Source organism: Streptomyces sp. SD31 (assembly GCF_052068475.1).
Lineage (GTDB): Bacteria > Actinomycetota > Actinomycetes > Streptomycetales > Streptomycetaceae > Streptomyces.
In genome coordinates, this window is sequence record NZ_JBQHCX010000014.1 from 1 (window position 1) to 54,639 (window position 54,639).

Genomic DNA, 54,639 nt, shown 5'->3' on the forward strand with positions numbered 1-54,639 from the left:
CGGTTGCCCGCCTGACATGTGCGGGACCACTGGTGACAAGAATCGCTGGAAAGTGACACCTATCGCGTGAAGTCACAGAGTCCCCGTCACGTGGCGTGGCGCACTTTTGCAAGCGGGTGCTTGCAATAGTTAGCGAGAGTGGGGCAAGGTGGAGGCATGGCATCGCTCAACGTCGGCAATCTCGGTGAGTATCTGCGTGACCAGCGGCGCAACGCGCAGCTGTCACTGCGGCAACTCGCCGATGCCGCGGGGGTGTCCAATCCGTATCTGAGCCAGATCGAGCGCGGGCTGCGCAAGCCGAGCGCGGAGGTGTTGCAGCAGGTCGCCAAGGCGCTGCGGATCTCCGCCGAGACGCTGTACGTCCGGGCCGGAATCCTCGACGCCGAGCGGGACCGGGACGAGGTGGAGACGCGTGCCGTCATCCTCGCCGATCCCACGCTGAACGAGCGGCAGAAGCAGGTGCTGCTCCAGATCTACGAATCCTTCCGCAAGGAGAACGGGTTCGGGATATCCCCCGAGGCGGGTGAGGCTGCCGAGGTGGTCGAGGCCGCCTCGGCAGCAGACGCTGTCGAGGCGGTGCAAGCCGTCGATCCGGCCGAGGCCGCCTCGGGCGACGGCCACCCCGACGGCGCGACGGACGCTCAGGGCGACGACACCGCCGTAGGCCGCAAGCCCGCCGCGCGCCGTACCCGCACGACCCGTGCGAACGGCACGCCTCGTACGACCCGCAAGCCCCGCACCACCCGTACGTCCGACGGCAACGACGCCGACCCGGAGAACCCGAACGACCCCCAGCAGTCGGCCGGCTGACCACGCGCACCGGCAGGCCGACCGCGGGACCCAAAACCCTCACCTCGAAGCAACCCGGGAGGACCATCACCATGGCCATCACCGACGACCTGCGTAAGACCTTCAGCGACCCGACCCCCTTCTACTTCGCCGCCGGCACCGCGGACCTGGCTCTCCAGCAGGCCAAGAAGGTGCCCGGCCTGGTGGACCAGCTGCGCGCCGAGGCGCCGGCCCGGATCGAGGCCGTTCGCAACACCGACCCCAAGGCCGTCCAGGAGAAGGCCACCGCCCGCGCCAAGGAGGCCGGCGCCAAGGCCAAGGGGGCGCAGGAGACCCTCCAGGCCAAGGTCAACGAGTTCATCGGCAGCCTGGACGCCGACATCAAGAAGTTCGGCAGCAACCTGGACGCGGACTTCAAGAAGTTCGGCAGCAGCATCGACGCCGACCTGAAGAAGTTCGGCGAGAGCGCCCAGGACCTCGCGCTGCGCACCGTCGGCGTCGCCGCCGAGTACGCCGTCAAGGCCCGCGAGACCTACGAGAAGGTCGCCGAGCACGGCGAGCAGGCCGTGAAGACCTGGCGCGGCGAGGCCGCCGAGGAGATCGAGGAGCTCGCGGTCGCCGTCGAGCCGAACGCCGAGCCGGTCGAGGTCAAGGAGGACAAGGCCGAGGCCAAGCCCGCCGAGACCCAGTCCGCGGAGGCCGCGGCGGCGAAGAAGCCCGCCGCCAAGAAGACCACGACCCGCAAGACCACCGCCAAGAAGACGACTCCGCCCGCCAAGTAACACGGACGAGTGAAGAAGAGCGGTTGAGGACGGGCCGGGCACTTACCCAGTGCTCGGCCCGTTGTTCGGGTAGTGGGTCCGCGGTTGCGGGTACGGTGACCGCGTAGGTACGAGCCGAATCGGGTGGTGGACGTTGTGCTGATGCAGGGCTTCGCGGGGTTCATGTGGCTGCTGAGCATGGGCCTGATCCTTTTCAGCGGCTTCGCGCTGATCGACGCCGCCACGCGCCGCGAGGACGCTTACCGCGCGGCCGACAAGAAGACCAAGCCGTTCTGGCTGATCATCCTCGGGCTCGCCTTCATCGTGAACCTGATCTTCAACATCCTGTCGTTCCTGCCGATCATCGGCCTCATCGCGACGATCGTGTACATGGTCGACGTACGCCCCGCGATCAAGGGTCTTCCGGGCGGTGGCCGGAGCCGACGGGGTTCGAGCAGCGACGGCCCGTACGGCCCGTGGAACGGCGGCAGATAAGCACGCGGGCTTACGCCCCTGCCCTCAGCGGCGAGGGGCTGTCCCGCAACGGCGAGTCCCGCTCAAACCGCCCGGTACAGCAGCGCCAAGCCTCCCGGTCGAGCGGCGCCAAGCTCCCGGCCCAGCAGCGCTAAACCCCGCAGCCCCGCAGCCCAGCAGCACTCAAACCGCCCGATCCAGCAACAGCACCGCCACGTCGTCCGTCAGCTCCCCGCCATTGAGGTCCCGAACCTCATTGACCGAGGCCCGCAGCAGCGCCTCCCCGCGCAACCCCTCGTCGATCTGCCGGCGCACCATCTCCACCATGCCGTCCTGGCCGAGTCGTTCCCGGCCCTCACCGACACGGCCCTCGATCAAGCCGTCGGTGTACAGCATCAGGCTCCACTCCGCGCCCAGCTTGACCTCCATCCGCGGCCACCGAGCCCCGGGCAGCAGCCCGAGCGCCGGCCCGTTGTTGTCGTACGGCAACAACTGCGCGGGCCGCCCGGGCCGGGCCAGCAGCGGCGACGGATGCCCTGCCAGGCACAGCCCCGCCCGTCGGCCGTCCGGCGCGATGTCCACCGTGCACAGGGTCGCGAAGATCTCGTCGTCGGCCCGCTCGTGCTCGAGGACCTGCTGGAGCGTGCCCAGCAGAGCGTCCCCGCACAGTCCCGCCAGCGTCAGCGCCCGCCAGGCGATCCGCAGCTCCACACCGAGCGCGGCCTCGTCGGGCCCGTGCCCGCACACATCACCGATCATGGCGTGCACGGTGCCGTCGGCAGTGCGGACGACGTCGTAGAAGTCACCACCGAGCAGGGCACGCGAGCGCCCCGGCCGGTACCGCGCGGCGAACCGCAGCGAGGAGCCCTCCAGCAGCGGCGTAGGCAGCAGACCGCGCTCCAGGCGCCGGTTCTCCTGCGCCCGCATCCGGCCCTCGGCGAGGCGCCGCTCGGCCGTGTCGGAACGTTTCCGCTCAACGGCGTACCGGATCGCCCGGCTCAGCAGTCGTCCGTCCAGCTCGTCCCGGAAGAGGTAGTCCTGCGCGCCGACGCGCACGGCCTCAGCGCCGCGCTCGGCGTCACCGGAAGCGGTGAGCGCGAGCACGGCATGCCGGGGCGCGAGCTCCAGGACGTGCTTGAGCACGGCCAGCTCGTCGTCGTCGGCGAGGCGGCCGGGCGCCGAGAGCGCGAGGTCCAGCAGGATGCAGTGGACGTCGTCGGTCAGCAGCCGCTCGGCCTCGGTGAGGTTGCGGGCGGTGCGCACCCGGATGGGCTTGCCGGCCGAGTCGAGCAGCTCGGGCACGATCGCCGAGCCGCCGGGATCGTCCTCGATCAACAGCAGCGTCAGGTTGGTGTGGGTGGTGTTCTCGACCGTCTCTTCCTTACGCGGGGCCTCTTCCCGGGAGGTGCCGCCGCCTGTGGACGCGGCCTGCGCCTGACCACTCTCCACGGCCGGGATCGCTCTCTGCCGCGGTATGGGTACGGGCATCGTCTTGAGTTCCTTCCCTCCCCCCGAGGGCATGGTGGGAACGAGGGACCTCGATCCACCGACGGGGACCATAGCGGTAGTCGGCGGCGCAACGGAATGGTGTAAGCCACGCCGCCTGGGCGTCGGCCACCGTCATATGCCGCGTTCCCTACCGCAGTTGGACAGGCTGGATGGGAGCCAGGGATGACGAACGTCACGTCCCCCGGCGTTTGGGAGCGATGTGACGTGGGGTGGGTCACGTGGCGGGGCTCACGCCCCAGATGTCACGAGATGGCCCGAAGTCTCATGTGTCAAAGCAGCCCCGCGGGTCGGCGAATCCTCACGCATCGGGCCGAACCACCCCGAGAATCGGCATCGAGCCGGCCCCCGCAACGGTCACGGTCCGCCCCGGCCGCGGGGCGTGGATGATGGCGCCGTCGCCGATGTACATGGCCACATGGCTGGCGTCGGCGTTGTAGATGATGAGGTCACCGGGGCGCATGTCCTCGATGTCGATGCGCTCCAGCTGCTTCCACTGCTCCTGCGAGGTCCGCGGGATCCCCGTCCCGGCGCTGGCCCACGCCTGTGACGTAAGCCCGGAACAGTCGTACGTCTCCGGCCCCTCGGCGCCCCATTCGTACGGTTTGCCCAGTTGCTCCGTGGCGTACTCGACGGCCTTGCGTCCCTGTTCGGACGCCTCGCCCTTGATGTCCTCCAGGATGCCGGAGTCCAGCCAGGCGGTCTGCGCCTTGTAGGCGGCCTCCTTCTCCAACTCAGCGAGCCGCTCCTTCTCTTCGTCCTCCAGCCGGGATTCGAGCTGCTCGGCCGCCTTGATCTGCTTCTCGATCCTCTTCTGGGCGGCGGCCTTGGCCTTGCGCCCCGCCTCCAGCTTCTTCCACTGGGCGGAGGCGTCCTTGGCGTACAGCTCCAAGTCCTGCTGGATGCGGGTCATCTCCGCCAGCAGTCCCTTGGTGGCGCGCTGGCCCTGCAGCACCCGGCCCGTGCCGTCGAGGAATGCCTGCGGGTCGTCACTGAGCATCAGCTTCGCCTCGTCGGGCAGCCCACCGGACCGGTACTGCGCGGCAGCCGCGGCCCCGGCCCGCTTCTTCAACTCGGCCAGCCGTTCCTGACCTTCGACGATGCTCTTCGCCAGCGCGACGATCTCGGCGGACTGCTTCTCGGCCGCCTCCTCGGCGGCGTTGTACTCGTCGGTGGCGACGGCAGCGGCGTGGTAGAGCTTCTCGAGCCGCTTGCGGACGGCCTCAAGGTCGCTGTTCGACACGGCGCTCGGGGAGGAGGCGCTCGGTGACGGGGAGGGCGCCGCGAACGCCGTACCTGGCGCCGCCAGCACGGTGACCGCACAGACGACGGTCACAGCCGCAGTGATCAGGCCGCGCTTGCCCGAACCCATACCTGGTGCCCCCAAACTGATGCCCCGTCAGTAACTTACGAGCGTTCCGGGGGATCGTGCCATGTCGGCGCGCAAAGTGACAGAGGTCTGCTTCCCCCCGTTCCCTCCCCGTCATGACGATCTCCCCGCCTTTGTGGCGAACGACTCGCGGAGATCGTTCCCCCATTCCGCGCAGTCAGACGCGCGGAGCCAACGCCTCCCACCGCACGGTCACTTCGCCCTGCCGCCACCGCACCGGCCCGTCCGCCACCGGCCAGTCGACGGCGAGATCCCGCACGGCCCTCATCCACCGCTGACGTGCGCCGTACGACGCATAGGGCGCGGCAGCGGCCCAGGCGCGGTCGAAGTCACGCAAAAAGGCATGAACAGGCTCGCCGGGAACATTGCGGTGGATGAGCGCCTTCGGCAGACGCTCGGCAAGGTCCGAAGGCCGCTCCAGCGACCCCAGCCGGGTCGCGAAGGTCACCGTACGAGGCCCCTCCGGCCCGAGCGCGACCCACACATGCCGACGCCCGATCTCGTCACAGGTCCCCTCGACCAGCAGCCCCCCACGGCACCCGCTCCCTGGATCGGCCGGCGCGAGCCGAGCACACAGCCGCTCCCAGACCGCGGCGACCTCACCCTCCTCGTACTGCCGCAGCACATTCGCCGCCCGCACCAGCAGGGGCCGCTGCGCCACAGGAATCTCGAACCCCCCGTGCCGAAACACGAGCCCCTCCCGCTCATACGGCTTCGCGGCCGCGACCCGCGCCGGTTCGATCTCCACCCCCACCACCCGCGCACCGGGCGCGACGGCCCGCAGCCGACCGAGCAACTCCACCGCAGTCCAGGGAGCAGCGCCGTACCCGAGATCCACGGCAACCGGATCGACGGCACGACGCAACTCGGCCCCATACGTGCAGGCGATCCAGCGGTCCATACGGCGCAACCGATTGGGATTGGTGGTCCCACGCGTGACGGTGCCCACAGGTCGGGCGAACGCGCGGGATGTCATGCATACGAGAGTAAGGGCGTCAGGCGTGACGGCCCGCACCCGCGTACGGCGGGAAGGGGACGTGCCGGGGGGTGTCCGCCCGCAGAGTCGGGCGTCAAGACACGGCACCTCCCGCGCAACGCCCACCGCCCGACCGAGGACGGACACCCCCCGGCACGGCCCCGACCCACCCACCACCCGCAGGCGCTACGCAAACCCCCACCCCACCAGCACAGGCGCCGCAGGCACCCGACGCGCACCCCCACCGAACAGCAACAGGCCGCCGCAGGCACCCGACGCGCACCCCCACCGAACAGCAACAGGCCGCCGCAGGCACCCCCGCCCAACCGCCGGAGGCACAACGCATCCCACCCCCGAACAGTTGAGCGACCCCCGGTAATACCTCGGCAAAAACCGCCCCACCAGGAATGGCAACCCCTCCCTCCAGCGTTGCACCGCCGTGGAGGGCGCGAGCACCCTCCGTCCGGCATGCCCGCAGCAAGGAGGAACGCCACGTGAGCCAGTACATCAGCAGGCTCGGGCGTCGCTCCCAGCCCACCCCCCACCGGCTGCGCCTGCACCGCCGCCCCCGCCGCATCGCCATGCTCTCCGTGCACACCTCACCGCTCCACCAGCCCGGCACAGGCGACGCCGGCGGCATGAACGTCTACATCGTCGAGCTCGCGCAGCGCCTCGCCGCGATCAACATCGAGGTCGAGATCTTCACGCGCACGACCGCCACAGGCCTCCCACCCACCGTGGAACTGGCCCCCGGCGTCCTGGTCCGGCACGTCGACGCGGGCCCCTACGAGGGCCTCAACAAGGAGGACCTCCCCGCCCAGCTCTGCGCCTTCACCCACGGCGTGATGCAGGCCTGGGCCGGCCACCGCCCCGGCTACTACGACCTGGTCCACTCCCACTACTGGCTCTCCGGCCACGTCGGCTGGCTCGCCGCCCAGCGCTGGGGCGCCCCGCTGGTACACGCCATGCACACGATGGCCAAGGTCAAGAACGCCAACCTGGCCGACGGAGACACCCCCGAGCCCGCCGCCCGAGTCATCGGCGAGACCCAGATCGTCACGGCCGCAGACCGCCTCATCGCCAACACGGCCGAGGAGGCCGACGAACTCGTACGCCACTACGCAGCGGACCGCGCCAAGGTCGCCGTAGTACACCCCGGCGTGAACCTCGACCGCTTCTCGCCCGCCGACGGCCGAGCCGCCGCCCGAGCCCGCCTGGGCCTCCCCCAGGATGCCCTGATCCCCCTGTTCGCGGGCCGCATCCAGCCCCTGAAGGCGCCGGACATCCTCCTGCGCGCGGTGGCCGTCCTCCTGGACGAGCACCCCCATCTCCGCTCCCGCATCCTCGTCCCGATCGTCGGCGGCCCCAGCGGCAGCGGCATGGCCAAGCCCGAAGGCCTGCAGAAACTGGCCGCCCGCCTGGGCATCGCGGATGTCGTACGGTTCCGCCCGCCGGTCGGCCAGGAACAGCTCGCGGACTGGTTCCGCGCGGCGTCCGTGCTGGTCATGCCGTCGTACAGCGAATCCTTCGGCCTGGTGGCCATAGAGGCACAGGCGGCCGGCACCCCCGTCCTGGCGGCAGCGGTGGGCGGCCTGCCGGTGGCGGTCCGGGACGGCCGCACCGGCTTCCTGGTGCAGGGCCACAATCCGGCCGACTACGCGCGCGTGCTGCACGCTTTCGCCCAGGACCCGCACCTGTCCCCCCGGATGGGCGAGGCCGCGGCCCGGCACGCCCTGTCCTTCGGCTGGGACACCGCGGCGGCAGCCACGGCGGACGTCTATGTGGCCGCGACCCAGGCCTACAGGCGTCGCGTACGCTCCCACCATGGCTGACGCACAGAAGGCGGCGCAGATCGTCGAGGGAGCCCTGAAGGACGCCGAACTCGACTGGGAGAGTCCGGCCCCCGGCAACTACGTCGTCAAACTGCCCGGCACCCGCAAACTGTCGACGACGGTCTCCCTCCTCATCGGCCGCCACTCCCTCTCGCTGAACGCCTTCGTCATCCGCCACCCCGACGAGAACGAGCCCGGCGTCCACCGCTGGCTCCTGGAGCGCAACCTCAAGCTGTACGGCGTGAGTTACGCCATCGACCGGCTCGGCGACATCTACGTCACCGCCAAGCTCCCCCTCTCGGCCGTCACCCCCGACGAGATCGACCGCCTCCTCGGCCAGGTCCTGGAGGCGGCCGACGGCGCCTTCAACACCCTCCTGGAACTCGGATTCGCCTCCGCGATCCGCAAGGAGTACGAGTGGCGGGTGGCGCGCGGCGAGTCGACGCGCAACCTGGACGCGTTCGCTCATCTGACCCAGCGTCCGGCCGACTGAAACCAACGCCCGCGCGATCGGTACGACGCTCAGCGCGCGCTCGTGCGGTAGCGCCCCGGCGGCACCCCCACCAGCTTCCGGAAATGGCGGGAGAGATGGGCCTGGTCGTAGAAGCCGGTCGCGGTGGCCACGTCGGCCGGTGACCGACCCTCCAGGAGCAGCCGCCGGGCGCGGTCGACACGGCGGGACATCAGGTACTGGTGCGGGGCGATGCCGTACGCCGTGCTGAACGACCGTACGAGATGGGCGGGATGGGCGTGCAGAAGCCCGGTCGCCTCGTCGAGGGCGAGCCCCTGTACGACACGCTCGTCGAGAAGCTCGCGCAGCCGGCGGGCTAGGGCGGGGTCGCGCCGCGGGGCATCGTCCGTGACGGCTTCGGGCCGCAGATGGGCGCGCAACCGGTCGCCGATGAGGGTCAGCCTGCTGTCCGCCTCCAGTTCGTCGCCGGGGTGCGCGAGGGCGGTGTGCAACTGGCCCACCCGCAGCCGCAGTACGGGGTCGCGCAGGTCGGGGGAGTCCACGGCCCGGCCGATCAGGTCATCGTCGAGCCGACTGCTGTCCAGGTACAACACGCGCTTGCGGAAGCCGTGCGGGGTGGCGGGGGAGCCGTTGTGGGGGACGTGCGGCGGGAGGAGGGACACCGTGTCGTGCGGGGTGCCGTGCTCGTGCCGGTCGAGGTCGTAGCGTACGGCGCCGTCGTCGACGATCAGCAGCGTCCAGGCCTCGTGGACGTGCATCGGGTAGGCGTACTCGGTGAAGTGGGCGTGGAAGACCTCGGTGACGCCCGGGACGCGGGGGCGCCACGCGGTGACTTCCTGCGCGACTTCCTGCGCCACTGCCTGCCGGGCGGCCATGCAAAGAACGTACAAGACGAGGTTGTGGGGTGGTCGGCAGTCTCGTCGTATGAGCGAGACGAGCGACATGAGCGGTACGAGCGGTACGAGCGGTACGAGCACCGAGCCCATCCGATTCGACACGAAGATCGCCGTACTGCTGAGGGAGGACCTGGAGCCCTGGCAGCGGCTGAATGTGACCGCGTTCCTGGTCAGTGGGCTGGGGACGCAGGTTCCCGAGGTGATCGGGGAGCCGTACGAGGACGCGGACGGGGTGGGATACCTGCCGATGTTCCGGCAGCCTGTGATGGTTTTCGAGGGGACGAAGGAGGTCCTGACGGCGGCGCGTACGCGTGTGCTGTCGCGGGCGCTGCCGCGGGCGGTGTTCACCTCCGACCTGTTCGGTACGGGGAACGATCGGGACAACCGGGCGGCGGTGCGGGCGGTGGGGACGGGGGAGCTGGATCTGGTGGGGGTGGCTGTGTATGGGCCAAGGAACGCGGTGGACAAGGTGGTTAAGGGGGCGCGGATGCATCCGTGACGGGGGTCAGTGGCGGCGTTTCCTCGTCAGTTTCTGAGCTTCGTGGTTCTTGCCCTGGGCCTTGAGCGTCATGACGAGGTTGCTGATGATGGCCTGGTACGTGGGGTGGTCGGATCCCAGGGTTTCGCGGACGCGGAGTCTCGTGGACTTCAGGAGACGCTCCGCCTCGGGGTGCCGACCCAGGTGGTACAGAGCGTTGGCGAGCCAGTTGGCAGAGCTGAAGGTGTCGGGGTGGTCGTTGCCCAGTACTTTCCGGCGTTGTTCCAGGTTCTCCGTCAGAGCGCGGCAGGCGTCCTCGTACCGCCCGAGGTAGCCCAGGGCGAGGGCGATGCCTTGAGTGGTGCGCAGTGTGTCGGGGTGGTCGCTGCCCAGCACTCGCCGGCGTCGTTCCAGGACATCCGTCAATGCGGGGTGGGATTCGTCAGGTCGACCGAGTTCGTACAGGGTGCAGGCAAGATGGTGAAAGGAGTCGAGCGTGTCGGGGTGATCGTCGCCCAGTTTCGCCCTGCGCCTCGCCATGAGGTTCTCATGCATGGCGTGCGCTTCGGCGTGTCTGCCCATGTGACCCAGGGTGACGGCGAGGTCATGCGCTGAGCTGAGCGTCTCCGGATCGTCGTCACCCAGCACCTTGCGGCGCCGCTCCAGGACGTCTTCGACGAGGGGCAGAGCTTCCTCGTGGGCCCGCATACCGTCCAGACCCCATGTCACCATCTGAGCGGCGCGCAGCGTGTCCGGATGGTCCTCGCGCAGGGAAGCGGACCACGCCTCGTGAAGGGTGACAGCAAGGTCGCGGGAAGCCTGGGCCTGACCGCTTCGTACGAGATACACGGCTGCTCTCAGCAGCATCGGGCGCAGCTCCGCCCTGTCACTCATGAGGTGGAGCGTCGCCATCAGATGCGGCGTGAGCGACGTCCATGGCGGCCATGCCTCGGGCAGATCCGGATCACCCGGATCGATGGCGGTCAGCAGAGCGGCCACGTCGTCCTGCAGTGCACCCGTCGCCTCTCCACCCGCCCTGTCCCGCACCACCGCCTGAGTCAGCCGGTGCACCTGAAACGCGTCCGGCTCCACCACGGCCAGCCCGTACCGGGCCAGCGGATTGAGGGCGCTCTGCGGCCACAGGAAGTCGTCCGGGTCTCCACCAACCGTCGCCAGCTCCGCCCGCCCCGCCACCAGCCAAGCCGTCGGAATCCGCTCGGGCCCCAGAAAGGCCGCGAGCCGCAGCACCGCAGTCGCCTCCGGATGGTCGGCGTCGAGGCGGTCCGTCGCGATGGTGACCGTGGCCGCGAGCGAGGCGGGATAGTCGTACACCTCACCGCGATCGAGAAGCTTGGTGGTGTGCGTCTCCAGCACGCGCAGGTACTGCTCCGGCGGCATCCCCTCGCTCATCACGCCCGCCGCCTGCGCCAGCGCCAGCGGCAGGTCGCCGAGGGCGTCGGCCAGTGCGTCGGCGTGCTCGGGGTTCAGGGTGGGCAGCTGAGCGGTGAGGTAGTCCAGTGACTCGGCGCGGCTGAACACCCCCAGTTGGAGTCGCGGCACGACCTTGCGCCAGTCCGGATTGCGGGCCGTGATCAGCACATGCCCCTGCCCCTCCGGCAACCAGGCCCGCAGCTGCTGCGGATCCTCCGCGTTGTCCAGGACGATCAGCCACCGGTCGTGGGTGCGCAGGTACTCCATGGCGTATCGCGCGTTGACCTCGACCCCGGCGTCCGGCTTGGCCACGCCGACGCGGGCGGCGAGTTCGGCGTACCGCGCCGGGACCTGCTCGCCCTGCTCGGCGTCGACCCACCAGACGACGTCGTACTGGCCGGCGAAACGGTAGACGTACTCCAGCGCGACCTGGGTCTTGCCGATGCCGCCGGTTCCGTTGAGGGCCTGGACGGCGGCCTGGCGTTCGGCGAGGAGTTTGCGGCGTACCTCTTCGATGACGACGTCCCGGCCGGTGAAGTGCGGGTTGCGCCGCCGCTGCCGCACGTCCCACACGGCGGGGTCGGAGGTGCCGGACGGGAAACGGGGCTGGGGGCCGGCCGGAGCCTTGCGTCGCCGGGGTCTCGATTTCGCGGTGCGCGTGCCGGGGAAGTCGGGTTTTCCGGTGGGCAGGGCAGGTCCGCGTACCGCTTCCAGGAGCGCCGCGAGGGCGTCGGCCTCCTCCAGGTCGTGGAGGTCCTTGCGCAGCCGCGGGGTGAGGATGGCCGGCAGCCGGTCCTCCTCCAACGGCTCGACCACCACGGGGATGAGGCGATCACGCCGGGCGACGGGGGTGGTCCACTCCTCCTCCGTGTAGCGGCCCGGAGCGAAGTAGGCGGGTGAGAACAGGGCGACGACGGCGGAGCAGCGCGCCAGGGCATCGTTCATCTTCTTGACGAAGTCGTCGCCGGTACGCCAGTGCCAGAGGCCCAACTCGACCTCGTACCCGGCCTCTTGGAGATGCCATGCCACCCACTCCGCCCACTGGCCGTCGGGCCCGGCATGACTGACGAAGATCACCTCAGAACTGTCGGACATGCCCGTCTCCCACCCCAGCGGCCCCAACGGCCCCCGCACCGCACCCTCTTGTATACCCCGCACGCGCCGCGACGCAGGCGGCAGTAGGAGAAGAGCGGCGGCCGGAGAGGGGAACGGGGCGTCAGGCCGCGCCCATCTCCGCCTCCGCCTGGGTCCCGGCCGGGGGTTCGGCGACCGGGGCCACCTCCGTCCCCGGGTCGTCCGGCAGCCGCCGCATCAGCGCTCCGTACCCGAGCCCCGCCACCGTGCCGACGACCGCGCACAGCCCCCACAGCCACTCCGCGCCGAAGCGGTCGATGACGAAGCCGGACATCAGGGGGGCGACCAGGGCGGCCACGGACCACGACATGGTGTACATGCCCTGGTAGCGGCCGCGCCCGTGCACAGGGGAGAGGCGTACGACGAGGCTGGTCTGCGTCGGCGCGTTGACGATCTCGGCGAGGGTCCACACGCACACGGTGAGCGCGAAGACGCCGACCGACCCGGCGAAGGCGGTGAGTCCGAAGCCGTACCCGGCGAGGACGGACGAGATGACGAGCAGTCGCCCGGGATCGCGGTGTTCGATGAACCGGGTGACGGGGATCTGCAGCGCGACGATCAGGATGCCGTTGACGGCGACCACCAGACCGTAGTCCGCGGGCGTGAACCCGGCCTCGCCCATGGCGACGGGCAGTCCGACCGACCCCTGCTGGAAGATCACGGCGACCAGGAACGACAGCCCGACGAGGCTCATGAAGCGCCGGTCGCGCAGGACGGTGCCGAGCCCGACCTCGGCCTCGGCGGCCTTGGCCGTGGCGACCGGCTTGGACTCCGGCAGCTTGACGAACACGACGACCGCGCAGACGACCGTCATCCCCGCCTCGATCAGGAACCCGGAGAGGTAGCTGACCTCGGCGATGAAACCGGCGGCCATGGAGGAGACGGCGAAGCCGAGGTTGATGGCCCAGTAGTTGAGGGAGAAGGCGCGGACCCGGTCCTCGGGGCGCACGATGTCGGCCATCATCGCCTGCACGGCCGGGCGGGAGGCGTTGGAGGCCATACCGACGAGGAACGCGACGGCGGCGATCGCGACGGGGTGGTGCATGAACCCGAGCAGCGCGACGGAGAGGGCGGTGGAGGCCTGCGCGACGAGGAGCGTGGGCCGCCGCCCCAGCCGGTCGGTCATGACCCCGGCCCCGAGGGAGGAGATGACACCGCCGAGCCCGTGGAGTGAGGCGACGAGACCGGCGTAGGAGGCGGAGTAGCCGCGGTCGAGGGTCAGGTACAGGGCCATGAAGGTGGCGACGAAGGCACCGAGCCGGTTGACGAGTGTGCTGGTCCAGAGCCACCAGAACTCGCGGGGGAGCCCGGAGACGCTTTCCCGGGTGGCGCGTCTCAGGCTGGCGAGTGACATCGGGATCCCCCATGGATGCAAGCGGCACGGCTGTAAGTGGCTCAGACGGTGCTCACAACTTACGGAGATCCACTCCACGCCGACCACTCAATTAACAGATGCCGTCAACTGTCCGGCCTTCGGGCAGCCACGCGAGGGGACGAAGGCGTGGATTACGCTCTGAGGCATGGCCGACGCACCGTACAAGCTGATCCTCCTCCGCCACGGCGAGAGCGAATGGAACGCGAAGAACCTGTTCACCGGCTGGGTGGACGTCAACCTCAACGAGAAGGGCGAGAAGGAGGCAGTCCGCGGCGGCGAGCTCCTGAAGGACGCCGACCTCCTCCCCGACGTGGTCCACACGTCCCTCCAGAAGCGCGCCATCCGTACGGCGCAGCTGGCGCTGGAGTCGGCGGACCGCCACTGGATCCCCGTCCACCGCTCGTGGCGCCTGAACGAGCGCCACTACGGCGCCCTTCAGGGGAAGGACAAGGCCCAGACCCTCGCCGAGTTCGGCGAGGAGCAGTTCATGCTGTGGCGCCGCTCGTACGACACCCCGCCCCCGCCGCTCGAGGACGACTCGGAGTTCTCGCAGGCGTCGGACCCGCGCTACTCCTCCATCCCCCCGGAGCTGCGCCCCCGCACGGAGTGCCTGAAGGACGTCGTCGTCCGCATGCTCCCGTACTGGTACGACGGCATCGTCCCGGACCTCCTGGCCGGCCGCACGGTCCTCGTCGCCGCCCACGGCAACAGCCTCCGCGCCCTCGTCAAGCACCTCGACGGCATCTCCGACGCCGACATCGCGGGCCTGAACATCCCGACGGGCATCCCGCTCTACTACGAGCTCGACGCCGACTTCAACCCGGTGACGCCGGGCGGGAAGTACCTGGACCCCGAGGCTGCTGCGGCGGCCATTGAGGCGGTCAAGAACCAGGGCAAGAAGAAGTAAAGCGACGCTGGTAAGCCCCCGACCTGCGAGTTTCTCGCGGGGCGGGGGCTTTTTGGTGGGGCTGGGCCGTCTCTGGGCCGTCAGGTGCGACGGCGCCAGCGCCGGACGCGGATATCGAGGACGATCAGGAGCGCCACGGGGACGGCGATCTCTGCGGGAGCGTCGGCCCAGAGGGCGAGCGCACCACCGGCTGTGCCGATGAGCGCTATCGGCAGATCGCGTGGGTGGATGTCGACGGTCACGCCGACGCGTGGGACCATGGGGCGCTCCAGCTGTGCTCGGTTCACTTGGCAAGGTGATTTCTGGGACGTGGCAATGGAGACGAATGCCGCCCCTGGCCGGGCGGCATTCGCATGCCGCTGGAACTTTCCCATAGTCATCACGCGCCAGACAAACGTGCAGCTAAAAGCCGCCTTGCTCGCGTGGACGGATTGCCCACGATCGTGGACAGCTACGGAACTCCAACATTCCTTGGAGACTTTCCAGACTCTCCAATCTTTCCAGGAGTCGCCTCGTGCCGCTCCGTGTCGCCCTGTGCCGCACCATGCCGCTCCATGCTGCCTGGTGTCGCACCGTGCTGTCTGGTGCTGTCCTGTATCACCTCGTGTCGCCCTGCTCTCCGGGGTGTTGCTGTCGCACGTTAGTAAGGGACCCTTTTCCCTTGCGAGAGAAGCGATTTGCTTAGTCGCTTAGCTGTCCGACTTGGCTTTTCCGCTTAGCTCTCCGCTTAGCTCTCCGCTTAGCTCTCCGCTTTGGCTTTCCGGCTACGCTTTCCGGTTTACGCTTTGCGCTTTCCTTGTTTAGTCCCTGAGCGCATCGTTTCTTCGCAAGTGCTTGCAATTGCCTTCCGCGTACGCTCCTGGCTGGAAGGCATGACGTGCGCGTACACGCGGAGCGTCAGGCCTGGATCCGAGTGGCCGAGGTACTCGGCGAGGGCCTTGATGTTCTCTCCGGCGTCCAGGAGCAGCGAGGCGTAGAAGTGCCGGAGCGCATGCATGCCGTTCTCGCGGGACTCGGCGTACGACTCGCCCGGCTTCCGCTCGGGGATCACCCCGGCCGAGGCCAGCGCCCGCTTCCAGACCTCCTCGTTGAGAGACGTACGCCAGACATGGCCGCCGCGAGGTCCGGTGAAGATCAGTTGCTTGATCACCGGAGGCCCGGCGGCCACCTTCCACGGCAAGGTGATCTCGACCGGCGGGAACCGCTTCATGTGCTCCCGGAGCGCATCGGCGACCGGCCCGGGAAGCGGTACATCCCGCAGCTTGCCCCCTTGGGCGGGGCGAACACGGGCTTGCTGCGCCAAGACACCCGCTCACGCCCAGGCTGTTCCTGGGCGTGGTGATCACAGCGGTCCTTGCCGGCGGAGGGGGTTCGCAGCAGGCCATGCCACAGCAGTGGAGCCCGAGAACGAGGACTGCGCGGCCACGCGGACCGTCGAGAAGAAGGCAGAACACGAGGCAGACCGGTTCGGTCATGACGACCTGAGCAAGGCCGACGAATGGGTCTTGAGCATTCGGACGCACGCCTACGTCATCACACAGAACCCCAACTGCTTCTCTGCTCAAGAACGTGCGAAAACACAGGCCACGCTCGACAAGTTCAAGCACTACGAAGAGAGCTGACGCCAACACCGAGCCTGACAGCCAGGGGCCGCTTCCGGGCCGTGCCACTCCCGTGCCAGAACGGACGGGGACTCACGGGGAACCAGGGTGCACAGCAGTGAGTTCCACCGAACCCTGCCCAAGGTAGGGAACCCGCAGGTCACGCCTATGATCGCCCAACCTCGCTCCTAAAGCGGTGCGCGGCGACATCTAGGTAGCGATCCGCCGTATGCCGGCACGCCGGCCGCGCTGTCGCCATGGCCGTCCGCCCAGCCGACCAGGACGAGGAACTCCCACCACGCTTGTAGGCAATCGGACCGGACACACGCCGAGGGCCTGACCACCGTGGTCAGGCCCTCCGTGCGGTACAGCAGCGACCCGTCAGTGCTTGAGGGAGCCTTTGGACCGGTCTTTCGCGCCGCGCATCATGCCCCGTGCTTCGAGAGCGGCGCCTTTTGCTTCGAGGGTTCCTTTGTGCAGAGCGTGGGCCGCCTTCCGCACAGTCTTTCCGACCACCTGTTCGGCCTTCGCCTTGGCCCGTTCTCCGGCACTCATCTCAGTACCTCCGCGGAGTGTCACTGGCCGTGTGCCCTTGAAGCAGGCGGCAAAACTAGTCTGGGGGATGTGCCGATCGTGGACGGCCGAGTGCACCCCCGCTCGGGCCGTCTCTGGGCCGTGCGGGGGTGCTCAATGACGACCAACGCTGACAACCACCGACGGCTAAGTCGCAGGTCGCAGCGTTGACCGAATGCACGGCCGCAGGTCAGAGACCCGGCCCGTCACTTCTTCGGCTACTGGTCGATGCGGCGGCCCAGTCTCGACGCCGGCCAGGTGGGTGTCCTCTGTGATCATTCTCCTGACGCACAGATCTTCCGCTGGCAGCATGAGGGCCATGGCGGACTCCTTACTCGTGGCGGCCGTAAGCGTCCTAGGGACACTCGCAGGCGGCGGCTTGACCGCAGCAGTTACCTTCCGGTCGGAACGGCGTAAAGATGCAGCCCTCTCGGAGCAGCAACGGCTCCAGCTCCTGTCTGCTGAACAGCAGCAGGCGCGACTGCTACTAGCCGAAGAGCGTCGACAGGTACGAGAGCTCCAGATCGATCACCGTCGACAGGTGTACCAGCAGTTTCTGATCGACGCTCATGCCGTCAATCACGATGGCGACAGGCTTGGCGACATAATCATGATGTCTCTGTCCCGGCTGCCTCCCGCACTCCGAACGCTGCGCCGTTGGCAGGAGGACGGAGGTCGTAGTGAGCCAGGGGAGAAGACGCCCGTCGATTCGTGGTTCGAGGTCCACTCCGCTCTGCTTGACCGCATCGACACCTTTGTGGCGGCCGCACGCGGCGCTATGCATGATCTGCTCCGCGTGAGTGGATCGGAACGAGAGACCGGGGGAGGTCTGAGCTGACGTGCACTGATCCCGCACATCGGGCTCCGTTCCGAGTGAGTGTCTAACTGCGTGACAACGCGGACGGACAACGTGCCGCAGAGTTCAGCGCAGGGACCGCCGCTCGTCTACGTGGCGTGCCGGCACACCTAGGAACACGTCGGGCATCGCAGAGCCGTAGAGGATGTTGAACGTCTCCAGTCGATAGGACCAGGCCCCATCACAACGGCCGACGAACCGGTAGTTGATCTGCCATTGCAGCCATTGGTCACGAGCCAGACGAACGGCAGGCGGGCGCCGATTGCGTCGTGGCATGGCAAACATGCTCACCTCTGGTGGGTCCACGCGCAGCAGCCCATCGACCTCGCGGAGGATCGTCCCGGGTGCCGACAGATCCTGCACCTGTGTACGAGGCTCGAAGGAATCGGATTCCCGCATGGCGACCTCGTGGAGGCCAGCAGTCATGCCCGGAGGCAGCAAGAAGGCCGTTGGGGCGGCGTTTCTGCGAGCAGCTTCAGGGCCGCCGCGCGACTTCTTCGTCCACGACGTGCACACCCGCTGAACGACAACATCCATGGCCCCAATCATCGGGCGTGACGCCGCACTGCGGCCACAGAGTTACGTGTCGTGCCAGAACCCTGCCAGATACTGCGGGGAACCACGGGGAACAGCGGTCACCCACCCAGAGACAGCCTCAGGTCATGACGCCGCTCAGCAGCAGGTCAGCGGGGACTGTCGACCCCGTGGAACCCAAGCTTCCCAAGCTGAGGGCTCAGGCATCGTCGTGACGGGTCTGCCGTCGTGGCTCGCTCTGGTCGACGGCATCGGCAGCGTGGCTGGGTCCGGTGGGGGTGCAGCGAGGCATACACGTGCGTCGCCGGTCGGCGTCCTCGCCATCGTGGCTGACTGTCCTCGGCTGAGGTTCAGACGGTTCGCATCGATGGTGCCGGCTGTCAGCCGAACGCGCGAAGCTGGGCCGTCCCTGGGCCGTCCGAGGTCGCCCAACGGTGGCCAATGACGACCAACGACGTCCACCAGGTGCGCGATGCCACTCCTCCTGAGCAGGGAGAATGCAGGTCACCAAGATCCCCGGCAAGACCCAGGGCAAGAAGAAGTAACGCGAGCTGATCAAGCCCCCTGCCTGCGGTTGTGGGTAGGGGGCTTCTCGCTGCCGCTCGCGCACCAGCGAGGTGCCGAACTCCCGGTCTGTGCATGCTTTTTCAAGCCCGGCGCACCTGACTGTCCCTCCTAGTGTGCGCCCCGCACGACAGCCTCGGACTTCTCGACCCAGTCGAGGTACCAATCAGCGAACCCGACCTCTCCGAGGGGACTGAACCTTCCGTCCCCCGGACGCTCGTCAAGCCACACTTGCCCCCGCTGCGGACCAGAGACGACCAGCCAATGGAAATAGCCGCATCCCTCGTGGCTGAGGCATACGGCGCCGGACGCGAACCAGTCGAACAGCCTCTCGTCCTCCTCCAGCCAGACGCGATACGCCTCATGGAACGCTGCTTGGTCCTCGAAGTCGGGCTCGACCGGCTCCTTGCGCTCATGCTCTGCCTGAACACGCAGGCTCTCCTCCACACCGGGAAAGGGGGAGCGCAATCGCTCGTGGACCGTGCCGCCGCCCGGGTCGCTCCACAGCCACCCGGCAGGTGTACGGCTCAGGACGGTGAGTCCGTAGCCCGGCCCGGCACCCCCGGCACCGACTTCGAGGAGGAAGGCCCGGTAGTCCACGGGCAACGACACACCCCACTGCGCTTCCGCCTCGGCGACCTCCGCCTCCGAGAGCGGATCAGCAAGCCGGAACCGATGCCCTGCTCCCCGGTACCGTCCCCACGCGCCGAAGACTTCCCGCGCCTTGTCAGCACGGGCCAGAGCCTCCACCCGCCCACGGACACCGCGCCAGCTCCTCGCCCCCATGAACCGCAGCGTAGGCCAACGGATCCACACAGGGCCCACTCACTCGTACGCCCGCGCCCGGAGAAACCGCTCGAAAACCGCAGGTCGCTCCCTTACGAGCCCGGCAGGGGCTCCCCCAACTCTTCGTGATCATGTCACCAGCCTGTGACAGCGTTGTCCTGGAACGAAGGCGCCGGGATCCCTACGGCTCGCAGCCCCCTCATAGTGATCGAGCAGGACCGAGCAGCCGAAGCCGCTTCGGCCTCAACCGACCGACCAACAGGGGGATTTCATGTCCGGCAACCGTCGCAAGGCCTTCCTCGTCTCCGCAGCCATCGTGGGCGGCGCCATGCTGATGACCGCATGCCAGGACGCGGACACGGACGCGGACACGGCCACCGCCGCCCCGCAGGGTTCGTCGTCCGCCACCGCGGCCGGCGATGCGGCCACCCCGTCCGGCTCGGCGACCGCGGGCAGCGGCCAGGGCACCGACAAGGGCTCCGACGCGTCGGGCCAGGGAACCGAGGACGGAGCCGGATCCGGCGCCGACACCGGCAACGGTGAGCGGGAGCCGGTCGAGCAGAGCTGCGGCGCCAACGACATCTCCTGGAGCACCAGGTCCGAGACCCAGGCCGGCGGATACATCCTGATCACCGCGAAGGCGAAGTCGGGGATCACCTGTTACCTGCCCGCCGCGCTTCCGACCGTGGCGTTCGGATCCGACGGCACCCAGGCGGGTCCCGCCGAGCAGGCCGTAGGCGAGCAGATAAAGCTGAGCGGGAGCACCACCGCCTACGCCGGGGTGAACCCGAAGACCACCAACGGAGATGGTGGCAAGGAACTGGACAGCATCATCGTCGGCGTAGGTGACGACGACCCCAACCCGGTTTCCCTGCCGGTCGGCACCATCACGGTCGAGAAGCCGATCGTCACCAACTGGCACACCGCCCCGGCAGACGCCGTTCCCTTCAGCTGAACCTGGTGCCGTCTCTACGCCCGCCCCTGAGCCGCCTCGGTCTCCGCGTCCGCCACCGTAATCGTGATGCCAAGCGCCTTGGCGATATTGCCGGCCGCCGTCATGACACGCGCCGTACCCACCACCGGCGCGATGGCAATCAGCACATCCTGCACCTGCTCGGCAGTCAGCCCGGCCTGGATGGCAGGGTCGATGTGGGCGACGTAGGAGATCGGCGGGGCGTCCGAAGCGGCGAGGGCGGCGATGCGGGTGAGCATGAAGGTTTCCGGCACCAGCCCGCACCGTTCGACGGAGTCGACCGTCATGGCGGCGAGGGTGTCCAGTACCGGGGTTTCAGATGCTGTGGCCATGGCAGGGCGTCTCCTGTTGGGGTCGTGAGGGAAGTCGACGGTCGGCGCCGGCACGTGAGGGCACCTCACCCGGTGCAGCGCCCACCGCTCGACCGTAAGTCCGTTTCCCACGGATCGCCTGTCGGGAGCGCCCGGCGCGAGCACCCCGAGGCGTCACGCACGGCACGACGCCGGTGATTTCCCGTACGGCCCGTACGGCCCGCACGACCCGTACGGCCCGCACGACCCATACGGCGCCCCGCCCGGCCGCCCGAGCCCACGCATCGGCCCCCGGCCTGCATCACCCGCAGCCCGGGGGCCGTTTCCCCTTCCGTACTGTTCCTCTGACTCTGTCCTGTTCCTCCGCCGTGCCGAACTCACACGCTCAGCGGCACCGCATGGATCTCGTCCGGCACCCCGCCGCCCCCGCGTTCGTGGGCACGTTGGACGGCCTCGGCCGAGGGACCCTCACTGAGGCAGTACACCGTGCCGGACTCCGGGTCCGCCCAGGCGTGTTCGAAGTGAACTCCTTCTTCCTGCTCGACCGCGGCGGTGGCGTCGTGGCCCTCTTGCAGCTGTTGGGCCGTGATGCCCTGCATTCCGTGGTGGACGTCCATGAAGCGTGTCACTGGACTCGCACCTCCTTCCCGATGCGCCCCGAAGCTTCGTCCCACCCGCGTCTCAGACCGACAGCGGCACCGGGTGGATCTCGTCGGCCTTGTGGCCGGCGCGCTCGTGGATGCGCTGGATCGCTTCCGCCGAGGGAGCCTCGGAGAGGCAGTAGACGACGCCGGACTCGGGGTCGGCCCACGCCCGCTCGAAGTGCACCTGCTCGTCCTTCTCGATGGCGAGGTCCGCGTTGTGGGCCTCCCTGAGCTGATCGGCCGTGATGCCCTTCATGTTGTGGTGTACGTCCATGTACTGAGCCATGCCTCGCACCTCCTGACGATCCTCGGACCTCCGGTCCTCGGAGTGCGCTCGCCTGCTCTCACTCTCCTTCCATGCTGCGCCCGTCCGCGACGACCAGCACGACGAAGGGCCCCGGCATTCACGCCGAGGCCCTTCACCGTCGTACGAGATCCACGGCGTCGTACGCCGCAGTACTTCTGCACCTGTACGCGCCCTGCGCCCTACACCCTCACCCGCACTGGCAGGGATTCCCCGACTGGCATCCGCACCCGCACCCCGAGCCGCAGCCGCAGGCGCCGAAGAGTGGGAGGCTCCTGATGTCGGCGGGCTGCTCGGACGGGCGTTCCCGGGTGGGGTCGGGTGTGGTGCCGGGAGTGCTGGGGGATTCGGCCATGGTCCCTCCTCAAGGCTGGTGCCTGTGCCCATTCCATGCCCGCCCCGCTGGGCGCATCAACGGCGCACAGAGGCTTGCACACGCCCCGAACAGCCCCCGCAAGCCCCGCGTCGGCGTATGGCTTACGGCTACGGCTTACGCCCCCTCCACGCCCGAAACCGGCTGGATGTCGGCCTGCAGCTCATCAGCGTGCTCACCCGTCACCAGATACACCACACGCTTCGCGACCGCGACCGCATGGTCGGCGTACCGCTCGTAGTAACGGCCGAGCAGCGTCACGTCGACCGCCGTCTCGATGCCGTGCTTCCACCGCTCGTCCATCAGGTGCTGGAAGAGCGTGCGGTGGAGGAGGTCCATCGCGTCGTCGTCCTGCTCCAGCTGGAGGGCGAGGTCGACGTCCTTGGTGACGATCACCTCGGCCGCCTTCGCCATCAGGCGCTGCGCGAGCTGGCCCATCTCCAGGATGGTGGCGTGCAGGTCCTGCGGGATCGCCCGGGAGGGGTAGCGCAGCCGCGTGAGCTTCGCCACGTGCTGGGCGAGGTCGCCGGAGCGCTCCAGGTCCGCCGACATACGGAGTGAGGTGACGACTATCCGCAGGTCGGTCGCCACCGGCTGCTGGCGGGCCAGCAGGGCTATGGCCCGCGCCTCCAGCTCGTGCTGGAGGTCGTCGACCTTCTGGTCGGCCTCGATCACGCTTTCGGCCAGCTTCAGGTCGGAGTCGAGGATCGCCGTCGTGGCGCGCCCGATCGCCGACCCGACCATCCGGGCCATCTCCACCAGGCTGTCGCCGATCGAGTCCAGTTCCTCGTGGTACGCGTCCCGCATCAGGGTCCCTCTCTTACGTCTGCCTCGGGGGTTCCGGGGCCAGGAGACTGTCGTCGAACCGGCAGTCTTGTCGTCTGAACCGGCAGTCTTACTGTCGTGACCTCCGACCATAAGACTGCCGTGAAAACGACAGTCGGACTGTCATCAAACCGCCAGTGCGACCACCATGCGATCATCCACCCGATCGCCACGTGGTCACCCGCGTGATCACCCGCGTGATCACCCGCGCGACCACGCACGCGACCACGCACGCGGTCACCCATGCGATCACCATGCGAAATCGCCTGTGCGAACCCCACACTCCTACCTTCCGGCCGCTACGCGTCCGTTTCCGCCACCCCAAATGAACCAATACTGGCTCCAAGGTGAACTCTGGGCGACGAGTGTTCGAGCTCGCACTCCGACGGCTGTGGCCACTGCCTGCCCCATGCCTAACCTGGATGCATGGACGTGAACGCGGCGGTCGCCGCAGCGGCAGCGATCGCCGGGGTGCTCACCGGCGTCATCGCCATGCTGGCGTTCCGCTGGAGCGAACGCGACCTGAAGCGACCCACCCGAACCTCCCTGCACACCGACCCGGTCCTGCCCCCCGGCGTGGACACGGTCCTGTCGGTGCTGCGCTCCTCCGCCGTCGTCCTCGACGAGGGGGACGCCGTCGTCAAGGCCAGCTCGGCGGCGTACGCCCTCGGCCTGGTGCGCGGCGGCAAGCTCTCCGTCGAGCCCATGCTCCAGATGGCCCGGGACACCAGACGCGACGGCGAGATACGGCAGGTCGAGCTGGACCTGCCCCGACGTGGCACCGGACGCGGCGAGGCCCTCGCCGTGTCCGCGCGCGTCGCACCCCTGGGCTCCCGCCTCGTCCTCCTCCTTGTCGAGGACCTCACCGAGGCCCGGCGCATAGAGGCGGTGCGGCGCGACTTCGTCGCCAATGTGAGCCATGAACTGAAGACGCCGGTCGGTGCCCTCTCCCTCCTCTCCGAAGCCGTCATGGACGCCTCCGACGACCCGGAGGCCGTGGAGCGCTTCGCCGGGAGGATGCAGATCGAGGCGACCCGGCTCACCAGCCTGGTGCAGGAGCTCATCGACCTCTCCCGGGTGCAGAACGACGATCCGCTGGAGGACGCCGAGCCCGTCCGCGTCGACGAACTCGTCGCCGAGGCCATGGACCGCTGCCGGCACGCCGCCGGAACGAAGCAGATCAACATGGCCGCGGGCGGCACCGAGGACCTCAGCATCTGGGGCAACCGCGGCCAGCTCGCCGCCGCCCTCGGCAACCTCGTCGAGAACGCCGTCAACTACTCGCCCGCCCGTACCCGCGTCGGCATCGCCGCCCGCCGGGTCAGCGCCCCGGGCGGGGACCTCGTCGAGATCGCCGTGACCGATCAGGGCATCGGCATCTCGGACAAGGACAAGGAGCGCATCTTCGAGCGCTTCTACCGCGTCGACCCGGCCCGTTCCCGTGCCACCGGTGGCACCGGCCTCGGTCTCGCGATCGTCAAGCACGTGGCCGCCTCGCACGGCGGGGAGGTCACGGTGTGGAGCTCCGAGGGACAGGGCTCCACGTTCACCTTGCGGCTGCCGGAGGCCGGTGCGGCCCGCGACCGTGCGCAGCAGCACCCCGACCTCGACGACGAGGCCGGACAGTCCACCGGCTCGAATCCCCGCAGATCCCCCAACTCACCGCCTGACTCAACCGCGTACGAAACGCTTTCCGCCCCGGAGGTCCTTCCGTGACCCGTGTGCTCGTCGTCGAGGACGAGGAGTCCTTCTCCGACGCCCTGTCGTACATGCTCCGCAAAGAGGGCTTCGAGGTCGCCGTCGCGACCACCGGGCCCGACGGACTCGACGAGTTCGAGCGCAACGGCGCCGACCTCGTCCTCCTCGACCTGATGCTGCCCGGCCTGCCGGGCACCGAGGTCTGCCGTCAACTGCGCGGCCGTTCCAACGTCCCGGTGATCATGGTCACCGCCAAGGACAGCGAGATCGACAAGGTGGTCGGCCTGGAAATAGGAGCCGATGACTACGTCACCAAGCCGTTCTCCTCGCGCGAGCTGGTCGCCCGTATCCGGGCCGTCCTGCGCCGCCGCGGCGAGCCCGAGGAGGTCACCCCGGCCGCGCTGGAGGCGGGCCCGGTCCGGATGGACGTGGACCGTCACGTGGTCACGGTCTCCGGCTCCAAGGTCGACCTCCCCCTCAAGGAGTTCGACCTCCTGGAGATGCTCCTGCGCAACGCCGGCCGCGTCCTGACCCGCATGCAGCTGATCGACCGCGTCTGGGGCGCCGACTACGTCGGTGACACCAAGACCCTCGACGTCCACGTCAAGCGCCTGCGCGCCAAGATCGAGCCGGACCCGGGCGCCCCGCGGTACCTGGTGACGGTGCGTGGCCTGGGCTACAAGTTCGAGCCGTAAACAACACACGCACCACGTCGAAGGGCGGGCCTCCGTTTCCGGGGGCCCGCCCTTCTTCCACGCTCTACGACTGTGCAGGTGCCGTACGACCGCTCAGTGCCGTACGGCCGCTCGGTGCGGTACGACCGCTCAGTGACCGGCCGTCGTGTGCGAGGCGCTGTCGGACGGGGTCGCCGCACCGGCACCGGCACCGGCACCGGCGCCGGCCGCGGTGCCGTCCGTGGACGTCGCGTTCGCGGAGGCCTCACCGGTCGGGGCGGCCGGGGTGCCCTCGGCCGGGGATCCGCTCGGCGAGCCGGTCGGGGAGGACGTCTTGCCCGGCGCCGCCGGGACCGCGCTCGGGCCCCAGCCCTCGAAGTAGTGCTCGGCCGGGACGACGAACGCGCGCAGGCTCACGTCACCCGTCTTGCTGAAGGTGAAGGTGATCTTCTGGGCGTTGCCGTCCTTGATGGCCTCGCGGCTGCTGGACAGCACGGCGGAGGCGTTGTCCTTGCCGCCGAGGATCAGCGAGCCGCCGGCCGGGATGGTCAGGCTGCCGCCGCCCTTGGCGGGCTTGAGCTCGGCGGTCTTGTCGGTGCCGTCGACCTTGATGGCGTCCAGCGTCTGGGCGGTGCGACCGGAGTTGAACAGGGTCGCGGAGATCGCGGCCGGACCGGTCGACTCCAGGTCGGGCTGGGTGATGACGATGGCGTTCTGGATCTTGATGTCGCCGACCGTGGTGGCCGCGTTGTCCGGCTTGATCTCCAGCGTCTGGCTGTTGTTGCCGGCGGCGCACGCACCGAGCGACGTGATGGAGAACGCGATGGCGGCCGCGGCGAGGGCGCCGCGTCGAAGGCTGCTGCTCACGGCGGCGGCAACTCCTTGACTCGAACGGGGCGGGCGCGTAAAGCCGCCCTAAGTGTCTGTCAGCGGCCTTAGGTTACCGAGCCGTTCCCGCGCGACCGCACCCGACCCTCCCCTGAGCGGCCATGTGCCGTCGAAGTACCTCTTCCACCACCCGTCACTTCACTCACAAGTGACCCGGGAGTCACATTGCCGCCCGCTCCTCCGTCATTCACATAACCCGGTTCCAAGGCCGCTTCCAGGCCGCCTTCCAAGCTGCCTTCCAAGCCGCCTTCCAAGCCGTCTTCCAGGCCCCGCGCAAAATTTCCGTGAAGGAATGCGTGACCCTCCCGAAATTGATCACCAACCGTGCTGCCGACCTGGCCGTGATCAATTCTGGATTCGTCCGGTACCCGCCTCCGGACGCCGAACGGAGTAGCGGAAGTCGCACACTTGGAACCGGACATATGTGGACGTTCGGCCACTCGGACGCGCCGCCGGATGTGTGTAACGTACGCGTTTCACCTCACCCGCAGAGCCGCTCCGACCTGCGAATACCTTCTTCCACTCGGCCCGCGCAGCACGTTCCTGTCGGAGTTGTCAAGCCCCGAGATATGCCCTGACCTGCGAAAACGCCATTCAGAACCCGCAGTTTCCGTGTTACCCTGGATAGCCACGGAAGGGGTACCTGTCACATGACGTTCAAGGTTGGCGACACCGTGGTCTATCCCCATCACGGGGCCGCGCTGATCGAGGCCATCGAAACTCGCCAGATCAAAGGCGTGGACAAGACCTACTTGGTGCTGAAGGTCGCCCAGGGTGACCTGACGGTACGTGTGCCAGCGGACAATGCGGAGTTCGTCGGCGTACGTGATGTGGTCGGTCAGGACGGGCTGGACCGGGTCTTCGAGGTGCTGCGCGCGCCGTACGCCGAGGAGCCCACGAACTGGTCGCGTCGTTACAAGGCAAATCTGGAGAAGCTCGCCTCCGGCGATGTCATCAAGGTCGCGGAAGTCGTGCGTGACCTGTGGCGTCGTGAGCGCGAGCGTGGACTCTCCGCCGGTGAGAAGCGCATGCTCGCCAAGGCCCGCCAGATCCTGGTGAGCGAACTCGCTCTCGCGGAGAACACCAACGAGGACAAGGCCGAGGCCCTGCTCGACGAGGTCCTCGCGTCCTGACGCGGTCCATCCGCCTCGGTTCAGCACACTGCTGTGTGTTGTTTTAAAGAAATGCCGCGGTGCCCGATGACGTATCTCTCGTCGCCGGGCGCTGCGGCATGTTCGCACTCGGTCGCCGTACCTCGGACGCCGTACGCGGGTTACGCGGGTTCACCCTCGGAGGGAGATCCCCCCGATACTTGGCGTGCCGGGCCCGGGCTGCTGGCTCGACCGGTGTCACGGAAGGGTCCGGTCAAGGCGTCGCGCCCGGCACGCTGAGGCCATACCCACGTAGGCCGAGCACACAAACCTGACAGGAACCGATGTCTGACGATTCGCGCCCTTCGCCCGCGGAAATCCGTACTGCCGCTGTGATCCCGGCCGCCGGCCGTGGCGTACGCCTGGGTCCGGGCGCCCCCAAAGCGCTCCGCGCGCTGAACGGCACGCCCATGCTGATCCACGCCGTCCGCGCGCTGGCCGCGTCCCGCGCCGTCTCCCTGGTCGTCGTCGTGGCCCCGCCCGACGGCGCAGGCGAGGTGAAGTCGCTGCTCGACGCGCACGCGCTGCCCGAGCGCACCGACTTCCTCGTCGTGCCCGGCGGGGAGAGCCGCCAGGAGTCCGTGAAGCTGGGGCTGGACGCGCTGCCGCCCGCGTATGACATCGTGCTGGTGCACGACGCCGCCCGGCCGCTCGTCCCGGTCGACACGGTCGACGCCGTCATCGAGGCCGTACGGGAAGGCGCCCTTGCGGTCGTTCCGGCGCTGCCCCTCGCGGACACGGTGAAGGAAGTCGAGCCCGCCGCGGCCGCGGGGGAGCCGGAGCCGGTGGTCGCGACGCCCGACCGGGCCCGGCTGCGGGCCGTGCAGACCCCGCAGGGCTTCGACCGCGCGACGCTGGTCCGCGCCCACGAGACGGTCACCGACAACGTCACCGACGACGCGAGCATGGTCGAGCAGCTGGGCGAGACGGTCGTGGTCGTACCCGGCCACGAGGAGGCCTTCAAGGTCACCCGCCCGCTGGACCTGGTCCTGGCGGAGGCGGTCCTGGCGCGCCGGAGGCTGAACGATGGCTTCTGAGGCACTGCCGGTGCTGCCCCAGGTGGGCATCGGCACCGACATCCACGCCTTCGAGGAGGGTCGCGAGCTGTGGTGCGCGGGCCTGAAGTGGGAGGGCGAAGGGCCGGGCCTCGCCGGGCACTCCGACGCGGACGTAGTCGCGCACGCCGCGTGCAACGCGCTGTTCTCGGCGGCCGGCCTCGGCGACCTGGGACAGCACTTCGGCACGGGGCGGCCCGAGTGGTCCGGGGCCTCGGGGGTCGTGCTCCTGACGGAGGCGGCGCGGATCGTGCGCGAGGCGGGCTTCCGGATCGGCAATATCGCGGTCCAGGTCGTCGGCCCTCGCCCCAAGATCGGCAAGCGCCGCGACGAGGCGCAGAAGATCCTCTCGGAGGCGGCTGGAGCACCGGTGTCGGTGTCGGGCGCCACCACGGACGGACTGGGCTTCCCGGGACGCGGCGAGGGCCTGATGGCGGTGGCGACGGCGCTGGTGGTGCGGGCCGGCTGAACGGCCTTGGGCGCGGGGGATGTCACGAATACGTCCCCTTGAGTGGGAAGGTCGCAAGGCATTCGCTCCCGCCCACTACCCTGGACTCGTGACTATTCGCCTGTACGACACCAGCGCCCGGCAGATCCGTGACTTCACCCCGCTCACGCCGGGCTGTGTCTCGATCTACCTCTGTGGCGCCACCGTGCAGGCCGCGCCGCACATCGGCCACATCCGCTCCGGTCTCAACTTCGACATCATGCGCCGCTGGTTCGCGTACCGCGGCTATGACGTGACGTTCATCAGGAACGTCACGGACATCGACGACAAGATCATCACCAAGTCCGTCGACCAGGACCGCCCTTGGTGGTCCATCGGCTACGAGAACGAGCGCGCCTTCACCGACGGCTACACCGCCCTCGGCTGCCTCCCGCCGACGTACGAGCCCCGCGCCACCGGCCATGTCACCGAGATGGTCGAGATGATGCGCGGTCTCATCGAGCGCGGACATGCCTACGAGGCGGACGGCAGCGTCTACTTCGACGTCCGGTCCTGGCCCTCCTACCTGGAGCTGTCCCGGCAGGACCTCGACGAGATGCGCCAGCCCGCCGAGGAGGGCATCACCGGCAAGCGGGACCCGCGCGACTTCGCGATGTGGAAGGCCGCCAAGCCCGGTGAGCCCGACTGGGAGACGCCGTGGGGCCGGGGCCGCCCGGGCTGGCACCTGGAGTGCTCGGCCATGGCGCACAAGTACCTGGGCTCCGCCTTCGACATCCACGGCGGCGGACTCGACCTGATCTTCCCGCACCACGAGAACGAGATCGCCCAGGCCAAGGCCTACGGCGACGAGTTCGCCCGGTACTGGGTGCACAACGCCTGGGTCACCATGAGCGGCGAGAAGATGTCGAAGTCGCTCGGCAACAGCGTGCTCGTGTCGGAGATGGTCAAGCAGTGGCGCCCGATCGTCCTGCGCTACTACCTGGGCACCCCGCACTACCGCTCCACCATCGAGTACAGCGAGGAAGCCCTGCGTGAGGCCGAGTCGGCGTTCGCGCGCATCGAGGGCTTCGTGCAGCGCGTGGTGGAGAAGGCGGGCGTCGTCGAGCCGTCCGCCGAGGTCCCGCTCGCCTTCGCCGAGGCGATGGACGACGATCTGGGCGTCCCGCAGGCGCTCGCCATCGTGCACACCACCGTCCGTCAGGGCAACAGCGCCCTGGCCGCCGACGACAAGGAAGCGGCCGTGGCGCGCCTGGCCGAGGTGCGGGCCATGCTCGGCGTCCTCGGCCTGGACCCGCTCGACGCGCACTGGGCCGGTGAGACCGACCGCGGCGATGATCTGCACGGTGTGGTCGACACCCTGGTCCGCATGGTCCTCGACCAGCGCGAGGCGGCCCGTTCCCGCAAGGACTGGGCCACCGCGGACGCCCTCCGCGACCAGCTCAACCAGTCCGGCCTCGTCATCGAGGACGGCCCGCAGGGCCCCCGGTGGAGCCTCGGCCCACGCTGACGGAGTCCGAGTCCGGGAAGATCGATTGTGCCGCCCGGCCCTCCGGGCGGCACACTGCATAAACGTACGTACGAAAGTCTCACGACAGACAGGTAGGTCATGGCCGCGAACAACCGCCGCATGTCCGGCAAGAAGGGCGCGCAGGTCGGCAGTGGCGGCCAGCGGCGCAAGGGTCTCGAGGGCAAGGGCCCGACCCCGCCCGCCGAGATGCGCAAGGGACACAAGAAGAACCGCATCGCGGGCGCCAAGGCGAAGCAGTCCGTACGCCGTCCCGCGCCGCGTGGCCGCGGCGGAAAGTCCGCCTCCGAGATGGTCGTCGGCCGCAACCCGGTCGTCGAGGCACTGCGCGGGGGCGTCCCGGCCTCCACCCTCTACGTCCAGCAGTTCATCGACAACGACGAGCGCGTCCGCGAGGCCCTCCAGCTCGCCGCCGAGCGCGGCGGCATCAACCTCATGGAGGCCCCGCGCCCCGAGCTGGACCGCATGACCAACGGCCTCAACCACCAGGGCTTGGTCCTCCAGGTCCCGCCGTACGAGTACGCCCACCCCGAGGACCTGGCCAACGCCGCCTACGACGACGGCGAGGACCCGCTCATCGTCGCCCTCGACGGCGTGACCGACCCGCGCAACCTCGGTGCCGTGGTCCGCTCGGTCTCCGCCTTCGGCGGCCACGGCGTCGTCGTACCCGAGCGCCGCGCGGCCGGCATGACCGCGGGTGCCTGGAAGACGTCCGCCGGCACGGCGGCCCGCACCCCGGTCGCCCGCGCCACGAACCTCACCCGCGCCCTGGAGGCGTACAAGAAGGCGGGCATCGTGATCGTCGGTCTCGCCGCCGACGGCGAGTCCGAACTCGGCGACCTCCAGGCCCTGGACGGCCCGGTCGTCATCGTGGTCGGCAGCGAGGGCAAGGGCCTGTCCCGCCTCGTGGGCGAGACGTGCGACTTCCGCGTGCGCATCCCGATGCCGGGCGGCGCGGAGTCCCTCAACGCCGGTGTGGCGGCAGGGATCGTCCTCTACGAGGCGGCCCGTCGACGCGGCTGAACAGACATCCGTGACGTCACCCGTGCGGGTTAATTCTGGTGACAGTGGTGCGACCTGCGCATCCTTGACGGGGTCCGGACAGATCGGACGGGTCAAGGCAGTGTCCTAACCACACGTCACTCGGTTAGTTGAGTGTGGACACCAGAACACCCCGCACACCCACGGGGGACCGCTCGTCGGGATACGACGACGCTCCCGCGCTGAGCATGGTGAAGGTGCCGAGCGATCCGGCGCAGATCATCGTCAATCACGCGAGCTTCCGCGTGCTGTTGGGCGCGTCGACCGGGCGGACGAAATCCCCGCGCATCGCACGGAACCTGAGCGCCACCGAGAACACCACCCGCATCCCCGTCGTCAACGCGGCCGGCAGAGCGGGAGCGGCCCCCGGCGCCCGCCGCCGGGTCGCCGTCTGGAACGGCACGTCCGCGCCCGACGACACCGGCGCCCACCGCCTGCTCCAGGCGGTGCGGGACGGCAGCATCCGCCACGGCGACGAACCGCTCCCCGGTGGCACCCAGGTCATCCCGCGCGTCGAGTTCGACGGCTACGGCCGGGGCTACGAGGGCGGGTACGACGACGAGTTGGCGCAGACCGTCGAAACCCCGATCGTCGGCGCGCAGCGCACGCACGAGTCCGTCGAGGCCCGACTCCTGTCGAACATGCGCACGGTCGAGAGTGCGTACGACGAGGAGCTCCCCTATGAGGGCGAGCAGTTCGAGGAGCCCGAAGCGGCCGACGAAACCGGCGCGCCTCTCAAGCGGCCCGGCGGCGACGATGCCGCGCGGCACGCCTACTACCCCGGCCGCCGCATGAACCTCGGCGTCGTCCTGCTCCCGCTCCGGGTCTTCCTCGGCTTCATCTCCATCTACGCCGGCATGGGCAAGCTCTGCGACCCCGTCTACTTCGACGGCGGCAAGCGCGGCTCGATGGTGAAGTGGCTCAACACCCTGCACCCGTGGGAAGTCGCCGAGCCCCTCCGCCAGTTCGCACTCGAGCACCCGGTCGGCTCCGGCCTGGTCATCGCCTTCTTCCAGGTCATCGTGGGCGTGCTCACGGTCCTGGGGTGCTGGCAGCGGGTCGCCGCGGTCGTCGGTGCCCTGCTGTCCGCCGCGCTGCTGCTCACGGTCAGCTGGAAGAGCGTCCCCGCCTACGACGCCCCCGACATCATCTATCTCGCCGCGTGGTCCCCGCTGATTATCGCCGGCGCCCCCGTCTACTCCATCGACGGCCGTCTCGCCGGCATGGCCTGGCGGCGCCTCGGCCCCCGCGCCGACATCTGGGAGCTGCGTAGCTACGTCCTGCGCCGCGGCGCCCTCGTCACCGCGATCGTCACCGGCCTCACCCTCCTCATCGGCTCCGTCCTCGGCGGTGCGGTCCGCGACGCCGACCGTGTCGTCGTTCCCGGCCCCGGCGAGGCCCCCCGCAACGAACTGCCGGGCTCCCCTCTCCCGCAGGAGCCGGACAAGCGGCACAAGAGGACGCCGTCGGCCGCCAACTCGCCCACCCAGGGCGCCACGTCGGGCACGGCGAGCCCCAGCGCGGGCGCCGCGACGACGCCGGGTGCCACCAGCGACACGGGCACCGCGGGCGCCGGTGCGCCCAGCCAGACGCAGGGCACCGGGGGCCAGGCCCCGCCCCAGCAGTCCACCCCGACCAATGAGGCCCCCAGCACCAGCACCGGCCCGACCTCCGGAGGCCCCTCCTCCGGCGGCGGCTCGACGGGCGGCTCCTCACCCGACGAACCGGGCCTGGTGGGCGGCCTGTTGGGCTGAACACTCGCCGCCCGCCACGACGACGAGGGGGCCCCGGACACGATTCCGTCCGGGGCCCCTCGCCGTGCCGTGCCGCGCCGGCACCGTGGCTGGGCCGGGGGTGGGTCGCGCGGCCCGGCGCTGACGGGGTGCCGCCCGCGCCCACCCGTGCCGCCCCAGCGGCACGACTGCCCGCGGCTGGGGGCGTCAGCGACCCAGAGCCGCCAGTTCCTTCGCCGCCTCCCTGAGGTCCTTCGCCGTGTCGATGGCGCGCCAGTACGCCCCCTGGGGGATCGGGAAGCCGGCGAGGCGGCGTTCCCGGGCCAGGTGGGGGAAGGTGGTGCGTTCGTGGTCGCCGCGTTCGGGGAGGAGGGAGGCGAACTCGGGCGAGAAGACGTAGACGCCCGCGTTGATCTCGAAGGTCGACGGCGGAGCCTCGATGAAGTCCGTGATGTGGCCGAAGCCGTCCGTCTTCACCGCACCCCACGGGATACGAGGCCGAGCCAGGGCGAGCGTCGCGACCGCGTCGCGCTCGGTGTGGAAGTCCGCCATGTCGCGCAGCGAGAAGCGGGTCCAGATGTCGCCGTTGGTGGCGTACCAGGCCTTGTCCGGGTGCGGAAGATGCGCGGCCGCGTACTTCAGGCCGCCGCCTCGCCCGAGGGGCTCCGTCTCGACGACGGTCGTCACACGGACCGGAAGATCGGCCGACTTCAGCCAGTCCTGCAGCACCTCGGCGAGGTGCCCACAGCTGACCACCACGTCCGTCACGCCCTCTTCGGCGAGCCAGGCGAGCTGGTGGCCGATGATCGGCGTCCCCGTACCGGGGATCTCGACCATCGGCTTGGGCCGGTCGTCGGTGTACGGACGCAGCCGAGACCCCTGGCCACCGGCCAGGATGACGGCTTGAACGGGGCGGGACGCGGCGTTCGGATCAGTCATGACCGAACTGTACGCGGCGCCCCGCTCGCGGCATTCGCCGGCAACCGTTCCTTAATCAGCCGTTACCGTCCGGAAGAGGAGTGTTCCGGAGTGTTCCTCGAAAGAGGATCGACAAGGGCTAGCTGTGTGCCGCCGCCACCCCCGAAGCGAACGCCGTGTCGCAGACGGGCCGGGCGTACGACTGCGCACGCGTCGGACCGTACATGCGGACCGCGGCGCGGCCGAGGGCGCGGGCGATCGAGGCGCAGTGCCGGGCCAGGGACGGCCGGTCGTGGACGGCCTGCTGGAGGTGGGTGAGGGCGACGCCCGGGTTCTCCGCCTGCAGCTCGGTCAGGAGCTGGTCGCGCAGCACGTCCTGGGGGGCACGCGGGGCGGCGTTCTTCGCGCCCGCGCTCGAGACGTCGGTCGCGGTGAGCACCGAGTCCGAGGGGTTCCCCGACCAGTTGACCCGGGTGACCGCGAGGGTCCCGGAGAGCACCAGGACGACGGGCAGGACGAGGGCGAGAGTGCGGCCGAGCTGGCGGGCGGGGCCCCGGTGGCCGCGTCGTGTCTGTTGGGTGGTGGAGTGCTTCACGCGAGTGAGGGTAGCGTTCGGTGCTGACATGGCGACATTCGGTCACCGGTTTGGGGGATGCGGCAGCCCCAATTTCCGGTGCTGCGTTGACGTACAGCGCTCGAAATGACCGATCTGCCGGGGTATTTGTCGACAACGAGAAGGGCCCCGCAGGGGTCTGCGGGGCCCTTCTCGTCAACCTGGGTGAATTACCCGGGGTTGTGCTGCCTGTTCCTGCCGTCGTTCGCGCTCTCAGTCGGAGAGCCGCGCACCCGTGGAGGTCGAGAACACGTGGGTCTCGCCCGCGCGCGGGACGACGTGCAGCGTGCTGCCCTTCTCCGGGACGTCACGGCCGCTGACGCGGACGACGAGGTCCTTGGCGTCGTCGCCGCCGACCTTGGCGGTGCCGTAGACGTACGCGTCGGCGCCGAGCTCCTCGACGACGTTCACGGTGACCGCGAGGCCCTGGTCCGAGTCGGCACCGGCGACGTCGAAGTGCTCGGGACGGACACCGACGGTGACGGTCTTGTCGGTGGCGGCGGCCAGCGCGTCACGGTCGACCGGGACGACGGAGTTGCCGAACTTCACGCCGCCGTCGGTGATCGGCACCTCGACCAGGTTCATGGCCGGGGAGCCGATGAAGCCGGCGACGAAGAGGTTGGCCGGGCGGTCGTACATGTTGCGCGGGGTGTCGATCTGCTGGAGCAGACCGTCCTTGAGGACCGCCACGCGGTCGCCCATCGTCATGGCCTCGACCTGGTCGTGGGTGACGTAGACGGTGGTGATGCCGAGACGGCGCTGCAGCGACGCGATCTGCGTACGGGTCGACACACGGAGCTTGGCGTCCAGGTTGGACAGCGGCTCGTCCATGAGGAAGACCTGCGGCTCACGCACGATGGCGCGCCCCATGGCGACACGCTGACGCTGACCACCGGAGAGGGCCTTCGGCTTGCGGCCGAGGTACTCGGTGAGGTCGAGGATCTTCGCCGCGTCCTCGACCTTCTGGCGGATCTCCGCCTTCGGCACGCCGGCGATCTTGAGCGCGAAGCCCATGTTGTCGGCGACGGTCATGTGCGGGTACAGCGCGTAGTTCTGGAACACCATGGCGATGTCCCGGTCCTTCGGCGGCAGGTGCGTGACGTCGCGGTCACCGATGCGGATGGCGCCGGCGTTGACGTCCTCGAGCCCCGCCAGCATGCGGAGCGAGGTGGACTTGCCGCAGCCGGACGGGCCGACCAGAACGAGGAACTCTCCGTCCTCGATGTGGATGTCGAGCGCGTCCACGGCGGGCTTCTCGGTGCCCGGGTAGATCCGGGTCGCCTTGTCGAACGAGACAGTGGCCATGGTGAATGGGCCCCCTTCTACCGGCAGGAACGTGCCGGACGATCCGTTGTAGGAAGGTGGTTGTTTAGTCCACATGTGCGGACTGGCTCTGGACGGTACCCGGCGTTCGCCTGATCTGTCAGTACCTGGAGGCATGTGAACTTCGCGGAAATTTTCGACGGGGCCCACTCGGAACCTGGGTACACTGCACGGGCGCGTGCGTGACAGCGCGTGCATGCCTCCTTAGCTCAGCTGGTCCAGAGCGGCTGTCTTGTAAACAGCAGGTCGTCGGTTCGAATCCGACAGGGGGCTCCCGTATGCGGGGCGGTTCTCGATGACACCGCCCCGCAGGTCGTTTTTCATTCCTTCTTTTCATTCGCGCACGTCCCCATCTCCCCACTGGGACACGGGAGATGCACCGGCATGGAATAGCATCGCTACTGCTAGTGTTCGTGCAGTCACAGTAGGCAATCAGCCTCTATGTATAGGTAATGAAAACCGAGGGTTCCATGCGCAAGCTTCACCAGGTCATGATCGTCGCGGCGGCGGCCGGCAGCCTGTCCGCCATCGGTGCCGGTACCGGTGTCGCCTACGAGGCGAGCACGACCGACCTCTACCGCCCCTACCAGGAGTGCAGCCCGCAGACGGTGGCCGAGGGTGACCTCCCGATCGCCGTGCTCGGTCTCTCCGAGACCTTCGACACCACCTGCGGCCAGTTCAACAACGCCTTCACTGGTTGAGGCCGGCGGCGTAGTCGTGCCGACGCCTTCCGCGGGCCCCTTCGGGGTCACCCCCCGAAGGGGCCCGTTCATGTGCGGCCGCCCGGAGCGCGAGACCGCTCCTCGGGCCCGTATGCGTGCGCGACGGCACTGGACTCCGGTGCCCCGATGAGCGGTTGCGTGCGCCCGACCTGGACCTCGACGCCCTGAAGCCCTCGGCTCGGGCGCGGGTTGCGGCACCAGTGCCTTCCAACAGGTCGGTCCTTCACCTCACTTCAGGTCTGTCCTTCACTTCGTAAGCAATGCGGTCCCGCGCGTCCCGGACACGAGTCGGACGCCGGGGCCCGCCTCTCCGACATCCCCGGGGCTCGCCGCGGCAGTTCGCGGTGCACGGCAGCCGGGGGCACCCCTCACAAAGGAGACGCAGGACATGTTCAACGGAAAGAAGTTCGTGGCCGTCTCGGGGCTTCTCGGCGGCCTCGCCATGACCTGGATCGGCGCCGGCCAGGCTTACGCCATGGCTCTGCCGGGCGTCTGTGGCGCCGACGCCCAGGGCAACATCATCTGCACCCAGCGGATCGTGGGTGAAACGAGGGAGGGCGAGGACATCGCCCTGCGCCGGTCGGTGACCTGCCAGCCGACGAAGCCGGTGACCTTGCCCGCTGCCGGCCTGCTGAACCACGGAACCGTAAAACTCGGTCCTGAGATCACCTGTGCCCAGGAGGCGCCCGAAGCGCCGGCGGTCGTGAGCGACAACAACACCGAACCCCGCCTGGGACAGCTCGGATTGCCTTTCTGAGCCCCGGGGCGGAAACCCCCGACTTCCCTGCATCGAGCGGCGGATGGCCGGACCAGCGCGACCTGGTCCGGCCATCCGCCGCTTTCGCGTCCTGCAACGCCGCGTCGGCAAACGGGTGAGTGCCCCGCGCCGCCCGTGACTCGCCCTCGGGGAACTGTCGTTTCCCTCAAGGGAGAACAGTGCCTTTCACGTCCACGGCGAGGCGGACGGAAAGGTCCCTTGGCATGAGCCGACACGACACAGAGAAGGGGCAAAGATCCCAAATTGCTACGGATCACATGTATATGCTCACATTAAGTAGTCAACCAGGGCGTTCATGCCCGGGAAGAAAGGGTCAAACTATGCGCAGGTTTCAGCGCGTTGCGGTCGTAGCTGCGGCGGTTGCAGGGCTGTCCTTCGGTGCCGGTGCGGGTGCCGCCTTTGCCGGCGAGGGTGACTGGGACGGTCAGAGCGTGACCGCGGTGGCTACCTCGACGGCCAACGCGGTGGCCACGTGGGGTGCTCCGGGCGACAAGTCGCACGCCGCCCCCGCGGCCGCGCCGGAGGCTGCCCCGCAGGCGGCTCCGGAGGCTGCTCCCAAGACCGCCGCTCCGGAGTACGGCTACGGCGAGTACGCCGCTCCGACCGCGGCTCAGTAAAGAAATGCAGAGGGTTCGGTGCGCGAGTTTCAGGGCACTGCGATTGTCGTCGTGACGGCCGCGAGGCGGGTGGCTCGGTATTGGCTCGGGATCTCGCTCCACAGTCGGCCCCATAGGCATCGCCTCGCAACGTCGCGACAGGCGCATCGAATTCCCTCGGAGCACCGTTTTCAACGGTGTGCAGGACAACACCCTTAGCAAAGCAGCCCGGACGCGCAACAGACCCCTCAGGGTGCGCGGCCGGGCTGCAGCCAATCGTATTCCGCCCCTCTCCCAGGCTCGAGCGCGTGCCGGTCAACGGCGCAGGCGTTCGGGCCTAGATTTGCAAAGGAAGGCAGCACATGATCGGTCGACAGAGGATCGCAACCGTCTCGGGGCTGATCGGCGCTCTTGCCGTGCTCTACAGCGGTGCCGCGCCGGCGTACGCCGATGATCCCAAGGGTGACTGCACGATCTCCGAGCAGGGCGACATCGTCTGCGTCAAGAAGAGCGAGGTCATCCGCAAGGACAAGCGCGGCAAGTATGTCGTCAAGCAGAAGCAGGACTGCCAGACGATCGAGCGGCCGCGTCTCGTGTATCCCGAGGGGGGCCTGCTGAAAGGCGGGGATGTGAACTCCGGACCGGTTGTGGAGTGCTCCAACAAGGCGAAGCTGCCCAAGGGTTACAAGCTGCCCAAGATCAAGTTCTGAGGGGTGACGAGCAGAAATGCCGGACCGAGATTCTGTCGGTCCGGCATTTCGGCTTTCCGGGGTCTGCCGACAAAAGCCCGGTGCCCCGGCCTGTGTGGCCGGGGCACCGGGAGAAGGATTTGGGCTTACGTCACTTGCCGACGGCGTTGTTGCAGCCCATCGACGAGCCCAGGGAGGTCTCCTGCGCGCCCGGGTTGCCCTCGCCGTTCAGCAGGTTGCCGCCCAGGCCGTTGGCGATGCCGACCTGGCCGAGGATGTCGACGTTGGCGTCGTGCGACTTGCAGGTGGTGCTCTGCAGGATGCTGAAGCTCGAGCCGCTCTTGCCGTTGCTCTTCGAGCCCCAGCCGCCCTGGTCGGCGTGTGCGGCGCCGGCGGTCAGGAGCCCGACGCTCCCGAGGGCGGCGACCAGGACGGCGGCCTTGCGAAGCTTGTGCATGTCATCTCCGGTGGAGTGGAGTGGTGCGATCTATTTCAGATCGACTTCGTACAGTTACGGAGGCTAATAGGAAGTAATCCAAAGCAATCGGCGGCACGCCGAATTCTGGAAAGTCTCACCGCCTTGGCCGATGGCCGGGAAATGCTGGTGATGCGTTGAATATCGACATGAAAAAAGGGGGTCCCGGTACCGTGCCCTGAGGCTCGGTACCGGGACCTGTTTCCCGTCATCGGCCGCCTGTGCGACCCGTCGGGCTCTTAGAAGGCGCTGTTGTTGCAGCCCATGGTCGAGCCCAGGTGGGTGTCCTGCCCACCGGCGTTGCCCTCGCCGTTGAGGGCGTTGCCCAGCAGGCCGTTCAGGATGCCGACCTGGCCGAGGACGTCGAGGTTCAGGTCGTGCGACTTGCAGGAGGAGCTCTGCAGGACGCTGAACTTGTCCCCGCCCTTGCCGCCGTGCCCGTCGTTGCCGTGCGCGGTGGCAGTGCCGGCGCCCAGAAGTCCGACGCTGCCGAGGGCGACGACCAGGACGGCAGCCTTGCGAAGCTTGTGCATGTCATCTCCGGTGGAGTGAGGTGGGTGCGATCCGTGAGAGATCGACTTCGTACTGTTATGAGAGTTAATACGAAGTATCCGTAAATGTCCCGACGACTCGCCGGGATTCGTACTCTCGTGACGGAAGCACCCAAAAGCCGCATCGCGCCCGAACCGTGCGCGATGCGTGCAGGCTCCACGCTGCCCTGTTGATCGGTTGCCGTTTTTGTGCTCAGGCGGACGGCCGGACTCGCCGCCCCCGGGGCAACGGTGCGTGAGGCGCCGTCCGCTGAGCCTTCGTCGGATCTGCTGGCACGCTCTAGCTGACGGAGCGAGCGCTGGAGACGGCGTTCGCCTGGCTGTTGGCCTGGCGGCAGTCGATGCCACGGTTCTCGGCGGCGGCGAGTACGGCGACCGGGACGGCGGCGTTGAGCAGGGACTGCGGGCTGCACTCCTGGTACGGGCGGAAGAGGTTGGAGTTGTGCAGCGGGGCTTCCTGCGAGGCCGGCTGAGGGGAGATCTGCGGGTTGAGCTGCGGGCTCAGCTGGGGGTTGAGCTGCGGGCTGACCTCGGCGCCACGCTGAGGGGCCGGCGCCTGCCGGTACTGGGCCGGTGCGTTGGAAGTCTGGACGCTGGTCTGCGAGCGGGTCCACGTGTCGGCCCGGGCGTCCTGCCGCGGCGCGGGAGCGGCACCGCCGTACCCGGCGGGAGCGTCGGCGACGCTGGGGCCGACGCCGATGGCTGACAGACCACTGGCTGCTGCGACGACGAGCGCGACCTGGTGAAGCTTGCGCATGGAACCTCGGCCCTTCATTGACCTGTGCATGAACGTATGGAAATGCGATGAGTCGGTGCAGCTTTCGCTATTTCTGCGCCCTACGGCTGCGATGGGCCATCGCTCTGGCCCTGTGCGGAACGAGATGTGTGCGGGTCCGGTCACGTGAGCCGGAGTGCGGTCACCCATTCGCTTTGCTTGACGGGGTGACAAGTCCGTAGAACCGGTTATCCGACCGATGGCAATTGAGTGACGGGCTTTTGCATCCCGTGACCTGGCCGGACAAATGTCGTTGCCAGCGGAGAGAGGGCAGCGATCAGGAATCAGAGAGAGGGCGACGGGATCTGCTGCCGGCTCCGGCGTGAAGTCCACATGACAGCTCAGGCATTACCCCTGTAAGGGCGCAGTACGAATATCAGACTGAGCGCACGCAAGATTGCACTGAAATACAACGGATTTCCCTGCACAGGTAATGAAGGGCCGAGGGTTCCATGCGCAAGCTTCACAAGGCCGCGCTCGTTGTAGCGGCGGCCGGCGGTCTGACCGCCATCGGCGCCGGCGTCAGCGAGGCCGCCGACTACTATCCCGCCGGGTACAACGGTGCCCCGGCGCCCGCTCCCGAGTACCCGCCTCAGTACGCCCCAGCGCCCGCCCCCTATTACGCGCCGCCCCAGTACGCGGCCCCAGCGCCCGCTCCGCAGTACGCGCCGCCCCAGTACGCCCCGGCGCCCCCTCCCCAGTACGCGCCGCCCCAGTACGCGGCCCCCGCCCCTCAGTACCAGCCGCCTCAGCAGGCCGTCGCCGAGGCCCGTTCGACCGGCACCGCCCAGGCCACGGGGCCGCAGCACCACTCGCAGCCCGCGCCTCACTACCAGCCCCCGGCGCCTGCCCCGGCTCCGGCGCCTGCCCCCGCTCCGGCCCCGGCGCCCGCTCCGGCGCCCGCCCCGCAGCACCAGGCCGGCTATGCCTCCGCCTCGGCCGCTTCGGGTGGCGCCGCGGAAGCCTCCAGCCAGCCGCGCACCCAGGCCGCCCCGCAGCAGTCGCCGGTGTCGCAGGTCGTACCGCAGGTCACCCCGCAGACGGCGCCCCAGGTCATGCCGCAGGTCGCTCCGCAGGTCAACGCGCCTCAGGTCTTCAACCCGGAGCCCCCGCCGCGTGTCGCGCCGCAGGTGAACCCGCAGGTCAACCCCCAGGTGAACCCGCTCATCAACCCGCTGCTCTCGCCGGCGAGCGCACCGCAGGTTCCCGGGCTCGGCCTCGGACAGGTCGCGGCGCCTCCCGTGGGCCAGTTGGGGCTGCCCCGCCTCGGCTGAGGGCTCTTCCGTAAGTGTCCATCCTCCCAACTTGATCTGCTGCACAGCACATCTGCTCGACCAACGGAGAAGAAATGCACAAGCTTCAGAAGGTCGCCTTCCTGGGCGCCGTCCTCGGCAGTGTCGGTTCCCTCGGCGTGGGCACCGCCTTCGCCCACGGTGAGGCGGGCGCCCACGACCTCGACATCACGCAGGGCATCGAGTGCCGCTCGCACGACATGAACATCGACGTCCTCGGCAGCCTCGGCGTCCTCAACGGCGCGGTGGCCAACGCGCTCAACGGCGAAGGATCGCCGGGTGCGCAGCCCAGCCACCTCGGTTCGGACATGGGCTGCAACAGCGCGGTCAAGTAGTCCGTGTGAAGCGTTGGGTCCGACGCCCGCTCCACCACGGGGCGGGCGTCGGACTGTCGGGTCGGAGCTCGTCGGCGGCGGACAGCAAAGGAAGAGGATGGCGACGTATCGCATGAGACTGTCCTGTGCCGAGGAGATGTTGCTGCTCAATGGGTGTCCGGGAGTCATCGGACTGGCGGCGGTCTTCTCCGGTGAGCAGCCCGATGTGGACCAGGTGCGGGCACGCGTCGCCGAGCGGTGGACGGGCCTGGAGCGGATGAACCGCGTGCTCGACCGTTCACCGGGCGAGGGCGGGACGGCACGGCCGGGGCGTGTGCGGTGGGTCGTGCCGGGGCCGTTCGATCCGGCTGTGCATGTCACCGTGGCCCGTCACAAGTTGGACGACCTGTGGGCGCAGAGCGTGGACCGGCCGCTCGTCGGCGGTGTGCCGCCGTGGCGGCTCTTCGTGGTCCCGGACACGGCGCACGGCGGTGACTTCGCGCTGGCGCTCGTGGCCCAGCATGTGCTGCTGGACGGGCGCTCCCTGGCGACACTGATGCGCCTGTTGACGGACGGCCCGGTGGAGCCGAGGGAGTCGGGCCGGTCGGCGCCGCTGTCGCGTACCGGGCTGCGGGCGGCGGCCAGGGAGCTCAGGGCGATGGCGGCCGCGGGGCAGGCCCTTCCGATGCGGCCGTCCGAGCGGACGTATCCCTCGGTCGCGGTGAGCGAACTGCCCGCCCACACGGTCCGATCCGCGCGCCGGCAGCCGGCCGACGGCCGGGGTGCGACGTTGAACGAGCTGCTCGTGGGCGCGGTGGCCGGGGCGCTGCGGGCCCAGTACGGGCCGGTGCGGCGGTGGCGGCGGCGGGACGAGCCCGTGTACACGGCCGTACCGTGTGACCTGCGCACTCGGGCGAATCCGCGGGAACTCGGGAACACCCTCACGGTCGTTCGGGTTCCGTTGCCCGTCGACGTGGACGGTTCCGTCGCGCGGCTGCGGGCGTGTCAGGCCGCGATGGCCACCGTCCCGGAGCGGGCCGCGGCGCACGCCACCGTGCTGTTCCCCGCGGCGGAAGCGGCACGCCGGGCGGGCCCCTGGGTGACCAGGCTGCTGACCGACCGCGGCCGCCACTCCTGCTTCGCGGCGACCGCGACCACGGCCATGAAGTGGCCCGGCGGATCGAGCACGTTCCAGGACCGTCGGCTGGTGCGCACGGTCGGGCTGCCGCCCCTGCAGCACCCGGGCACGGTCAGCTTCGCCCTGGCGCAGGCGGGGGAGGCGTTCACGCTCACCGTGGTGTGCAACCTGCGCCCGAACGACGCGGGACGGCTCGCCGACGCGGTCGTCACGGAGTTCGAGACATGGGCCCGCACGGCGACGCCGTCGGTGTGAGTCGGCCCTGACGGCACCAGGAGATGGAGGCAGTTGCATGGATGTGGAACACGGCGACGTATGGGAAGCGCTGCGCCCGCTGTGCGCGCGGGTGATGTCGGTGCCGCCGGAGGCGGTCGTGCCGCAGGCCCGGCTGGTGGCCGATCTGGGAGCCGACAGCCTGGACATCACCGAACTGGAAGTGGCGTCGGAGGAGTTGTTCGGCGTGTCCCTGAAGGGGACCGACAAGGCCGGAGTGTCCACCGTGGGTGATGTGGCCGACCTCATCGTGAGGCTGCGCACCCATGCCGCCCGCAGCCCCCTCGCCCGATGACCGGCCGACCCGCTGTCGCCGTCACCGGCCTGGGAGTGCGGTGCGCCGCCGGTGCGAGTCCGGCAGCGCTGTGGGAGAGCCTGGCGGAGTGCCGTTCGGCGACGTCGCTGCATGTGTTCGACGACGAGGGCGCTGTCGTGTACCCGGCGTGTGCGATGCCCGACTTCGACCCGAGCGGCTATCTGTCGCCCAAGGAGGTGCGGCGGGCGGACCGTTCGGTGCAGCTGGCCGTGTGCGCGGCCGCGGACGCCGTGGAGGACGCCGGAGGACTGCATGTCGGTCGCGGTCGGCGGGCGGTGGTCACCGGCACCGGCTACGGCGGAGTGATCAGTCAGGAGAACGGCATCGGGCATCCCGATGTGCTGTACGCGCCCCGGCTGATGCACAACGCGGGGGCGTACTGGATCAGTGCCCGGCTCGGGATCACCGGTCCGAGTCTGACGGTGTCCACCGCGTGTGCGTCCGGGACGCATGCGGTCGGTGAGGCGATGCAGATGATCCGGTCGGGGTGTGCGGACGTGGTGGTGGCAGGAGGCCATGACAGTCCCCTGACGCCCACGACCGCGTTGGCCTTCGGGCGGGCCGGTGCGATGGTCACCGAGTGCGAGGATCCCGCTGCCGCGTCACGGCCGTTCGACGCCGGGCGGCGGGGGTTCGTCCTCGCCGAGGGGGCAGCGTTCCTGGTGCTGGAACGGCTGGACCTCGCCCGCGCGCGGGGCGCCCGGATCTACGCCACGCTCACCGGATACGGCCGTACTTCCGACGCCCACCACCTCACGGCACCGCATCCCGACGGTACGGGTGCCCGGGCGTGCATGGAGCAGGCGCTCGCCGACGCCGGCACGACCGCCGACGCCGTCACCCATGTCAACGCGCACGGCACCGGCACCGAGCTGAACGACCTCGCGGAAGCGCAGGCGATCACCGCCCTGTTCGGGCCCCGTGCGGTGCCGGTCACCGCCCCCAAGGCCGTGACCGGGCACGGGCTGGGGCTGGCGGGGGCGCTGGAAGCCGTGATCACGGCGTGGTCCGTGCATGAGGGGCTGGCGCCTCCGACGGCTCATCTCACGCGGCTGGACCCGCGATGCGAACTGGATGTGGTCACCGTCGAGCCGCGCAAGATCCCGGACGGGCCGGTGATCAGCAACAGCTTCGCCTTCGGCGGCCACAACGCCTGTGTCGTGTTCGATTCACCCCACGCCTGATCACGGGAGGCGGGTACGCAGGGGGGCTTGGGAACGAGAGGCTGGTACATGAGGCTGACGGCCATCGAGGAAGGGCACCTCCGCAATGGAATGCCGGGGACGATCGGCATCGCGGCGGTGTTTCCCGGAGGGCCGCTCGACCTGGCACAGGTACGGTCCCGCGTACGTGACCGGTGGGGCGGACTGGACCGGATGAGCCTGGTCCTCCAGCCCCCCTCCGGGCCGGCGGCGCTGTCGGGCCACCGGTGGTCGGCCGCCCGGCCGTTCGATCCCGCCGCGCACATCACCGCCACGGACCAGGAGCTGGAGTCCCTGCTCACCGACGGTGTCAGTCACCGGCTGCCGGTCGAACGGCCCCTGTGGCGGCTGCTGGTCACGCGGCAGGCCATCGTGCTGCTCGCCCATCACGCGTTGCTGGACGGCAGATCCCTGGAGACCCTCTTCCGGCTGCTGATGGACGACGCCGTACCGCCGGGGCCGCTCGGACAGGGCGCGGCGTATCCGCTCGCGAGGGGGCGGCAGCGCCCTGCCGTCGGTCCCGCCGCCGTGTGCGGGGAGTTGCGCCGCATCGGGGTCCTGGGCCAGCCCCTTCCGCCGGCTCCTCTCGGCGAACCGCGGCCGTCGGTGGCCGTGGTCGAGCTCGACCCGCAGGTCATGCGCACGGCCCGCCGGCAGCCGGTCGACGGGCGCGGATCGACACTCAACGAGCTGCTGCTGAGCACGTACGCCGGTGCCCTGCGCGCCTGCCACGGGCCCCTGCGGTCCTGGCCGAAGGGACCGACGCCGTTCTACGCCACGGTGCCGGTCGACCTGCGGACCCGCGACAACGCCCATCACCTCGGCAACGGCGTCACCGCGCTGCGCATGGCGCTGCCCGTCGACCTCGAATCCCCGGTGGCACGTCTGCGGGCGTGCCAGGACGAGGTCGCGGCGTTCGACGGACGTGGTGACGCGCACCGCGCGATCCTGCCCGCACTGCAGGCCATCGCGCGTACCGTGCCGTGGCTGGCCGGGGTGATGGCCAAGCGCCTGGCCCGCCCCGAACTCACCACCAGCCTGTGCACCGCTTTCAAGTGGCGGGACAACCCCAGCCACTTGCACGGCCGTCCGCTGGCGCGCATCGTTCCCCTGCCGCAGCTCTCCCCGCCGGGCACGGCGAACCTCTGCCTCGTCCACACCGCCGACGCCTACACCCTCACCGTCGTCAGCCATCTGCGTGGGGGTGACGCCGGGAGGATCGGCGAGGCCGTGGAGCGGGAACTGAAGGCGGTCGCGGCGTCAGATCCGTTCTGACCCGGGCTTTCGCATGTCCTGGCTTGCGGCCCTGGCCAGTTCGGGGCGGGACAGGACGTCGGTGCTGTCGAGGAACTGGTCCACGGCACCGACGAGCGGCAGAGCGCGCAGGGCCGGGTCGGTGATGCGGGCGGTGAGCGCTTCGGCGAAGCGGTCGGCGCGCAGGACCTGGAAGGGTCGGGAGTGGTAGGGCCGCGTGCTGGGGTCGACGCGGTCGGTCAGGGCGAGCTCGTTGTGCAGGTGGGCGACGATGCCGTACGCGTGGGCGAGGTGCTGTTCGCGGGTGTGCCAGTCGGTGGCGGCGAGCGCGGCCGTGAGGTCGGGGGTCAGGCGAGGGCCGACGCGGGTGCGGGCGAAGGCGCTGCCCAGCCACTTGCCGTACGGCGGGTAACGGCGGTCCATCAGGAGGCAGAGCCGCATCAGGTCGCGGACCAGGCGGGCGGCGGTGACGGCGGAGCCCAGTTCGTCGCCGACCTCGCCCGCGCGGCCCACGAAGGCCTCCTCCTGCGCGATGCGCTGCCACTGGCAGGCCAGGACGTACAGCCAGACGTCGTGCGGATACCAGCGCAGCGCGCGGCGTAAGGGGGTGAGGGTGTGCAGGCCGTCGTGGAAGACGGCGCCCGCGGTGACCTCGGCGAGGAGCTGGGTGGGGGTGGCCAGCCAGTCGGCCGGGGTGATGCCCTGCGCCGGGTCGAAGCCGAGGGTGTCGGTGAACCAGATGGAGGTGCCGGTGACTTCGACGCGGTGGTGGACGGGGCCGTCGGTGAGCCGCATGACGCGGATGTCGCGACTCTCGCCGGTCGGGGCGAAGTTCGTCGGGTGGCCGAGGAACGTCTTCGGGAGGCGTTCGGCGAGTACGTGTCTGATGCGGGCGGCGTGGCGGGACACGTCGTGGCGGTGGAGGAAGACCTGTAGGCGCGGGCCCCATTCGTGGTCGGCGGAGCGCGGGGTGTCGTAGCCGAGGACCTCGGAGCCGCTGCCCATGCGGGCGGCGGAGTGGGGGATTTCGGGGGCGGCCTCCTCCAGCAACGGGCGTACGGCGTCGGTGTAGAAGCGGCGGGCGAGTTCGAGGCCGGGGATGAAGTCGGGCTCAGGGCCGGGGGTGTTCGTGCGGTGCATATGCGTGGGGCTCATGCCAGGGTGCCGTGCCCATTCGGTGGTGTGTCATGCGCGGGACGTTCACACCGTCTCGCGCTCCGGTGCGGCGCCCAGTTCGGCGAGCGCCCCGTCCGTCAGGCGGTACACCGTCCACTCGTCCTGGGGGCGGGCGCCGAGGGCCTCGTAGAAGGCGATGGACGGGGTGTTCCAGTTCAGTACGGACCACTCCAGGCGCTGGTAGCCGCGCTGCACGCACAGCCGGGCCAGTTCGGTGAGCAGGGCCTTGCCGTGGCCGGCGCCGCGGGCGGTGGGGCGGACGTAGAGGTCCTCCAGGTAGATGCCGTGGACGCCGCGCCAGGTGGAGAAGTTGAGGAACCAGATCGCACAGCCGACGGTCTCGCCGGTCGTGTCGTCGGCCGCGATGTGCGCGTAGACGGCCGGGCGGTCGCCGAAGAGGGCGTCGTGGAGCTGCTCCGGGGTGGCCTTCGCCTCGTGCGGGGCCTTCTCGTACTCGGCGAGTTCGCGGATCAGGGTGTGCAGGGCGGGGATGTCGGCGGGGGTGGCGGGGCGAATCATGGGGTGAGACTAGCCGCGGGGCTCGCGCAGGCGCCTGGCGATTTCCAGTTGGCGCTCCTGAAGCGGGCGGCCGTCCTCGATGTCCCAGAGGCAGTTCTGCAGGAGTCGGCCGTACGTCCATGCACGCGCGCGTGCCCGGTCCAGGCCGAGTACGTCGGTCATGGCGTCGAAGCGCCAGCGGACGTCGTCGGCGTCGAAGCGGTTGTCGAGGGCGGGCCACAGCTCGAAGCCGGGGTCACCGGCGAGGGGCTTGGGGTCGATGGCGAGCCAGGGGGCGCGCACGCAGGCGAGGACGTTCTCGTCGTGCAGGTCCCAGTGCAGGAGGCGGTCGCCGGGCTCGTCGACGAGTTCCCGTACGGCGGCGGCGCAGTCGGCGACGATACGGCGGGCCTGCGGGTCCGGGATGTGCTCCAGGGCCCACGGCGCCTGCTCCAGCATGTCCTGCGCGATGTCGCCGAGGCGGCGCAGGCCGGTGGGGGCGGGGAAGGACGTGAGGTGGGCCAGCAGGCGGGCGATGACCAGGACGGACTCGTGCGGGTCGGGGTGGTGCGCGAGCATGCGGGACGAGTCGAGGCGTTCGAGGAGCATGGTGCCGGTGGGCTCGTCGTGGTCGAGGAGTCGCACCGCCCCGTCGCCGTCCCACACGCGCAGGGCGACCGGCTCGCCCTCGCTCTCCTCGTCGAGGAGTTGCAGCTTCAGGACGGCCGGGGTGCCGTCGCGCCGGAGGACGGGCAGGACCAGGGCGGCGACTCCGTGCATCGGCGGTCCGTCGAGCGTCAGCTCCCAGTGGTCGAGGAAGCCGGCCGTCAGGTCCGGGAGTCCGGCGATGAAGGCGCGGCCCGCCTCCCCGTTGTACTCCTGCTGTGATGCGGCGAGCTCCTGCGGAATGTCGATCACCTTGTGACCGTACCGGGGTGGGGGAATCGGCTCACGCGAATTACCGTCCTCGCATGAGCAGCTCGGTGAGTGGTGCCGTGAACGGCGGCATCTCCTTCTGGTACGCGGACGACGGCCTCCCTGAGGTGCGCGAGCCGCTCGCGGGGGACGCCTCCGCGGACGTGGTGATCGTGGGCGGTGGGTACACGGGACTGTGGACCGCCTACTACCTGAAGAAGGCGGTGCCCTTCCTCCGGATCACCGTCCTGGAGCAGAAGTTCTGCGGGTACGGAGCCTCGGGACGCAACGGCGGCTGGCTGTACAACGGCATCGCGGGACGCGACCGGTACGCGAAGCTGCACGGCCACGAGGCCGCCGTACGGCTGCAGCGGGCCATGAACGACACCGTCGACGAGGTCGTACGGGCCGCCGAGGAAGAGGGCATCGACGCCGATGTCCACAAGGGCGGTGTCCTCGAAGTCGCCCGCAACCCCGCCCAGTTGGCGCGCCTGAAGGCCTTCCACGAGCACGAGGTGTCGTACGGCGAGAAGGACCGCGAGCTGTTCGGTGCCCGCGAGACCGCCGAGCGCGTCAAGGTCGCCGACGCCGTGGGTTCGACCTGGACGCCGCACGGGGCGCGGGTGCACCCGGTGAAGCTGGTGAAGGGCCTCGCGGCGGCCGTGGCGGCGCTCGGGGTCACGATCCACGAGCTGACGCCGGTGACGGAGATCCGGCCCAAGCACGCCGTCACGCCGTACGGCACCGTCCGCGCGCCCTATGTCCTGCGCTGCACCGAGGGGTTCACCGCCGCCCTGAAGGGGCAGCAGCGGACCTGGTTGCCCATGAACTCCTCGATGATCGCCACCGAGCCGCTGACCGAGGAGCAGTGGGAGTCGGTGGGCTGGGGCGGGCGCGAGACGCTGGGCGACATGGCGCACGCCTACATGTACGCGCAGCGCACCGCCGACGGGCGGATCGCGCTGGGCGGGCGCGGGATGCCGTACCGCTTCGGATCGCGGACCGACAACGACGGGCGCACGCAGGAGGCGACCATCGAGGCGCTGCGGGAGATCCTCGTGCGGTTCTTCCCACAGCTGGCCCCGGTCCGGATCGAGCACGCCTGGTCGGGGGTGCTGGGCGTGCCGCGCGACTGGTGCGCGACGGTCACCCTGGACCGGTCGACGGGGCTCGGCTGGGCGGGCGGTTACGTCGGTTCGGGTGTCGCCACCGCCAACCTGGCGGCCCGGACGCTGCGGGACCTGGTGCAGCAGGACTCGGGCCAGGGCGGGCGCACCGAGCTGACCGAGCTGCCGTGGGTCGGCCACAAGGTGCGCAAGTGGGAGCCGGAGCCGCTGCGGTGGCTCGGGGTGCACGGGCTGTACGCCACGTACCGGGCGGCGGACCGGCGGGAGCACCTCACCCACAGCGCCGAGTCCGCGAGGCTGGCGCGGATCGCCGACCGGGTGGCCGGGCGGCACTGAAAGTTTCGTCCCTGGAATCTCACGAGGGCGTTGTCACACCTGTGTGCGACTATCGCCTCAACGACCAATGATTCCGGGGGGATTCCATGTCCGACGACGACTCCTGTCCGCGTGCGAGACGCAGGCGGCGGGCCGTGTTTCCGGCCGTGTTCGCCGCCGTCGTCTCGCTGTTCGCCTCGACTCTGGCCCTGACCGGGGCGAGCCCCGCCGTCGCCGCGGACGAGGCGTGCGCGCCGCTCGCGCTCGCGTCCTTCGGTGACCCGGGGGACGCGGTCGGCAAGGCGACCGTCGCACCCGACTCGAGCGCCTGCTACACCGTCACCGTCGAGACGCCGGGCCTGTATCTGGCCCCGGCGCTGGACGACAGCGGCAACACGATGACCAGGCAGCTGCTCGCCGCCGACGGCAGCGAGGTGGACTGCTACGGCGACGGGTACGCCACGCGCGGCATGTGCGCGGTGCCCGAGGCCGGCACCTACACGCTGAAGGTGCTCAACACCGACTGGGAGGCCAAGGCCACCTCCGTCACCTTCGTGCCGCTCGGCTCGACCAAGGGGTGCGCGGACCGCGTCGGCACGAACTGGGACCAGCCGGACGTCACCCGTACGACCGTGAGCCGGGTGGAGGTCGACTGCCAGCCCTTCGAGGGCGCGCGCGGCGACCGGGTCCGGCTGACCTACGGCACGAAGGCGTACGGCGACTCCCTCGCCTGGATCACCGACGCGACCGGCAAGCGGATCTGCGAGCAGTTCCCGGAGAACGACGAGGACAGCTGCGTGCTGCCCGGCGACGGCCCCTACCGGGTGATCTCCACGGTCTCGCGCGCGGAGAACGGCTTCCCCGCCGAGTACGCGGTGAAGGTGCGCCGGCTCAGCGACCCGCAGGGCTGCACCACCGCCCCGGTCCGCGCGTACGGCCCGCTGGAGCGGCAGGACCTCACCACCAACCCGTGCTTCACCTTCACCGCCGGTGCGGCGGGCCCGTACACCGTGCACTCGGTCAGCGAGGACCGGCAGGTCGGGGTGGCCCGGGTGTACGACGCGGCCGGGCTGAGCGTGTGCCGGTACGGGGCCGACCCGTGCCGGATCAAGACGCCGGGCACCTACACCGCTGTGCTCGACGACGGCACGTACCCCTTCCGTGACACGCGCGCCGGGCTGGTCGTCCTCGACCGTGCCTCCGACGCCGGATGCGTGGCGACCGGGACGGGCCTGCACAAGGGCGAGTTGAGCACGGCCGGCCAGTACGACTGCCTGACGCTGGACGCCCCGCAGGGCGCCCGGATCGCCGCGCTCACCTCGCTCTCCTCGGCAGGGCTCACCCCCGAGGTGGAGGTCCTGGACCGGGCCGGCACCGCGCAGTGCGACGAGGACAAGCTGAAGGGCGGCGACTGCGCGCTCACCGGCGAGGCCCCCTACCGGGCGCTGGTGCACACCGAGGACGACGGGGACACGGCGACCGGCGCCTACGCGGTGGCCTTCCACCGCACCGACGTCGCGCAGGGCTGCCCCGTCCTGCCCGCCGGCAGTTTCGCCGCCGACGGCAAGAAGGCCACGCTGACCACCGGCGGCGGTGTCTTCTCGCACTGCCTGGGCATCCCGGCGGACGCGCACACGAGCGCCGAGGTCCTCCAGCTGATCGCCACCGCCGGGGCCGCCTCCGCGGAGTTCTCGGTGCTGGACTCCGACGGCAAGCGGGTCTGCGAGCGCTACGCCACCACCAACGGCTGGACGATCTGCTCCCTGACCCCGGGCAAGGCCCACACCGTGCTGGTGACCGGCCGCGACGAGGCCGCCACCTACACCCTGACCCGGCGGGACGTCACCGCGAGCGCCTCCTCGGCGGGCTGCACGACGACCGCGGCCGCGAAGGTCGGCGGACCCTCCGTGAAGAGCGCGTACGGCGACCCCGGCACCCTCGACTGCCGGCAGGTGACCACCGCCGCGGACACCGACGTCGTGCACGTCAACGTGCGGGACGCCCTCGGCACCGCCAACTCCGCGGTCATCGCCGGGGACGGCCGTGTGGAGTGCGCCTTCCGCAACACCTCCTGCGCGGTCACCGGGTCCACCACCCACCAGGTCCTCGTGCAGACGCCGGTCAACCTCAAGGCCTCGCCCGAGTACCGCCTGGACGCCCTGCGCATCGCGACCGCCGACGGGCCCGCGCCGGAGTGCGTCAAGGTGCCGTCGGTGGCGTACGGGTACGGGCCGATCAGCGGCACCCTGGACGAGTCGCACACGGCCGTGTGCGCGGCGCTGCCGACCGCCGGGTTCGACCGCTTCGAAACCGACATCAAGGACACCACCGGCGCCACCGCCACGGCGGTGCCGGTGCTGTACAACACGTCGACCTGGGCCAACGGGTGCACGCACTACATCCCGGAGGGATACGACTGCGACGCGCTCGGCTCGTCCTCGCAGAGCACACCGACGGTGTTCCTGCTGGGCCTGCCCGAGAAGGCGCCCAGCACGGCCTACAGCGCCAAGCTGACCTGCACGTCCGCGCCGTGCGGCACCGAGGAGACGGCCGTCACCGCGGTCAGCCCCGACACCGGGGCCGCAGGCGGCAAGGTGAAGCTCACGGTCACCGGCACCGCGCTCGGCCCGGACGTCACCGTCCGGATCAGCCAGGCCGGGAAGACGATCACGGCGGCGGCCGACTCGGTCTCCGCGGACAACCGGACGGTGACCGCGACCCTCGACCTGACCGGCGCGGCCACCGGCACCTGGAACGTCAGCGTGCTCACGCGCGGCTGGGAGTTCCCGCGCGGCACCTTCACCGTGACCCCCCAGCCCGAGCTGGAGAACACGGTGGCCCCCAAGGTGACCGGCACCGCCAAGACGGGTGCCAAGGTGACGGCCACGACCGGGAGCTGGTCGGCGACCCCGTCGTCGTACACGTACCAGTGGAAGGCGAACGGGACGGCGATCAGCGGGGCGACGGCGTCGACGTACACCGTCCCCGCCTCGATGGTCGGCAAGAAGCTCACCGTGACCGTGACCGCGGTCAAGCCCGGCTGGGTGAGTGGGTCGGCGACCTCGGCGGCGGTGACCGTGGCCAAGGGTGACGCGCCCAAGGCGACCAAGCTGCCGGTGATCAGCGGGACGGTGAAGGTCGGCAGGACGCTGAAGACGTCCAAGGGGACCTGGTCTCCGGCGGCGACGTCGTACGCGTACCAGTGGTACGCGAACGGCAGGGCGATCAGCGGGGCGACCAAGTCGTCGCTGGTGCTGAAGTCGGCGCAGAAGGGCAAGAAGATCACCGTGAAGGTGATCGCGCACCGTACGGGTCACAAGGACGGGTCGGCGCTGAGCAAGGCGACGAAGGCGGTCGCCGGCTGAGCGTCGCGGCGAGGGCCGGCCGGTCTTCGCACACAGGGGGGAGGGGCTCCGCGGTTCGGCGGGGCCCCTCCCCCCCCGTTTGCGGGGGCCGTGGCGTGAAAGTCACGCGATCTCGCGACGCGACGGTTCCAGCACCACCTTTCCGGTGGTTCCGCGGTTTTCGAGGGCGCGATGGGCAGCCGCCGCCTCGGCCAGCGGGAAGCGCTGGACGGCCGGGGTGAGGCGGCCCGCGGCGGCGTCGGCGAGGGCGCGCAGTTCGAGAGTGCGTACGGGGTTGGGGCCACCGGCCTTCTGCATCATCACGGGGCCGAGGACCTGCTGGGAGACGCCGTCGACGAAGTAGGGCTTGCCGTCGTGCTGCCCTGCGCCGGACCAGCCGAAGACGAGGTGCCGGCCGCCCGGCCCGAGCAGGGCGACGCACTCGCGGGCGACATCGCCGCCGACGCCGTCGAAGACGACGGTGACCGGCCGCCCGCCCAGGAAGGCACGGACCTTCTCCGGCCATGCCGGGTCCGTGTAGTCGACGGCGAGGTCGGCGCCGTTCTCCTGCACGCGGGCGACCTTCTCGGGCCCGCCCGCGAGGCCGATGACGACGGAGCCGGCGTTCCTGGCGTACTGCACGAGCAGGGTGCCGATGCCGCCGGCGGCCGCCGGGATCACGGCGACCGCGTCCGGGCCGAGCTCGGCGAACTGCAGGATCCCCATCGTCGTACGGCCCGTGCCGATCATGGCGACGGCCTCGGCGAAGTCGAGGTTCGCCGGGACCTCGTGGACGCGGTCCACGTCGGCGACGGCCAGCTCGGCGTAGCCGCCCGGGGCGAAGCCCAGGTGGGCGACGACGCGCTTGCCGAGCCAGAGCTCCGCGACGCCCTCGCCGAGGGCCTCGACGACGCCGGCGACCTCGCGGCCGGGGATCGTGGGCAGCGTGGGCGGCTGCGGTGCCGGGCCCTGGATGCCCTGGCGCAGGGCCGTGTCGAGGAGGTGGACGCCGGCTGCCGCCACGGCGATACGAACCTGGCCGGGGCCCGGTTCGGGG

The 54,639-nt window shown here is 69.8% G+C and carries 55 protein-coding genes, 1 tRNA gene and 1 pseudogene (1 of these 57 only partly in view); 30 read left to right on the top strand and 27 right to left on the bottom strand.

Annotation, left to right across the window (positions count from 1 at the left end; all coding sequences use genetic code 11):
- Positions 1-156 precede the first annotated feature (156 nt).
- The 3 genes from ACTMVF_RS27700 to ACTMVF_RS27710 all read left to right on the top strand — a co-directional run bounded on the left by ACTMVF_RS27700 (position 157) and on the right by ACTMVF_RS27710 (position 2,045).
- Positions 157-810: a helix-turn-helix domain-containing protein gene (locus tag ACTMVF_RS27700; RefSeq protein ID WP_441273820.1), complete on the top strand. Its 654-nt coding sequence runs from the start codon at positions 157-159 to the stop codon at positions 808-810.
- A 71-nt stretch (positions 811-881) separates the two neighbouring features.
- On the top strand, positions 882-1,571 hold the full coding sequence (locus ACTMVF_RS27705) for a hypothetical protein (protein WP_441273821.1): 690 nt from the start codon (positions 882-884) through the stop codon (positions 1,569-1,571).
- Between the two features lie 141 nt (positions 1,572-1,712).
- Positions 1,713-2,045, top strand: a complete 333-nt coding sequence (locus ACTMVF_RS27710; protein ID WP_302003709.1) for a DUF2516 family protein — start codon at positions 1,713-1,715, stop codon at positions 2,043-2,045.
- A 162-nt stretch (positions 2,046-2,207) separates the two neighbouring features.
- Here the strand turns inward: ACTMVF_RS27710 and ACTMVF_RS27715 are convergent, their stop codons facing one another.
- The 3 genes from ACTMVF_RS27715 to ACTMVF_RS27725 all read right to left on the bottom strand — a co-directional run bounded on the left by ACTMVF_RS27715 (position 2,208) and on the right by ACTMVF_RS27725 (position 5,896).
- Complete coding sequence (locus ACTMVF_RS27715; protein ID WP_441273822.1) at positions 2,208-3,512, bottom strand: PP2C family protein-serine/threonine phosphatase; 1,305 nt, start codon at positions 3,510-3,512, stop codon at positions 2,208-2,210.
- Positions 3,513-3,831: 319 nt separating this feature from the next.
- Positions 3,832-4,902: an NlpC/P60 family protein gene (locus tag ACTMVF_RS27720; protein WP_441273823.1), complete on the bottom strand. Its 1,071-nt coding sequence runs from the start codon at positions 4,900-4,902 to the stop codon at positions 3,832-3,834.
- Between the two features lie 175 nt (positions 4,903-5,077).
- Entirely contained in the window at positions 5,078-5,896 is an 819-nt protein-coding gene (locus ACTMVF_RS27725; protein WP_441273824.1) for a class I SAM-dependent methyltransferase, read from the bottom strand.
- Positions 5,897-6,390: 494 nt separating this feature from the next.
- On the opposite strand from ACTMVF_RS27725, the gene mshA reads away from it, so the two are divergent.
- The gene (gene mshA / locus ACTMVF_RS27730; RefSeq protein WP_441273825.1) at positions 6,391-7,728 is read left to right on the top strand and encodes a D-inositol-3-phosphate glycosyltransferase; all 1,338 of its coding nucleotides are present in this window, start codon (positions 6,391-6,393) and stop codon (positions 7,726-7,728) included.
- On the top strand, positions 7,721-8,221 hold the full coding sequence (locus ACTMVF_RS27735; protein WP_441273826.1) for a YbjN domain-containing protein: 501 nt from the start codon (positions 7,721-7,723) through the stop codon (positions 8,219-8,221). The genes mshA and ACTMVF_RS27735 overlap by 8 nt, the downstream gene beginning before the upstream one ends.
- A 29-nt stretch (positions 8,222-8,250) precedes the next feature.
- Here ACTMVF_RS27735 and ACTMVF_RS27740 read toward each other — a convergent pair whose 3' ends face one another.
- A complete protein-coding gene (locus ACTMVF_RS27740) occupies positions 8,251-9,075 on the bottom strand; it encodes an AraC family transcriptional regulator (RefSeq protein ID WP_441273827.1) in 825 nt (274 codons plus the stop codon).
- A gap of 49 nt (positions 9,076-9,124) precedes the next feature.
- Between ACTMVF_RS27740 and ACTMVF_RS27745 the strand changes: the two genes are divergently transcribed.
- Positions 9,125-9,595, top strand: a complete 471-nt coding sequence (locus tag ACTMVF_RS27745) for a DUF2000 family protein (RefSeq protein WP_441273828.1) — start codon at positions 9,125-9,127, stop codon at positions 9,593-9,595.
- A gap of 6 nt (positions 9,596-9,601) precedes the next feature.
- Here the strand turns inward: ACTMVF_RS27745 and fxsT are convergent, their stop codons facing one another.
- Both fxsT and ACTMVF_RS27755 read right to left on the bottom strand, forming a co-directional pair.
- Positions 9,602-12,100 (bottom strand): FxSxx-COOH system tetratricopeptide repeat protein, encoded by a 2,499-nt coding sequence (fxsT, locus tag ACTMVF_RS27750; RefSeq protein ID WP_441273829.1) that lies wholly within the window; start codon positions 12,098-12,100, stop codon positions 9,602-9,604.
- A 121-nt stretch (positions 12,101-12,221) separates the two neighbouring features.
- Positions 12,222-13,493, bottom strand: a complete 1,272-nt coding sequence (locus ACTMVF_RS27755; RefSeq protein ID WP_441273830.1) for an MDR family MFS transporter — start codon at positions 13,491-13,493, stop codon at positions 12,222-12,224.
- Between the two features lie 166 nt (positions 13,494-13,659).
- Here ACTMVF_RS27755 and ACTMVF_RS27760 point away from each other — a divergent pair, with 166 nt between their 5' ends.
- Positions 13,660-14,421: a phosphoglyceromutase gene (locus tag ACTMVF_RS27760; RefSeq protein ID WP_441273831.1), complete on the top strand. Its 762-nt coding sequence runs from the start codon at positions 13,660-13,662 to the stop codon at positions 14,419-14,421.
- Positions 14,422-14,501: 80 nt separating this feature from the next.
- Here ACTMVF_RS27760 and ACTMVF_RS27765 read toward each other — a convergent pair whose 3' ends face one another.
- Positions 14,502-14,708, bottom strand: a complete 207-nt coding sequence (locus ACTMVF_RS27765) for a hypothetical protein (RefSeq protein WP_441273832.1) — start codon at positions 14,706-14,708, stop codon at positions 14,502-14,504.
- Between the two features lie 491 nt (positions 14,709-15,199).
- Positions 15,200-15,720, bottom strand: a pseudogene (locus ACTMVF_RS27770) (tyrosine-type recombinase/integrase); the annotation flags it as partial.
- Positions 15,721-15,815: 95 nt separating this feature from the next.
- Here ACTMVF_RS27770 and ACTMVF_RS27775 point away from each other — a divergent pair.
- Positions 15,816-16,043 carry a hypothetical protein gene (locus ACTMVF_RS27775; protein WP_441273833.1) on the top strand — a complete coding sequence of 76 codons (228 nt, stop codon included), beginning with the start codon at positions 15,816-15,818 and terminating at the stop codon, positions 16,041-16,043.
- A 360-nt stretch (positions 16,044-16,403) separates the two neighbouring features.
- Here the strand turns inward: ACTMVF_RS27775 and ACTMVF_RS27780 are convergent, their stop codons facing one another.
- The 4 genes from ACTMVF_RS27780 to ACTMVF_RS27795 form a co-directional block, all read right to left on the bottom strand.
- Positions 16,404-16,577: a hypothetical protein gene (locus ACTMVF_RS27780; RefSeq protein ID WP_441273834.1), complete on the bottom strand. Its 174-nt coding sequence runs from the start codon at positions 16,575-16,577 to the stop codon at positions 16,404-16,406.
- Positions 16,578-17,082: 505 nt separating this feature from the next.
- A complete protein-coding gene (locus tag ACTMVF_RS27785) occupies positions 17,083-17,379 on the bottom strand; it encodes a hypothetical protein (protein WP_441273835.1) in 297 nt (98 codons plus the stop codon).
- 138 nt (positions 17,380-17,517) lie between these two features.
- A complete protein-coding gene (locus ACTMVF_RS27790; RefSeq protein WP_441273836.1) occupies positions 17,518-17,988 on the bottom strand; it encodes a hypothetical protein in 471 nt (156 codons plus the stop codon).
- Positions 17,989-18,660: 672 nt separating this feature from the next.
- A complete protein-coding gene (locus ACTMVF_RS27795) occupies positions 18,661-19,335 on the bottom strand; it encodes an SMI1/KNR4 family protein (protein WP_441273837.1) in 675 nt (224 codons plus the stop codon).
- Positions 19,336-19,606: 271 nt separating this feature from the next.
- Between ACTMVF_RS27795 and ACTMVF_RS27800 the strand changes: the two genes are divergently transcribed.
- Entirely contained in the window at positions 19,607-20,290 is a 684-nt protein-coding gene (locus ACTMVF_RS27800) for a DUF4232 domain-containing protein (RefSeq protein WP_441273838.1), read from the top strand.
- Positions 20,291-20,304: 14 nt separating this feature from the next.
- Here ACTMVF_RS27800 and ACTMVF_RS27805 read toward each other — a convergent pair whose 3' ends face one another.
- From ACTMVF_RS27805 to phoU, 4 genes are all read right to left on the bottom strand, one after another.
- Positions 20,305-20,640: a carboxymuconolactone decarboxylase family protein gene (locus tag ACTMVF_RS27805; protein WP_441273839.1), complete on the bottom strand. Its 336-nt coding sequence runs from the start codon at positions 20,638-20,640 to the stop codon at positions 20,305-20,307.
- A 356-nt stretch (positions 20,641-20,996) separates the two neighbouring features.
- Positions 20,997-21,248 (bottom strand): SCO4226 family nickel-binding protein, encoded by a 252-nt coding sequence (locus ACTMVF_RS27810; RefSeq protein WP_403342336.1) that lies wholly within the window; start codon positions 21,246-21,248, stop codon positions 20,997-20,999.
- Positions 21,249-21,300: 52 nt separating this feature from the next.
- Positions 21,301-21,549, bottom strand: a complete 249-nt coding sequence (locus tag ACTMVF_RS27815; RefSeq protein WP_441273840.1) for an SCO4226 family nickel-binding protein — start codon at positions 21,547-21,549, stop codon at positions 21,301-21,303.
- Between the two features lie 508 nt (positions 21,550-22,057).
- Positions 22,058-22,747: a phosphate signaling complex protein PhoU gene (gene phoU / locus ACTMVF_RS27820; protein ID WP_441273841.1), complete on the bottom strand. Its 690-nt coding sequence runs from the start codon at positions 22,745-22,747 to the stop codon at positions 22,058-22,060.
- A gap of 444 nt (positions 22,748-23,191) precedes the next feature.
- On the opposite strand from phoU, the gene ACTMVF_RS27825 reads away from it, so the two are divergent.
- Together ACTMVF_RS27825 and ACTMVF_RS27830 are read left to right on the top strand one after the other, a co-directional pair.
- Positions 23,192-24,481 (top strand): sensor histidine kinase, encoded by a 1,290-nt coding sequence (locus tag ACTMVF_RS27825; protein ID WP_441273842.1) that lies wholly within the window; start codon positions 23,192-23,194, stop codon positions 24,479-24,481.
- Positions 24,478-25,158, top strand: coding sequence for a response regulator transcription factor (locus tag ACTMVF_RS27830; RefSeq protein ID WP_015659563.1), 681 nt, complete (start codon positions 24,478-24,480; stop codon positions 25,156-25,158). The genes ACTMVF_RS27825 and ACTMVF_RS27830 overlap by 4 nt, the downstream gene beginning before the upstream one ends.
- 129 nt (positions 25,159-25,287) lie before the next feature.
- Here the strand turns inward: ACTMVF_RS27830 and ACTMVF_RS27835 are convergent, their stop codons facing one another.
- Complete coding sequence (locus ACTMVF_RS27835; RefSeq protein WP_441273843.1) at positions 25,288-26,004, bottom strand: DUF461 domain-containing protein; 717 nt, start codon at positions 26,002-26,004, stop codon at positions 25,288-25,290.
- Between the two features lie 671 nt (positions 26,005-26,675).
- Between ACTMVF_RS27835 and ACTMVF_RS27840 the strand changes: the two genes are divergently transcribed.
- From ACTMVF_RS27840 to ACTMVF_RS27865, 6 genes are all read left to right on the top strand, one after another.
- Positions 26,676-27,158: a CarD family transcriptional regulator gene (locus ACTMVF_RS27840; RefSeq protein WP_003953493.1), complete on the top strand. Its 483-nt coding sequence runs from the start codon at positions 26,676-26,678 to the stop codon at positions 27,156-27,158.
- 302 nt (positions 27,159-27,460) lie between these two features.
- Complete coding sequence (gene ispD, locus ACTMVF_RS27845; RefSeq protein WP_441273844.1) at positions 27,461-28,213, top strand: 2-C-methyl-D-erythritol 4-phosphate cytidylyltransferase; 753 nt, start codon at positions 27,461-27,463, stop codon at positions 28,211-28,213.
- On the top strand, positions 28,203-28,700 hold the full coding sequence (ispF, locus tag ACTMVF_RS27850) for a 2-C-methyl-D-erythritol 2,4-cyclodiphosphate synthase (RefSeq protein WP_441273845.1): 498 nt from the start codon (positions 28,203-28,205) through the stop codon (positions 28,698-28,700). The genes ispD and ispF overlap by 11 nt, the downstream gene beginning before the upstream one ends.
- An 88-nt stretch (positions 28,701-28,788) precedes the next feature.
- Complete coding sequence (gene cysS / locus ACTMVF_RS27855; protein WP_441273846.1) at positions 28,789-30,186, top strand: cysteine--tRNA ligase; 1,398 nt, start codon at positions 28,789-28,791, stop codon at positions 30,184-30,186.
- Between the two features lie 99 nt (positions 30,187-30,285).
- A complete protein-coding gene (gene rlmB / locus ACTMVF_RS27860; RefSeq protein WP_441273847.1) occupies positions 30,286-31,227 on the top strand; it encodes a 23S rRNA (guanosine(2251)-2'-O)-methyltransferase RlmB in 942 nt (313 codons plus the stop codon).
- A 134-nt stretch (positions 31,228-31,361) separates the two neighbouring features.
- On the top strand, positions 31,362-32,999 hold the full coding sequence (locus tag ACTMVF_RS27865) for a DoxX family membrane protein (protein WP_441274056.1): 1,638 nt from the start codon (positions 31,362-31,364) through the stop codon (positions 32,997-32,999).
- Between the two features lie 186 nt (positions 33,000-33,185).
- On the opposite strand, the gene ACTMVF_RS27870 is transcribed toward ACTMVF_RS27865, so the two are convergent.
- The 3 genes from ACTMVF_RS27870 to ACTMVF_RS27880 all read right to left on the bottom strand — a co-directional run bounded on the left by ACTMVF_RS27870 (position 33,186) and on the right by ACTMVF_RS27880 (position 35,814).
- The gene (locus ACTMVF_RS27870) at positions 33,186-33,917 is read right to left on the bottom strand and encodes a nucleotidyltransferase family protein (protein ID WP_441273848.1); all 732 of its coding nucleotides are present in this window, start codon (positions 33,915-33,917) and stop codon (positions 33,186-33,188) included.
- Between the two features lie 118 nt (positions 33,918-34,035).
- The gene (locus ACTMVF_RS27875) at positions 34,036-34,491 is read right to left on the bottom strand and encodes a hypothetical protein (protein ID WP_301999645.1); all 456 of its coding nucleotides are present in this window, start codon (positions 34,489-34,491) and stop codon (positions 34,036-34,038) included.
- Between the two features lie 231 nt (positions 34,492-34,722).
- On the bottom strand, positions 34,723-35,814 hold the full coding sequence (locus ACTMVF_RS27880; protein ID WP_441273849.1) for an ABC transporter ATP-binding protein: 1,092 nt from the start codon (positions 35,812-35,814) through the stop codon (positions 34,723-34,725).
- A gap of 216 nt (positions 35,815-36,030) precedes the next feature.
- On the opposite strand from ACTMVF_RS27880, the gene ACTMVF_RS27885 reads away from it, so the two are divergent.
- The 5 genes from ACTMVF_RS27885 to ACTMVF_RS27905 all read left to right on the top strand — a co-directional run bounded on the left by ACTMVF_RS27885 (position 36,031) and on the right by ACTMVF_RS27905 (position 38,638).
- Positions 36,031-36,105 (top strand) — tRNA-Thr (locus ACTMVF_RS27885).
- A gap of 197 nt (positions 36,106-36,302) precedes the next feature.
- Positions 36,303-36,533 (top strand): hypothetical protein, encoded by a 231-nt coding sequence (locus ACTMVF_RS27890; protein ID WP_301999647.1) that lies wholly within the window; start codon positions 36,303-36,305, stop codon positions 36,531-36,533.
- Positions 36,534-36,942: 409 nt separating this feature from the next.
- Complete coding sequence (locus tag ACTMVF_RS27895) at positions 36,943-37,311, top strand: hypothetical protein (RefSeq protein ID WP_441273850.1); 369 nt, start codon at positions 36,943-36,945, stop codon at positions 37,309-37,311.
- A gap of 452 nt (positions 37,312-37,763) precedes the next feature.
- A complete protein-coding gene (locus tag ACTMVF_RS27900) occupies positions 37,764-37,949 on the top strand; it encodes a hypothetical protein (RefSeq protein WP_441273851.1) in 186 nt (61 codons plus the stop codon).
- Positions 37,950-38,290: 341 nt separating this feature from the next.
- Positions 38,291-38,638 carry a hypothetical protein gene (locus tag ACTMVF_RS27905; RefSeq protein ID WP_441273852.1) on the top strand — a complete coding sequence of 116 codons (348 nt, stop codon included), beginning with the start codon at positions 38,291-38,293 and terminating at the stop codon, positions 38,636-38,638.
- A 130-nt stretch (positions 38,639-38,768) separates the two neighbouring features.
- Here ACTMVF_RS27905 and ACTMVF_RS27910 read toward each other — a convergent pair whose 3' ends face one another.
- The 3 genes from ACTMVF_RS27910 to ACTMVF_RS27920 all read right to left on the bottom strand — a co-directional run bounded on the left by ACTMVF_RS27910 (position 38,769) and on the right by ACTMVF_RS27920 (position 40,400).
- Positions 38,769-39,074, bottom strand: coding sequence for a hypothetical protein (locus ACTMVF_RS27910; protein WP_441273853.1), 306 nt, complete (start codon positions 39,072-39,074; stop codon positions 38,769-38,771).
- Between the two features lie 257 nt (positions 39,075-39,331).
- Complete coding sequence (locus ACTMVF_RS27915) at positions 39,332-39,625, bottom strand: hypothetical protein (protein ID WP_062714161.1); 294 nt, start codon at positions 39,623-39,625, stop codon at positions 39,332-39,334.
- 298 nt (positions 39,626-39,923) lie between these two features.
- Positions 39,924-40,400: a hypothetical protein gene (locus ACTMVF_RS27920; RefSeq protein WP_441273854.1), complete on the bottom strand. Its 477-nt coding sequence runs from the start codon at positions 40,398-40,400 to the stop codon at positions 39,924-39,926.
- A 470-nt stretch (positions 40,401-40,870) separates the two neighbouring features.
- Between ACTMVF_RS27920 and ACTMVF_RS27925 the strand changes: the two genes are divergently transcribed.
- The 6 genes from ACTMVF_RS27925 to ACTMVF_RS27950 all read left to right on the top strand — a co-directional run bounded on the left by ACTMVF_RS27925 (position 40,871) and on the right by ACTMVF_RS27950 (position 46,228).
- A complete protein-coding gene (locus ACTMVF_RS27925; RefSeq protein WP_441273855.1) occupies positions 40,871-41,692 on the top strand; it encodes a hypothetical protein in 822 nt (273 codons plus the stop codon).
- A 74-nt stretch (positions 41,693-41,766) separates the two neighbouring features.
- Positions 41,767-42,045, top strand: coding sequence for a hypothetical protein (locus ACTMVF_RS27930; protein ID WP_301999654.1), 279 nt, complete (start codon positions 41,767-41,769; stop codon positions 42,043-42,045).
- 112 nt (positions 42,046-42,157) lie between these two features.
- Positions 42,158-43,417, top strand: coding sequence for a WS/DGAT domain-containing protein (locus tag ACTMVF_RS27935; RefSeq protein WP_441273856.1), 1,260 nt, complete (start codon positions 42,158-42,160; stop codon positions 43,415-43,417).
- A gap of 37 nt (positions 43,418-43,454) precedes the next feature.
- Entirely contained in the window at positions 43,455-43,730 is a 276-nt protein-coding gene (locus tag ACTMVF_RS27940; protein WP_274240279.1) for an acyl carrier protein, read from the top strand.
- Positions 43,727-44,935, top strand: a complete 1,209-nt coding sequence (locus ACTMVF_RS27945; RefSeq protein ID WP_441273857.1) for a beta-ketoacyl-[acyl-carrier-protein] synthase family protein — start codon at positions 43,727-43,729, stop codon at positions 44,933-44,935. Before ACTMVF_RS27940 ends, ACTMVF_RS27945 begins: the two co-directional genes overlap by 4 nt.
- A 48-nt stretch (positions 44,936-44,983) precedes the next feature.
- The gene (locus ACTMVF_RS27950) at positions 44,984-46,228 is read left to right on the top strand and encodes a wax ester/triacylglycerol synthase domain-containing protein (protein WP_441273858.1); all 1,245 of its coding nucleotides are present in this window, start codon (positions 44,984-44,986) and stop codon (positions 46,226-46,228) included.
- Here ACTMVF_RS27950 and ACTMVF_RS27955 read toward each other — a convergent pair.
- Genes ACTMVF_RS27955 through ACTMVF_RS27965 form a run of 3 tightly spaced genes read right to left on the bottom strand, consistent with a single transcriptional unit; the run spans position 46,214 to position 48,826 of the window.
- A complete protein-coding gene (locus tag ACTMVF_RS27955; protein WP_441273859.1) occupies positions 46,214-47,362 on the bottom strand; it encodes a DUF4037 domain-containing protein in 1,149 nt (382 codons plus the stop codon). The genes ACTMVF_RS27950 and ACTMVF_RS27955 overlap by 15 nt on opposite strands.
- Before the next feature lie 45 nt (positions 47,363-47,407).
- Complete coding sequence (locus ACTMVF_RS27960; RefSeq protein WP_441273860.1) at positions 47,408-47,902, bottom strand: N-acetyltransferase family protein; 495 nt, start codon at positions 47,900-47,902, stop codon at positions 47,408-47,410.
- A gap of 9 nt (positions 47,903-47,911) precedes the next feature.
- Positions 47,912-48,826: an aminoglycoside phosphotransferase family protein gene (locus tag ACTMVF_RS27965; protein WP_441274057.1), complete on the bottom strand. Its 915-nt coding sequence runs from the start codon at positions 48,824-48,826 to the stop codon at positions 47,912-47,914.
- 26 nt (positions 48,827-48,852) lie between these two features.
- On the opposite strand from ACTMVF_RS27965, the gene ACTMVF_RS27970 reads away from it, so the two are divergent.
- Together ACTMVF_RS27970 and ACTMVF_RS27975 are read left to right on the top strand one after the other, a co-directional pair.
- A complete protein-coding gene (locus tag ACTMVF_RS27970; RefSeq protein ID WP_441273861.1) occupies positions 48,853-50,259 on the top strand; it encodes an NAD(P)/FAD-dependent oxidoreductase in 1,407 nt (468 codons plus the stop codon).
- Positions 50,260-50,345: 86 nt separating this feature from the next.
- The gene (locus ACTMVF_RS27975) at positions 50,346-53,603 is read left to right on the top strand and encodes an IPT/TIG domain-containing protein (protein ID WP_441273862.1); all 3,258 of its coding nucleotides are present in this window, start codon (positions 50,346-50,348) and stop codon (positions 53,601-53,603) included.
- Between the two features lie 102 nt (positions 53,604-53,705).
- On the opposite strand, the gene ACTMVF_RS27980 is transcribed toward ACTMVF_RS27975, so the two are convergent.
- Positions 53,706-54,639, bottom strand: the 3' portion of a protein-coding gene (locus ACTMVF_RS27980; protein ID WP_441273863.1) for a zinc-binding dehydrogenase. It continues 65 nt past the right edge of the window; the window shows 934 of its 999 coding nt (coding positions 66-999); its start codon lies beyond the right edge, outside the window; its stop codon occupies positions 53,706-53,708.

Bases quoted from the DNA above. Each gene is read 5' to 3' on its own strand.
- ACTMVF_RS27700 (WP_441273820.1), top strand. From the start codon at position 157: ATGGCATCGCTCAACGTCGGCAATCTCGGTGAGTATCTGCGTGACCAG.
- ACTMVF_RS27705 (WP_441273821.1), top strand. From the start codon at position 882: ATGGCCATCACCGACGACCTGCGTAAGACCTTCAGCGACCCGACCCCC.
- ACTMVF_RS27895 (WP_441273850.1), top strand. From the start codon at position 36,943: ATGTTCAACGGAAAGAAGTTCGTGGCCGTCTCGGGGCTTCTCGGCGGC.
- ACTMVF_RS27970 (WP_441273861.1), top strand. From the start codon at position 48,853: ATGAGCAGCTCGGTGAGTGGTGCCGTGAACGGCGGCATCTCCTTCTGG.
- ACTMVF_RS27955 (WP_441273859.1), bottom strand. From the start codon at position 47,362: ATGAGCCCCACGCATATGCACCGCACGAACACCCCCGGCCCTGAGCCC.
- ACTMVF_RS27935 (WP_441273856.1), top strand. From the start codon at position 42,158: ATGAGACTGTCCTGTGCCGAGGAGATGTTGCTGCTCAATGGGTGTCCG.
- ACTMVF_RS27930 (WP_301999654.1), top strand. From the start codon at position 41,767: ATGCACAAGCTTCAGAAGGTCGCCTTCCTGGGCGCCGTCCTCGGCAGT.
- rlmB (WP_441273847.1), top strand. From the start codon at position 30,286: ATGGCCGCGAACAACCGCCGCATGTCCGGCAAGAAGGGCGCGCAGGTC.
- ACTMVF_RS27945 (WP_441273857.1), top strand. From the start codon at position 43,727: ATGACCGGCCGACCCGCTGTCGCCGTCACCGGCCTGGGAGTGCGGTGC.
- ACTMVF_RS27975 (WP_441273862.1), top strand. From the start codon at position 50,346: ATGTCCGACGACGACTCCTGTCCGCGTGCGAGACGCAGGCGGCGGGCC.
- ACTMVF_RS27960 (WP_441273860.1), bottom strand. From the start codon at position 47,902: ATGATTCGCCCCGCCACCCCCGCCGACATCCCCGCCCTGCACACCCTG.
- ACTMVF_RS27940 (WP_274240279.1), top strand. From the start codon at position 43,455: ATGGATGTGGAACACGGCGACGTATGGGAAGCGCTGCGCCCGCTGTGC.
- ACTMVF_RS27795 (WP_441273837.1), bottom strand. From the start codon at position 19,335: ATGGGGGCGAGGAGCTGGCGCGGTGTCCGTGGGCGGGTGGAGGCTCTG.
- ACTMVF_RS27880 (WP_441273849.1), bottom strand. From the start codon at position 35,814: ATGGCCACTGTCTCGTTCGACAAGGCGACCCGGATCTACCCGGGCACC.
- ACTMVF_RS27805 (WP_441273839.1), bottom strand. From the start codon at position 20,640: ATGGCCACAGCATCTGAAACCCCGGTACTGGACACCCTCGCCGCCATG.
- ACTMVF_RS27950 (WP_441273858.1), top strand. From the start codon at position 44,984: ATGAGGCTGACGGCCATCGAGGAAGGGCACCTCCGCAATGGAATGCCG.
- ACTMVF_RS27760 (WP_441273831.1), top strand. From the start codon at position 13,660: ATGGCCGACGCACCGTACAAGCTGATCCTCCTCCGCCACGGCGAGAGC.
- ACTMVF_RS27785 (WP_441273835.1), bottom strand. From the start codon at position 17,379: ATGCATAGCGCCGCGTGCGGCCGCCACAAAGGTGTCGATGCGGTCAAG.
- ACTMVF_RS27825 (WP_441273842.1), top strand. From the start codon at position 23,192: ATGGACGTGAACGCGGCGGTCGCCGCAGCGGCAGCGATCGCCGGGGTG.
- ispD (WP_441273844.1), top strand. From the start codon at position 27,461: ATGTCTGACGATTCGCGCCCTTCGCCCGCGGAAATCCGTACTGCCGCT.
- ACTMVF_RS27870 (WP_441273848.1), bottom strand. From the start codon at position 33,917: ATGACTGATCCGAACGCCGCGTCCCGCCCCGTTCAAGCCGTCATCCTG.
- ACTMVF_RS27840 (WP_003953493.1), top strand. From the start codon at position 26,676: ATGACGTTCAAGGTTGGCGACACCGTGGTCTATCCCCATCACGGGGCC.
- ACTMVF_RS27815 (WP_441273840.1), bottom strand. From the start codon at position 21,549: ATGGCTCAGTACATGGACGTACACCACAACATGAAGGGCATCACGGCC.
- ACTMVF_RS27720 (WP_441273823.1), bottom strand. From the start codon at position 4,902: ATGGGTTCGGGCAAGCGCGGCCTGATCACTGCGGCTGTGACCGTCGTC.
- ACTMVF_RS27905 (WP_441273852.1), top strand. From the start codon at position 38,291: ATGATCGGTCGACAGAGGATCGCAACCGTCTCGGGGCTGATCGGCGCT.
- ACTMVF_RS27735 (WP_441273826.1), top strand. From the start codon at position 7,721: ATGGCTGACGCACAGAAGGCGGCGCAGATCGTCGAGGGAGCCCTGAAG.
- ACTMVF_RS27710 (WP_302003709.1), top strand. From the start codon at position 1,713: ATGCAGGGCTTCGCGGGGTTCATGTGGCTGCTGAGCATGGGCCTGATC.
- ispF (WP_441273845.1), top strand. From the start codon at position 28,203: ATGGCTTCTGAGGCACTGCCGGTGCTGCCCCAGGTGGGCATCGGCACC.
- ACTMVF_RS27725 (WP_441273824.1), bottom strand. From the start codon at position 5,896: ATGACATCCCGCGCGTTCGCCCGACCTGTGGGCACCGTCACGCGTGGG.
- ACTMVF_RS27715 (WP_441273822.1), bottom strand. From the start codon at position 3,512: ATGCCCGTACCCATACCGCGGCAGAGAGCGATCCCGGCCGTGGAGAGT.
- ACTMVF_RS27915 (WP_062714161.1), bottom strand. From the start codon at position 39,625: ATGCACAAGCTTCGCAAGGCTGCCGTCCTGGTCGTCGCCCTCGGCAGC.
- ACTMVF_RS27920 (WP_441273854.1), bottom strand. From the start codon at position 40,400: ATGCGCAAGCTTCACCAGGTCGCGCTCGTCGTCGCAGCAGCCAGTGGT.
- fxsT (WP_441273829.1), bottom strand. From the start codon at position 12,100: ATGTCCGACAGTTCTGAGGTGATCTTCGTCAGTCATGCCGGGCCCGAC.
- ACTMVF_RS27740 (WP_441273827.1), bottom strand. From the start codon at position 9,075: ATGGCCGCCCGGCAGGCAGTGGCGCAGGAAGTCGCGCAGGAAGTCACC.
- ACTMVF_RS27890 (WP_301999647.1), top strand. From the start codon at position 36,303: ATGCGCAAGCTTCACCAGGTCATGATCGTCGCGGCGGCGGCCGGCAGC.
- ACTMVF_RS27780 (WP_441273834.1), bottom strand. From the start codon at position 16,577: ATGAGTGCCGGAGAACGGGCCAAGGCGAAGGCCGAACAGGTGGTCGGA.
- phoU (WP_441273841.1), bottom strand. From the start codon at position 22,747: ATGCGGGACGCGTACCACGAGGAACTGGACTCGATCGGCGACAGCCTG.
- ACTMVF_RS27910 (WP_441273853.1), bottom strand. From the start codon at position 39,074: ATGCACAAGCTTCGCAAGGCCGCCGTCCTGGTCGCCGCCCTCGGGAGC.
- ACTMVF_RS27745 (WP_441273828.1), top strand. From the start codon at position 9,125: ATGAGCGAGACGAGCGACATGAGCGGTACGAGCGGTACGAGCGGTACG.
- ACTMVF_RS27790 (WP_441273836.1), bottom strand. From the start codon at position 17,988: ATGGATGTTGTCGTTCAGCGGGTGTGCACGTCGTGGACGAAGAAGTCG.
- ACTMVF_RS27800 (WP_441273838.1), top strand. From the start codon at position 19,607: ATGTCCGGCAACCGTCGCAAGGCCTTCCTCGTCTCCGCAGCCATCGTG.
- ACTMVF_RS27925 (WP_441273855.1), top strand. From the start codon at position 40,871: ATGCGCAAGCTTCACAAGGCCGCGCTCGTTGTAGCGGCGGCCGGCGGT.
- ACTMVF_RS27755 (WP_441273830.1), bottom strand. From the start codon at position 13,493: ATGTCACTCGCCAGCCTGAGACGCGCCACCCGGGAAAGCGTCTCCGGG.